Here is a 57671-nt window from a genome sequence, read left to right on the forward strand (position 1 = left end):
CGAAAACGGCGCCCCGATCAACGGCCATGCCGACGGTTATTGCGGCGGGTACGGTTATTACCGGCGATCTGTCGGGCGGGGCGGATGTCCAGCTTGACGGCATTCTGCATGGCAATGTCGATTGCGCGCAATTGACCATCGGGGCCACCGGGCAATTGCATGGCGAAGCGGTTGTCGAGAATCTCGTGGTATTTGGCGAAGTTCACGGCGAGATCAGGGCACGGAAAGTGCGCCTGGGCGATACGGCGAAGGTCTATGGCGATGTCGACCACGAGATCCTCGAAGTCGAGGCGGGCGCCGAGGTTGAAGGCCGTTACAGCCGCGCTGGTGTAGAAAAGACAGCCGGGGACGGCGTGAAAGCGCATATTCCGATCGGCCTGAAATCGGGCGCCATGCAGCGGGAAGCGCCGCCTGCCGCCCCGTCCCGCAAGTCCAACGGCGCCGGTGACGGCGCCATTTCAACCGCTAAAACGCCGGCGGGCGATGGCACCGACAAGGGCGCCACCACCCACTAATTCCTTATCTTTCGGCCTAAGGCCGCTATTCGGGCATCGCTTTAATGCAGATGATGCTTGCCGATAAGGTGTACGGAAGTCGCCTGCGGGCCTTTCGCGCTTTCATTGTCGATGGCCGTATAGCGCACCTCGGTCCCGACGGCCACATCGTCGAATTTGCCGTCCACCACGCTGTTGGCGTGGAAATAGATTTCCAGCCCCTCTGAATCCCGAATGAAACCGTGATCGGGGAAAACCGATTTCACGACGCCATGCGGCGGGGTCTCGTGGTGTTTCACATCCAGGTTCTTTTTATCGACAAAGGTGTGAAGCCGGCTTTCCAGGGCATTGAAGGAGTCCCGCAAGGCGACGAAGAAATCTGCATGGGAATCCTTGTCGGCATGGCTTTTGTCGATGGTGATTTCGCCGCCCGGCATCACCGCGTCCAGTCGGACCTGGTAGAGCTTTCCTTTATGTTTGCTGTGTTGGATCTGTTCGGAAACGACGCGCAGGGACTGAAGCCTTGGAAACAGGCGCTCCAGCTTCTCGATGCGTTCGCCGATGCGTTCTTCCGCCAGGATGGGTTCAGGGAAATCGCGATAGGTGATTTCGAGATTAATGGCCATGTGAGGTGCCTCTCGGTCTGATTTTGACGATACAAACTCACGCCGTCGATCCGATGGCTGCCGTCCTGTTCCGGCGATGACTTTTGTCAATGTGCCGACGGAACGGAAACCGGTTCGGCAGGTGAGACATTACATGTGGGGGGCAAAGCGTATCACCGCCATAGCGGACGCCCGGACTTTGCAATACTGCTTGGCGATTGTGTCGGGGCGGATTAGCCGCGGCGGCGGAATCCCGCGAAAGCGGGCAATTTGGGTATGACAACACGCCGCAGGCCTTGGGTCCGTTCTACACCGAAGCTGCGTGTCCGTGCCGGCGGGTGTTGAATGCTGATGGAGGTATCGTCGGGATCGGCCGCCTCGAGCCGGATATTGCCGGGCACATCCGGAATCGCGAAGCGGATCCGCATCGGTTCGTGCAGAACCATGGGCGCGATATCCGCCAGGGAAACGCCGGTGACGCAACAGACCACGGATAGGGCCGGCACACGCGTGCCATGATCGGCGGACAAGTCGAGTGCCGCTTGGCTTTCTCCGCGTTCGGACGGAACGACGCGATAAAACAGGTTTGGCGCATCGTCGGATGGTGCCGGGCGCTGCGGCGTCCGGAAGACAATCGGGGGCGGGGGGGCGAGAAGCGGGCCGACACGGCGGATGGATCGCGGGGTCGCACGGTCCTTGTTCGGGGCGCCGGGGCCACCCCGTTTCGACTTGCCAATGGGTTGGGTCATCCGGCGCGGTTCTCCCAACCGGGTTCGCTGCGCCAACCGCAGAGCATCAATGTCATATCGTCATCGACGCGTTCGGCCAGCCGGTCCGAGCGCAGGAATTCCCGAATGCCCATATGGATTTCATCATCGCTTTCGGCCGTGCTGAGATAACGGTTCAGCGGGCGCAGGAAGGGGGAATGCGGGCGGCCGTCCTCGGCGCTGATGGAAAGTGTCTGCAAGCCGTTCGTCCCGGCGGCGATGAAGGAAACGGGGCCTTCGTCGACGGCGATCGCGACGGCGTCTTCCGCGTCCTCATCCGTCACGAAACGGGGGGCGCCGGTGTCGTTTCCGCCAACGCTGTGATACGGGCGCGCGGGCGAGGCCGCGATCAGAAAACCTTCACCCAGTTGCAATGCCGCTATCTTATCCGGCGTCAACGCGAAGGCGATCAGTGTCGTCGCCAGGTCGGACAAATCGCAGTTCCGTTCAGCGGCTTCATGGGTCAATACAAGCCGGACCCGTTTCAGGATACGGCGCAGGTCCGTTTCATCCGGAAGGGTTCCGGTACGGGTAATCTCGTCCAAACTTTCGGCGGCGGTTTTCGCGGCCACTTGCGCGCCGATATGGGACAGACGCCCCCGCGCAGTACCTTCGGCGATCGACCCGACGACGCTATCCCAAGTTGGTTTGGCGACCGTGCCGAAGTCATGGCAAGGCATCTGGTGCGCCTTGTGACGCGTTCCCTGCCGGTAATCGACGGCTGCCAGCCAAGCCACGGAAATTCCCCTAGTGAATTTGTGTTACGCGAATTCATGATGTGCGATTCGAGATTCGACGGGGTCTAGTCTAAGGGGATGTTAAGTAAAACACCAAGTCAAAACTAGAGTTACTTGGTAATATTAATTTTTTACTGTGACATTTTCACAGCAACCATTTGCCTTTCCTTATGGAAAGGACATTTGTTGCTCCCAATCAAAGATATGGTGCCGCAATGCCGGTTTTCCGCCGGTGACGTTCGGGCAGGGGACCGGTACTGTTCAGATAGAACAACACAGTCGGCCCGCCTTATGTATGAAACGTCGGGGGCCTGAAAATGGACTGGAAAAAGCACTGGAAAATACACCGGCTAAATCAGGCCGGGTAAATCAGGGGGATTAACGATGACCGCATCCGTATCGGCCGAAAGCCTCGCCTTGTTGAAGCATGTTTCGACGGCGACCATCACCATGCAATTGCTGAAGCGTGGCATCCGCGCCTGTGCGATGTTTGGGCCGAAGCCGTTTTCCGGGCCGGATGAACGTTTGGTCGGCCAAGCCTACACGCTACGTTTGGTGCCGATGAGAGAGGATATCGCCACGCCCGCATATCTTGGATCGGATCTGAACGCCCAGCGCAAAGCGATTGAGGAATGCCCGGAAGGCCAAGTTCTTGTCATCTCCGGCGGCGGGGAACTGCGCGCCGGGGTGCTTGGGGATATTCTGGTCGCGCGCTTGAAGGCGCGCGGTGTCGCCGGCGTCGTCAGCGATGCCTCGATGCGGGACAAAGCGGGCATTCTGCCGGTCAATTTCCCGATCTTCTGCCCGGGCGCTGTGGCGCCGGCCAATATTGGAGCGCTGACCCCGGCCGACGTGCAATGCCGTGTCGGCTGCGGCGGTGCGCTGGTGGATCCGGGCGATGTCGTGGTTGCCGATGGCGACGGGGCGGTCGTCATCCCCCTGGAACTTGCCGATGAGGTCGCCCGCGACGGGACCGAACAGGAACGCCTCGAGCGTTTCGTGCAGCGGGAGGTTTCCAAGGGCAGGCCAACCCAGGGCCTATACCCGCCGAATGACGACGCGCGGGCGGAATACGAGCAATGGCTGAAGGATGGGGAGCCGGACTGATCCGATCCCCAATCTCCGTTTAGGCAAGCAGACGCGTTAGGGTAAGGCGGAAATCGTCCGCCGCCTTTTCTTCCAAGGCGTGGCGGCCGTCCTTGACGGTCCATTTGCCGCCGACCATCACGTCGCGGACAAAACCGTGCCCGCCGGAAAATACGACGGTGTCGGTGACCGCGTCGCCCGTGCGGCCAGTCAGGTCCGTATGGGTGCCGTTCAGGACGACAAGGTCAGCTCGCTGGCCCACTTCGATGCCCGCGATTGAGCGGCCACAGGCCTTGGCCCCGCCGGCGACCGCCGCTCGCCACAGGCTCCCGCCCGTGGAAGGGTCCAATTCGCTCGCCGCGATATTGCGGGCGCGCAACGTCAAACGTTGTCCGTATTCAAGCAGGCGCAGTTCTTCCGCCGGGTCGCGGCAGACATGGCTGTCCGAACCGATGCCGAATGCGCCCTTTGCGTCCCGGTAGGGAACCAGGGGGAACAACCCGTCGCCCAGACTGGCCTCGGTCGTCGGGCATAGGCCCGCGATCGCGCCGCTTTCGGCGATGCGTGTCGTTTCCGCGTCCGTCAGATGGGTTGCGTGGACAAGGCACCAGGTGTCGTCCAGGTCCTGCGTGTCGGCCAATAGGTCGACCGGACGCTTGCCGCACCACGCCAGGCAATCCTCGACCTCCTTCACCTGTTCGGCGATATGAATGTGCAGCGGCGCGGCCGGATCAATCCGGCGCAGGCCTTGGGCAAGATCGGCGATCATGTCCGGGTCGGCGGCGCGCAGGGAATGCGGTGCGGCCCCCACGGCGATGTCCGGACTGCCATCCGCAGCCGACCGGATGGCCGCCGCGATTTCCAGAATACGCTCAGGGTCGGTGCGGAAACGCGCCTGCGCCTCGCCCAAGGGTTGGTTGCCGAATCCGCCATGGGCGTAAAGAACCGGCAGATGGGTCAGGCCGATACCGGCATCCTGCGCGGCGGCGAGAATTTGAAGGCTGGTTTCAGCCGGATTGTCATAAGATTCACCGCCGGCCTGATTATGCAAATAGTGAAACTCCGCCACAGCCGTATAGCCTTGTTTCAGGCATTCGATATAGAGCTGCAGGGCGATGGTGCGGATGTCGTCCGGCGTCAGCCGCCCGACGAAGCGATACATCAGATCGCGCCAGGACCAGAACGAGTCGGTGGGCGAGCCCCAGCGTTCGGTCAAGCCGGCCATCGCGCGCTGGAAAGCATGGGAATGCAGGTTCGGCATGCCGGGCAGCACCGGGCCCAGTGCTTTTTCCGCACCGTTCGGCGGATGGTCTGCATTTTCAATGGCCGTGATCCAGCCGTCTTCGATGCGAATGACGCTATTGGACCGCCAACCGGTGGGGGTCATCAGGCTCGGTGTGAAGAGTTCCATATGCCTCGTCTTCTCGGCTGTGCTTCGTTAGGATCGGCCAGCATTTTGTCAAAGGCAATGTCTGACGGGAAACGCGCGGCGGCAAGCACCTGTTTCCCTGTTGCGTGCCTATCTGGGAGGTCTACTGCGTGTGGGATGAAATTTGGATCAACGTGAACCTGGCTACGATGGTGCCGGGCGGCGAGCGTTACGGTGCGATCAAGGATGGGGCGATTGCGGTTGAGCACGGCGACATCGCCTGGGTCGGCACCGCGGCGGAGCTACCCGGCGAGCCCGGCAAACTTGCCTGGAGCGTGGCGGATGGCGACGGTAGATGGGTCACCCCCGGGCTTGTCGATTGCCACACCCATATCGTCCATGGCGGCAGCCGCGGGGCCGAGTTCGAGTTGCGGCTGGAAGGGGCGAGCTATGAGGAAATCGCGCGCGCCGGCGGCGGCATCCTCTCCACGGTGAAGGCAACCCGGGCGGCGACGGAACAGGAGCTTTTCGATACCGCCAAACAGCGGGTGCGCCGCTTGCTGGCGGAAGGCGTGACGGTCATGGAGGTCAAATCCGGTTACGGCCTGGACCTCGACACCGAAGTGAAGATGCTGCGGGTCGCCCGGCGGCTGGCGCTGGAATTGCCGGTGACGGTGCGCACCACCTTCCTGGGGGCGCATGCCCTGCCGCCGGAATACACGGATCGGGCGGATGATTATATCGATCTTGTCTGCGGTGAGGTTCTGCCTGCTGTCGCAGAGGAGGGATTGGCGGATGCGGTCGATGCCTTCTGTGAGGGGATCGGGTTCACGCCGGAGCAGACGGCGCGGGTTTTTGAAACGGCGCGCGGCCTGGGCCTGCCGGTGAAGCTTCATGCCGATCAACTCTCGGACCTGGATGGCGCGGCGCTGGCGGCGTCCTTCGATGCCCTCTCCGCCGACCATTTGGAATATACCAGCGATGCCGGGATTGCCGCGATGGCATCCGCCGGCACGGTCGCGGTCCTGTTGCCCGGCGCGTTCTATTTCCTGCGGGAGAAAACCCTGCCGCCGGTGGACGGGTTTCGCCGCCATGGCGTGCCGATCGCCTTGGCGACGGATAACAATCCCGGGTCTAGCCCGGCCGTTTCCCTGTTGCTGATGCTGAACATGGCCTGCACCCTGTTCCGGATGACGCCGGAGGAAGCCTTGGCCGGCATCACCCGTAACGGCGCGGCGGCGCTTGGCCTGTCCAAGAAATACGGGACATTGGAGGTCGGCAAAACCGGTGACTTCGTCTTTTGGGATGTGGAAAGCCCGGCGGATCTTAGCTATCGGATCGGCGACAACCCGTGCAAGGAAGTGGTGCGGCATGGCAAGACTGTTTGGTCGGATTAGCGGCCTTCTGATCGCGATTTTACTCTTTGCCGCCGGGTTCGGATTCACGGCGTGGGCGGATGAACCGTTCAAGGATTGCGGGTTGTGCCCCGAAATGGTGCCGATCCACCCGGAACCCTTTCTGATGGGATACGACCATGGCAAGGCCGCCGAACGCCCGGCGCGAATGGTGACCCTGGCGCGGCCCTTCGCCATCGCGCGAACCGAAACGACCTATGCGCAATGGAACATGTGCGTTGCCGATGGGGGCTGCACGCCGCCACGCCATACCAGGGGCTGGGATCAACCCGACCGGCCTGTCATCTATGTGGACTATCATCAGGTCCAAGCCTTCATCGACTGGTTGAGCGCGCAGACGGGGCGGGCTTATCGCCTGCCGACCGAAGAGGAATGGGAATTCGCCGCCCATGGCGGGGCCAACGGCCCCGCGCGAAAAAGGGTGGACGGCATGGGCCGCGCCAATTGCAACAAATGCACCCCCGACTGGCATCACCAGACCTTCCCCGTCGCCAGCCTGAAGCCGAACGGTTACGGCCTTTACGACATGCTGGGGAATGTCATGGAATGGACCTCCAGCTGCTGGGTGGAGGATTATCAGTCCGACCGGGAAGCCGATTGCACCCGCCGCACCCGCCGCGGCGGGTCATGGTATTTCGACCGTTACGTCTCCACGGCAACCTATCGGTACGGCGGGCTGATGGACCGCGTTTCCTATGATGTGGGATTCCGGGTCGCGACCGACTACCCTTAAGCGGCGGCCAAATGGCGTCCGTCCATCTGGGTCAACGCTTCGGTCAGGACATCCGTCATCGGGTCGATGTCCGACTGAAAGCGTGTGTCTTTAAGCCAATTGGCAATCTTCCCGGACCCGTCAATGTGGGCGAGGAGGCGTTCGAGCGGTTCCATTTCAGGCGCGAACCGGGCGCGGCTCAAGTTGATGACAAGGTCAAGCGCTAGCCGGATGATCATTTCCAAGTTCTCGATGGTCAACCGGTCACCGGCGCAGTGGCGGCTCAAAAGATCGATGCATTCGCCCGGCAGTCGTTGAAGTTCGCTCGCCAGGACGCTGCGGACGGACAGCATCTCGCTACGGGACCGGCAAGACCCGATGCAGGATCCGTTCGCCGCATGGACCGGCAAGCGTTTGGTGCAGTCCGGCATATGCAATGCGGCCAACATCACCAAGTCGCCTTCCAGCGGCATGCTGCGATTGCAAACCCGTTCCAGCATCCGGCGCAGATAGGGGTCACCGTCTTCATGGTTTGTGGCGCTGGCAACGTCCTTCAACGATTCCACAAGGCCCGGGCGCGAAAGGCGGGTAAACAGTTCGATCAAGCCCAAGTCGATCTGTCGGGGCAGGTGTACGCCAAAAATCTTCGCTTCCGTCCGCATGGCGCGGACGATGTCGATCGCGGCTTTTTCGGCGTTGTTCTCTCCTTCCACCCGGAAAACGTCGACTTCACAATAGCGCTGGCAGACCTTGCGCCAGGCTGCATCGACCTCAGCAGCGTTCTTTCGGAAGCGTGGGATGAACTTTTCCGCGATGCTGTCGAAGGCTTTGCTTGATCCTTCCGCCTCTGCGTTCGGAAAGGGGATGCTGCCGTAGATTACGGCCGCCATATACTTGTCACGCATGGTGCGCTGAATGATGGTCCGCACCGCATGTTGTATCATCATATCGGCGGCGTCGGTCAGCAGATAGTTCGGGCGCACAGGCAAGGGGGTGAAGGTCTTCCGAACGCCAGTTTCCGTTACGGTGTCGGTCGGATAGAATTCCCGAAGCAGCTGCAGCTTGTCGACCATGCGTTGCGTCAGCCGGTCGATCAGATAGGCTTCCTGCTGCGCGAAATCATAGTCGTCGCCTTTCTCTTCCAAGGCCGCCAACGGTTCCAATACTTGGACTATGTCATGGGCGAGTTGCCGCCGTGTCGTACCGCGCGCCGTGGAGGATGTGCCGAGGAATTCAATCAACGAGAGCAGGTCGCGGCGAATGTTGTGCCGGCCGGCTTGCGAACGCACTTTTTCCCAAATTGCTTTTTGAATGCGCGAAACGGCTGAAGTCTCTTCCTTTTTGGAAGGGCACGCCTTCAAGACAGCCAGTTCCTGCTGGATCGCTTTGGTCCATTTCATCTGAAATCTCACTACCACTTCTTAAATTAGTTCGGTCGGGTTGGGCTTTCCTGAACGTGGAAAGCAAGCCCGCTGTGTTGGGAAGCGGTGTGTATCAAGTGCGGTGTCAAACATGCGTCAAAGCGAGGCGAAAATGCTGCAGACTATGTCAACGGCTGTTGACAAAACTATGTTATCCGAAAAATTTTTCGCTTAAACGGACAAGGGTATGTTTATTAGAGAATTGGGATCGACGTCTTGAAGTCAGCTCTCGGTGGGATGTCCCTGCGCCTTCCAGTCCAGGATACCGCCTTCCATGTGGAAGACTTCCTTATAGTCGTTCAATTCGAAAAACCGGAAATAGTCATAGGTGCGGCGGCCGCTGCGGCAATGGAATATGCCGATCTTATCGGGGGAGCCTTGCGGACGGCGCTGGCCGAAATTGGACAGGGGGTAAAGATCCGCGCCAGGAATGCGCTCGACCTGCCATTCGTTTTCTTCGCGCACGTCGATCAGTTCCGCCTCACCCGATTCGATAAGTTTGGCGCACTCATCCGCGGTCAAACCACGAACACCGCTGGAATCACTCACTTGGCCGTCTCCCAATCAATCATTACCCGTCACCCTTAACGCGCGATCACGTCAATTCAGGGCGTCGTTCAGATCCTTGGCCAAATCGTCATAATGCTCAAGCCCAACCGACAGGCGGATCATGCCTTCGGAAATGCCGACGCGGGCGCGTTCCTCTGGCGTCAGGCGCGAATGGGTGGTCGAGGCCGGATGGGTCACCAGACTTTTGGCGTCGCCGAGGTTGTTGGAAATACGGATCAGCCGAAGCTTGTTCAGGACCCGGAAGGCAGCTGCCCGTCCGCCGTCGATCTCGAAGGTGACGACCGTGCCGCCCTGGCGCATCTGCGTGACGGCCAGGTTGTGTTGCGGGTGCGACTTCAGGAACGGGTAGGAGACGGTCCGCACGCGGGTATCGGCTTCCAGCCACCCGGCCAGCGCCAACGCCGACTGGCATTGCCGGTCGACCCGCAGGTTCAGCGTTTCCAAGCCTTTCAGCAGCACCCAGGCATTGAAGGGGCTCATGCTGGGGCCGGTATGGCGGATGAAAGGCATCAGGTCTTCGGTGCAGTATTTTTTCGTGCCCAGGATCGCACCGCCCAGGCAGCGCCCCTGACCGTCGATATGCTTGGTCGCTGAATAGACGACGACATCCGCGCCAAGGTCGATCGGTTTCTGTAGCAGCGGTGTCGCGAACACGTTGTCGATAACCAGTTTTGCGCCGGCGGATTTTGCCAAGGCCGCTACGAATTCAAGGTCGATCAATTCCAGGCCCGGATTGGTCGGGGTTTCAAGGAATACGACATCGGTGGATTTTGAAAGCGCCTCGCGCCATTGATCCGGGTCGGTTCCGTCGACGAATTCCGTCTCAACACCGTAGCGCGGCAGGATATCGTTGCAGATGAAGAAACAGGATCCGAACAGCGCGCGGCTCGCCACCAGTCGGTCGCCCGCCTTCAGCAAGGAAATCAAGGCCGTGAAAACGGCGGACATCCCGCTTGCTGTCGCGAAACATTGTTCCGCGCCTTCAATCTGCGCCAGGCGTTCCTGGAACATGTCGACGGTGGGATTGCCATAGCGGCTATAGATATAGCGATCGAGATCGCCCTTGAAGGCGGCTTCCGCCTCTTCCGCCTTCCCATAGACATAGCCGGAGGTCAGGTAGACCGCTTCCGCGGTTTCCTCAAACCCGCTGCGCCGGATGCCGCCATGCACGCCGACCGTATCGGGATGCCATTGCGCGGCTTTCGTTTCCGGCAGCGCCGGGTCGCCTGTTTGCGATGTCGTATCGATGTCCTTCATGGTCATTACGACGCCAAACGTTCGGAGCCGGCCGCACCGCGGCGGCGCAGGTTGATGATGGTCGTCCGTCCATCGCGCGCCGGCTGGTAGAACAGGTCGATCCCGGCCAGCCTGCCTTCCCGCAAGCGGCGGATCGTGGGCTCATTGGTTACGTGAAAGGCGTCGATGCCGCAGCGCTGCATGAAGTGAATTTGATCCAGCAGCACGTCGCCGGTGGCGCGGATTTCGCCCTTGAAGCCATGCCGTTCGCGCAGGGCGCGCGCGGTCGAGAAAGCCCGGCCGTCTGCGAAGTTTGGGAAGTGGACCTGCACAAGCGCCAGATGCGGCAAGTCTTCGACAATTTCGTCCGCGAGTTCACCGGCGGCCAGCGCGACCCCGGCCTGGGCCGGACGACTGATCAACTCATGACGAACCTCACGCCATCGGGATAGCGGCACGATGACATGGGATGCATCGGGCAGGGCGGCGCCGTCTTCGGCCGGGACCCATTCGTCGGCGATCTCTTTTCCATATTTGAACAAAGGCATCGATTGATCCTCCAACAATAGGGTGCGCTAAAACGCGCCGTGAATGTCGCCCGGCGCGACGGCGGGCAGGGCGGGTGTCACGCCGATCGCAAACGCGTGGTTTGCATCCGGGTGCTTGCCGTCCGGCAGGGTGACGGTGTCCACCGGTTTCCGAAGTCCGATACCGACGCCCCATTTGGCTTCGGTCCGGTTCGCGGCGTGGTACTTGTGGGACGCGTTCCAATCGATAAGCGGTTTCCAGAAACTCATGATCATGCCCTCCCGTATAGCCGTTCCTTGAACGGCGTTTCGCCGACGCGGCGGTATGCATCGATGAAGCTTTCATCCGGCGATGTGCGGATATCGATATAGGTGTCGACCACATTCTCCACGGCGTCGGTTATCTCGTCGCTGGAGAAACCCTGGCCGATGATCTTGCCGATTGAGGTGTTTTCATCGGCACTGCCGCCGAGCGTGATTTGGTAGAACTCCTCGTTCTTCCGATCGACGCCCAGAATCCCGATATGGCCGACATGATGGTGCCCGCATGCATTGATGCAGCCGGAAATCTTCAGCTTCAACGGACCGATTTCCTTTTGACGGTCTGGATCGGCGAAGCGCTTGCTGATGTTCTGAGCCACCGGGATCGACCGCGCATTCGCAAGGGCGCAATAGTCCAGACCGGGGCAGGCGATGATGTCGGTCACGAAACCGACATTCGATGTCGCCAGGTCCACGTCGCGCAATCCGTTCCAAACCGCGAACAGATCGTCGAGCGCGACATGCGGAAGAACAAGGTTCTGTTCGTGGGAAACACGAACCTCATCATAGCTGTAACGTTCGGTCAGATCCGCGACCGCGTCCATCTGTTCCGCGCTTGCATCGCCGGGCGCCTCGCCGATCCCTTTCAGTGAGATCGTGACGATGCCGTAGCCGGCCTGCTTGTGCGGGGCGACGTTGCGATCGACCCAATCGGCAAAGTCGGGGTTGGCGTCCTTGTCCGCCTGCAATTTGGCGGATGTAATCGGACGGGTTTCGAAACGCGGCGGTTCGAAATAGGCCGCGATCCGATCCACTTCCTCCTGCGGCAGGGTGAAGACCGTATCCTTGATCTCTTCCCACTCCGCTTCGATTGCGTCGGTCAATTCCTGGGTGCCGGTTTCGTGCACGAGGATCTTGATCCGTGCCTTGTACTTGTTGTCGCGCCGGCCGAATTGGTTGTAGACGCGCAGGATCGCTTCCAGATAGCTCAGCAGGTGTTCCTTGGGCAGGAAATCGCGGACCTTCTTCGCGATCATCGGCGTGCGGCCCTGGCCACCGCCGACATAGACGGCAAAGCCGGTTTCGCCCGCATAATTGCGAACCAGCGCCAAGCCGATGTCATGGACCTGGATGGCCGCGCGGTCCTCTTTCGTGCCGATGACGGCGATTTTGAACTTGCGCGGCAGGAAGGCGAATTCCGGGTGCAGGGTCGACCATTGCCGGATGATTTCGCACCAAACCCGCGGGTCCTCGATTTCGTCTGCCGCGGCGCCTGCGAAATGATCCGCGGTGGTGTTTCGAATGCAATTCCCACTGGTTTGGATCGCATGCATTTCGACTTCGGCCAGTTCTTCCAGAATGGCGGGCGTGTCGACCAGGGTCGGCCAGTTGTACTGGATGTTCTGGCGGGTGGTGAAATGGCCATAGCCCTTGTCGTATTTGCGCGCGATATGCGCCAGTTTGCGCATTTGCTTGGACGACAAGGTGCCGTAGGGGACGGCCACGCGCAGCATGTAGGCATGCAGTTGCAGGTACAGGCCGTTCTGCAGGCGCAGAGGTTTGAATTCATCTTCGGTCAAGTCGCCGGACAGGCGCCGTTCCACTTGGTCCTTGAATTGCGCGACGCGCTGGCGAACAAAGTCATGGTCGAATTCATCGTAACGATACATCGGTCAAATCCTCGAAAGAATGCGTCTGTCTTATTGGCTTACGCGTAGATTTCGGCTTGTTTGCCAAGGTCGCGGCGGACCGTCGGCCCGCGTGAGCGGATCGCTTCCTTGTTCTTGACCGCGGTCAATTTTCCGTCCCGGTGTTCAACCTCGGCGATTTCCCAATGGGTGATCAGTTGTCCCGCCAAGCCCGCATTGGCCTTTGCTTCCAATGGCTGCCGTTCGTCGGGGCTGTTTGCGACGGCGGCTTCCTCGACCTTTTCGGTCCACCCCCCGACAGGGTTGAGGTAGACGACGGCACCATCGGTCAGCCGGTTGCCCGTAATCGCTTCGGCGTAAATCTGCTTTTTGGCCATGACTGTCTTCTCCACAATGCGGGGCGGCGTCGTCACGCGACGGCCCGGTCCTTTGTCGCTGTTTGCGCGAAGGTCTCCGCGCCGGTCAGGTCTGCTTCGGCCACCACGTCGCCGATCACGATCAAGGCGGGACCGGTTAGATCCGAAATAGCTGCAATGCCCGGCAAGTCGCATAACGGTCCGGTCAAAATTCGTTGATTGGATAAAGTCGCGTTCTCAATGACGGCCACCGGTGTATCCGGGCGTCGGCCAAGCTTGATCAAAGCGGTGGTGATTTCCGCCGCCTTCGTCTTGCCCATGTAGATCACGGCGGTTTGGTTCGGGTCGGCCAGGGCGGCGAAGTCGGGCTCGTCCTTGCCGGCCGCGGGATGGGCTGTTGCGAAGCTGACCACATTCGCCAGGTCGCGTTGGGTCAACGGCAGGCGCAGCGCAGCCGCCGCGCCGGTCGCCGCAGTGATGCCCGGGATGACATCGACATCGATTTCGGCGTTGCGCAGGGCGGCGACTTCTTCCCCACCGCGTCCGAAGACGAATGGGTCGCCACCTTTAAGCCGTACGACAGATGAACCGCGACGGGCTTCGTCGATGAGGATTCCGTTTATGCGGTCCTGGCTGTAGCTATGGCGACCCTTCGCCTTCCCGACAAAGAGCCGGAAAGCATCGCGACGCGCGAGGTCCAGGATCTCGGGCCCGACCAGGGCATCATAGACAATGATATCGGCTTGCTGAAGCGCCCGCAGCGCGCGGAGCGTGAGCAGATCGGCCGCACCGGGGCCGGCGCCGACCAAGGTGACGCGACCCTTCGGCTTTTCGTCCCGGGCCAGGGCGCCGAGAAGTTCATCCGCCGCCTGCCGTCCGGCATCGGGCCGGTTTTCAAGCACGCCTTCCGCGCCGTATCCATCCAGGAAGAGTTCCCAGAACGCTCGCCTTTTCCGTCCGTCGTTCAGCCGTTCGGCCACCGTGCTGCGCAGCGAGGCCGCGAATTCAGCGAGTTTGCCTAGATTTGGGGAAAGAGATGCTTCTATCCGTTCACGGATCCGTCGCGCCAGGACAGGGGAGGTGCCGGCGCTTGAAATGGCGACAAGGATGGGCGAACGATCGACGATCGACGGAACGATGAAACTCGACAGGTCCGGCCGGTCGACGACGTTCACTTTTACGCCATGGGCCTGGGCGATAGCGGCGCAATATGAATCGACGTCATTGTCGCCTGTCGCTGCGATCACGATGGCCGCCCCAGCGATGTCGTCTTCACCGACGGGCCGGCGCGACAAAATTATCCGGTCTTCCTCGGCAAATGCCTGGATTTCTTCGCCCGCCGTGGGGGCGACGACATGAACGCGGGCGCGCGCGGCGACAAGCAGGCGGACCTTGCGGGCAGCATTTTCGCCGCCGCCTACGACCAGCGCCGTGCCGGAGTCGGTGTCCCAGAAAATCGGAAAATAGGATTGAGTCATGCGCACCTCCGTCGAGCCAAAACACGGGCCCACGGAGGTAACTCCGTGGCGCTTTAGCAGTGGTAACGCGGATGCAAGCTGCCCATCAAATCCCGCGGGTCCGTAACTGTGGTGGACCAATCCGGCATAAAAAAACCTGTCACAGCTACAAGCTGGACAGGGTCCTCCGCTTTAGCTGCATTTATAAAGCGCCCGCAAGTTGGCTTTAACTCGGCGCTGTGAGAGGAGAAATAACGCCTCTCCCATTACGTGTCAATGTTACACGCTGCACAAATCCGTTACCCGGACGGTTTCCACGCCAACATGGTTTCCAAAAGAAGCTGCAGGGTGGGTCTAATTCTGTCCGCTTTTTCGGGTCTGAAATTGTATGGCGGGGTCTCGTCCATATAGGTCGCCTGTGACAACTCCAACTGAACGGCGTGGATATCCAGGTCCGGGTTTCCATAGTTCCGCGTAATGAAACCACCCTTGAAGCGGCCGTTCAAAACGTGGGTGAATTCGGTGACATCTTCCGCGACGGCCAATATCCGTTTCGTCAGCTTCGTGTCGCAGCTGCGCCCTTCATTGGTCCCGAAATTCATATCCGGAAGACCGCCGTCGAACAGCCGTGGGACACGCGATCTGATGGAATGGGCGTCCCATAAAAGCGCGTAGCCGTATTGCCGTTTCAAATGCTCCAATTCATCCAGAAGCTTCGTGTGATAGGGGTGCCAATACAGATCGACGCGGATATCGATCTCGCGGGCGTCGGGTTCTTCGCCCTTTTGGTAAAGCGGTTCGCCGTCGAAGGTCGTGGTGGGTGCAAGCCCCGTCGTTGCTTGTCCCGGATACAGCGATGCACCGTCTGGCGGGCGGTTCAGATCGACGACATAGCGCGACTGTGTGGCGGCCAGAACGGATGCGCCCATCGCGTGCAAAAAATCATACAGTTCAGGGACATGCCAATCCGTATCCCCCAACTCCCGCGCTTTGTCCGTCATGCGTGCCGCGATGGGCTCGGGTATGCCGAGACCGGCATGGGGAATGCTGACGAGCAGCGGCGTCGTCCCTTCCCGAAACTCGTATGTCATGTGTCCCCGCCCTTTGAACCTTCTTATCTCGGCCATGCTAACCTTGCCGGGACACACTGGCTACCGCGTGCGGGGCTTTCAATCGATTTCAGGGCGGATCGCGGCGATATCCTTTTTCCCAGACGATTTGGCCGACATCCGTAAAGCGCCTTATACGATCCAGTTCCGCTTCCAACGCGGTTTGCCGGCCCTTGCCCGTCTTGACCCCGGGTTCCAGCCACAAGCCGGTGACGGTCAGGGCATCCGCCGATTTATCGGCCTTCATGTCGATCCGCCCGATCAGCCGATCGCCTTCCAACAAGGGAAATACGTAATAGCCGTATTGGCGCTTCGGGGCGGGTACGAAGATCTCGATCCGATAGTCATAGTCGAACAGTCGCTTCAACCGCACCCTGTCGCGGATCACGGGATCGAAAGGGCTCAGCACGCGGACACGGCTGGGCGCGTCGGGTGTATTCGCCAGCAGGGTTTCGATATCCGGGCGCGCAACGGCCTTTCGTGGTTTCGATCCGTCCTGTGCGTGGACCAAGACCGGCACCGCATCTTCAGGGCCGGCTTGGTCGCACCAAGCCTTTGCCTCAGCCACGGTGATAAGATCGAAGAAACGGGATATCTCCCCGGGCGTGCCGGTGCCAAGGCGCTGAAGCGCCGCGCGGCAAGCCCAATCCACGAAGGCGTCGTGGTCATGACGTTCCGAAAAATGCGGGTCGGGGATGACGTGTTCGGACAGGTCGTAGACCTTCTGAAATCCTTCCCGGCGGGCGACGGAGAGATGTCCTGTGCGCCAGAGAAACTCCAGCGCGATCTTGCTGTCGTGCCAGTTCCACCAACCGGCGGACTTCTTGGGTTCGTCAGCCTCGAAATGCCGGGACATCAAGGGACCTTCATCCCGGATCCGTCCGACGACACCGTCGACGACCGCGCGAAAATCCTTTTCGTGCCACCGGGTGAACCTGACCGCCAGGCTTTCCGCTTCGCGCTCGAATTTGTGCCGCCAATAGGGGAAGAATTTCGTCGGTATCAGGCTGGCATCGTGAGTCCAGTTTTCAAACAGGCGGGCGTCTTTTTCATGCAGATGTGCAAGATGTTTGGGCCGGTAGGTTTGGTTGCGCGAAAACAGGATCATGTGATGGGCGCGCGCGACTGTATTGACGCTGTCCAGTTGCACATAACCCATGCGTTCGATCAGGTCGTACAACCCGTCGACGCCGATCCGCCGCCCCGGCGCATCGGACAGGCCCTGCAAGGCCAGCACAAGGGATCTGGCCTGTTTGGCGGAAATCTCCAAAAGGGTCGGTTCGATCATGATTGAATGCAACTTTAGTTCTTGTTTCGTTCCCATCAATGGACCGTGACTCAGGGTTTGATTCAAGTGTTTTGGGTAAGCCCTTGCCCGCAATGCCATTGTTCGCGCAGGCCGCGTCTAGTAGACAGGCGCTCTTTTCCGCAGGAGCGCCGTTCGACTATGTCCCCCCCCATTCTTCATCTTCGCGACATTCACATCACCTTTGGTGGGACGCCGCTGCTCACGGGGGCTGAACTCGCGGTTGAGGAAGGCGCGCGCGTCTGCCTGGTCGGTCGCAACGGTTCCGGCAAATCGACCCTTTTGAAGGTGGCTGCCGGTTTGCTGGACCCGGATGGCGGCGAGGTGTTCCGGCAACCGGGCACGACCGTCGCTTTCCTGCCGCAGGAGCCCGACTTCACGGGCTATGCCACAGCATATGATTATGTAGCCGCCGGGTTCGTGGAAGGGCATGACCCCCATCCGGGCCGTGTGATCCTGGAAGCGCTCGGCCTGACCGGGGACGAAGACCCGGCAACCTTTTCCGGTGGGGAGGCGCGGCGCTGCGCGCTGGCCCGCGTGCTTGGGCCCGAACCGGATATCCTGCTGCTGGACGAGCCGACCAACCATTTGGATCTGTCCGCTATCGAATGGCTTGAGCAAGAGCTGCGCGGTCTGCGTTCCGCCATCGTCCTGATCAGCCACGATCGCCGTGTTCTCGATACGCTCTCGCGCGAAACCGTCTGGCTCTATCAAGGTGTCAGCCGCAAACTCGACAAGGGGTTCAAGCACTTCGAAGACTGGCGCGATACATTGGTTGAGCAAATGGAGCAGGAAAAACACAAGCTGGACCGGAAATTCCTGCGGGAGATGGAATGGCTGCGCCGCGGGGTTACGGCCCGACGCAAACGGAACCAGGGACGCTTGCGCGCGTTGAACGGTATTCGTGAAGAGAAGCGGAACCGCAAGAAAGTGCCGGGGGCGGCCCAAATGAAGGCGGCCGAGGGGCAAACCTCGGGCAAGCTGGTCGCCGAGATGAAAGGCGTGACGAAGTCGTTCGACGGCAGGGCAGTGATCCGCGACCTGGACCTTCGGGTTCAACGTGGGGATCGGGTTGGCATTGTCGGCCCAAACGGTGCGGGCAAGACAACCTTGCTGAAGACCCTGCTGGGCGACCTGCAACCCGATAGCGGCGTGGTGCGTTTGGGCGCCAACTTGCAGATCATCACGCTCGATCAAAGCAGGGAAAGTCTGAAGCCCACATGGACGCTGGCGGAAGCGATCACCCATGGCGGCGGGGAAACCGTTTCGGTCGGCGGTGAAACGAAGCATGTGATGGGCTATCTGCAGGATTTCCTGTTTTCCCCGGAACAGGTCCGAACGCCGATAAGCAGACTATCCGGCGGCGAACGCGGCAGGCTGATGCTTGCGCGCGCACTGGCCCAACCCTCGAACCTGATGATCCTCGACGAACCGACCAATGATCTGGATCTGGAAACACTCGACCTGTTGCAGGAAATGATCGGCGATTATGCCGGAACGGTCATTCTGGTCAGCCATGACCGAGATTTTTTGGACCGTACCGTCAGCAATGTGCTTTTCAGCACGGGCGATGGGGTTTGGACCGAATATGCCGGCGGTTATTCCGACATGGCCGCCCAGCGCCTCGCCGCGCGGCGCGTTGCGGCCCAGACCGAAACGGAGGGGGGCGGTCAGCCGGGGAAGTCCGACGCGAAGAAAGACAAGAATGCGCAAGGCAAACCGGTGCAAACCGGCGCCAAGCGGAAGCTGAGCTTCAATCAGCAACATGCCTTGAAGACCTTGCCGGACCGGGTCGCCAAGACACAGACGGAGGTGGCCCGGCTGCAAGACGTTCTGGCCGATCCGGGACTATATGCAAACGATCCGAAACGGTATGAGACGACGGCGACGGCCTTGGGGCAAAAGCAAGCCGAACTGGAACAGCTTGAGGAAGAATGGCTGGAACTCGAGATCCTTCGTGAAGAGATCGAAGGTAACTAAATACTAAATTTAGCATCTTTGTATCCAAACTGATTTGGACCTATCATACTCCTTCCGTCGTGTGAGGGGGAGTTTAGAGGGTTCCGCCTCGCTTAATTCCTGTTCGTTGCAGGAGCCGGATCTTTCCGGTGTAGCAAACCTGGCTTTTGCCGGGGAGGTCAGTGGGCTTGCGGTCGTTCCGTTCTCTTAAGAGTCGCATCCTTCTCAGTGCGCTGATTCCATTGGTCCTGCTGCTGAGTTTCGTCGTCATCGAGTCCTATCTGGATTGGCGATCCGCGCAATCGCTACGCGCGGTGGGGCCGTTGAAGGAAATGGCTCAATCGGCGACGGAGGTTTTGGCCGGGTTCCGGAATGAACGGGCCTGGTCGGTTCTGGCCCAGGTTAGCAAGCGTGGCGACGGGCCCGATCAAACGCAGCTTCGCAATAATGTCTTGCATGGATTGACGGCCCGCCGGCGAACGACGGATCGCGCCTTAGCGCATTTCAGGGCCGTGTCCTATGGTGAGGAACCCTTGGCCGCCGCGTCGCCCAACCTTCGGCGGACGCTTACCGCGGTGAATAACGCACTTCTGGAAATCCCGCGTCGGCGCGCCGCTTTCGACAACCAGGCACCCGATTGGAAATCCGTCTACGACTACTACACCCACCTCAACAACAGCATCCAGCGATTGACCGTGCTGATCGCGCAAGGCGTCGAGTACAAGGAGGTGGTCCAGACATTGACCGCATTTTCCCTCCTCCAGCGAGGGAGTGAAGAGGCGAGCAAGGCGTCGGCACTTGGTGCCGCGGTCATCGGCTTGATGACCCTTGGTGATCCGTCGGGCCGGCCCTTCGTCGGTTTTTTCGAGGCCAATGCGGCCGATAAGGCAACGCTCGAGGCCTTTCTGGGGATGACAACGCACGAACAGCGCGCGGTTTTCGACAGCTTGATGACGGGGCCGGCGATGGCTGAGTTTGCCGATGCTTTGACCCGGTTGGCGACCTTGCCGGGAACCAGGAACCTGGACGGGTTGTCGCCGATCGGGTGGCTGGACGTGTCGCTCAAACGGTTGGACAACCTGAACGCCATCTCCTGGAGATTGCTGGCTGACGCGACGACGCGGGTCCAGATCGAATTGGAAATGGCGGAGCGGGATTTACGGATCCGGTTGGCGATTTCAGTGGCGATTCTGGCCGTCGCAACCCTGGCGGCCTTGGGCGCCGCACTGCCGTTGACGCGGCGGATACAAAATCTGCAGCGTGCATTGATCGGCATTGCACATGGCAGGTTCGATCGACCCGTGCCGCATACGGAAAATGACGATGAGGTCGGGGAAACGGCGCGTGCCTTGGAAACCTTGCGGGAGGCCGCGGCGGACAGGGCGGCCAGCCAGGAATTGCTGAAAGGCACGTTGGGATCAATCAGCGAAGGGGTTTTCGTCGTTCGACGGGACGGTTTGATCCGGAATACGAACGAGGGGGCGATAACGCTTTTTCACCTGCCCGCCGATGACCTGATCGGCCGGCATATCGGCGACTTCCTGCCGGGCGATCCGTTGGAGCAGCTGGGCGGGACGCCGGCCCCTGCGGCCGCAACCCTGCTGTCCCAAGACAGGGATGCTTTCGCGTCCCTGCCGGATGGAACCCGCATTCCCGTGCGACTTTCCGTTTCCGCGATGAGCGTCCGTGAGAGCTTGCTTTACACCGTTGTCGTTTCGGACATGTCGATACGGCAACGACTGGCGGACAATTTGCGTGACGCGGCAAGCGTCGCCCAGGCAGCGGATCGGGCGAAGAGCTCGTTTTTAGCGAATATGAGCCACGAAATCAGAACACCGCTCAACGGGATCATGGGAATCTCGAGGCTGTTGGCGATGTCGCCGCTGAATACGGAACAACAGGAACATATTCGGAAGATACTCAACTCGTCCGAAGTTCTGCTCGGTGTGATCAACGATATCCTCGATTTCTCCAAGATCGAGGCGGGCGAGCTCGAATTCGAGACGATCGACTTCAGCTTGGCGAGCCAGTTGGGAACGATCAAGGATATGTTCGACCTGCAGGCGCGTCAGAAGGGTATCGATCTGCGGATCAACGTGGCACCTGATGTGCCTGAGGGATTGCGCGGCGATCCGCTGCGGATAAAGCAGATCCTGATCAACCTGGTTGGCAATGCGATCAAGTTTACGGAACGGGGGACGGTGAACCTCAGCGTCGATTTCGGCATGGGGAAGGACGGTCGCAATCAACTCACGATGATTGTCAGCGATACGGGCATCGGTATGTCGATGGACGAAACCAGCAAGCTGTTCCAGCCGTTCACCCAGATGGATGCTTCGACGACGCGCCGCTTCGGTGGCAGCGGTCTAGGCTTGGCCATTTCCCAAGGGTTGACGATGCAGATGGGCGGCTCGATCAAGGTTGAAAGCGAAATCGGAATGGGCACGGCGTTTACGCTTACCATTCCCATTCTGCGCGCTTCCGGCGATTTTCGGCTCAAGGCGGCGGATCGCGGCGCAAGGCTGGAAGGCAGCTTGAAGAATTTGCGGGTGCTAGTTGCCGAGGACAATTCGGTAAATCAGGCGGTCGCACGCGGCCTTTTGCAGAAATTGGGCGCTCAGGTGGATATTGCCGAAGATGGGCAACAGGCCGTCAATCGCCTGATGAGCGAAGCCGACAAGGATGGCTATGACATCGTGCTGATGGATATTCAGATGCCGGTCATGGACGGGTATGAGGCGACGGCCGCTATTCGCGCGGATGAACGGTTCGACTCGATTCCGATCATCGCCATGACCGCGCATGCGCAATCGACCGAGCGGGACAAATGCTTGGCGGCCGGTATGCAGGATCACATCACCAAACCGGTCCGGTTCGAGGGGTTGGCTGAGAAATTGAAGTACTGGCACCCGGACAAAAGGCCGCCACCGATCATAATACCCGGCCGCGCGCGGACCGGACAGGCGCAAACGACCGAGCCGGGCGTATAGCTTTTAGCCGATCGCCGGTTGCTCGCTGGGCGAGGGAGACGCAAAATACCGCGCGCTTTTGCCGGTTCCCCGAAGGAGTGAGTTCCATGGTCACCTGGTCACCGTCCAATTTTTCGCAAACACAAACTGTCCGAAAGGGGGCGGTCCGGTCTGAAAACGGCGTGGTCGCGGCCCAGCATGGCGGGGCGGCAGCGGTTGGGGCCCGTGTGTTGGAGCAGGGCGGCAATGCGGTGGATGCCGCCATTGCCGTCAGCTTTGCGATCGGGGTGGTCGAACCGTGGATGTCCGGCCCTGGCGGCGGCGGATACATGGTGATTCGGCGACCTGGGGACGACAATGCGAATGTTATCGACTTCGGGATGCGCAGTCCTGCCGGGCTCGACCTCTCGAACTATCCATTGTCGGGTGGCGTCGCTTCCGATCTGTTCCCGTGGCCCAGCGTTCTGGATGATAGGAACGTAACCGGCGCCCATTCGGTCGCCCTGCCGGGGCAGGTCGCCGGGATGGGATTGGCGCATGAAACCTACGGCACGAAGCCGTGGGCCGACTTGTTGGAGCCGGCCGTCGGTCTGGCCGGCGAGGGGCTGTTGGTTGACTGGTACGCGCAGCTCTTGATCGCCGGCGTCGTTGGGGACCTTCGAAAATTCCCCAAATCCCAGGAAACTTTTCTCGACGCCGATGGCAATCCACGTGCGTCGGCTTGGACGGCGTTGGCGGATCAGCGTTGCGATATGTCTGCCATGCAGGCCACTTTGGCCAAAATCGCGGCCGGCGGCCCGCGTGAGTTTTATGAAGGTGATTTGGCGCGGTCCATCGTTAAGGACCTGCAGGCTGCGGGCAGTTCGATAACGGAAGCCGATCTGGCGGCGTATAAGGCGTCGATCGTACCGGCCCATAAGCTGGACCATCGGGAAGGAACGGTCTTCCTGACACCGGAATTGACGGCAGGGCCAACCTATATCCGGACATACGAACTGCTGCAGAAGGCGTTCGAAGGCGTCAACTTCCTCGGCGCCGACACTTATGTCGAATATGCCAATGCCCTGTTCACCGCCTACGCGGAAAGATTGGCGCAAATGGGCGACGTGGAAGGCCATCGCGGCTGTACAACGCATTTCAACGTCGTCGATAGCGACGGGATGATGGTGTCGGTAACCCAGACATTGTTGTCGATTTTCGGATCGAAGCTCATGCTGCCCGAAAGCGGCGTCTTGATGAACAACGGCATCATGTGGTTCGACCCGGAGCAAGGCAAACCGAACTCGCTGGCGCCGGGCAAACGATGCCTGTCCAATATGTGTCCGATTATCGGCGAACGGTCCGATGGTTTCCAATTCGCGCTCGGCGCGTCGGGCGGGCGGAAAATCATGCCTGCCGTGCTTCAGATATCTTCGTTCATCATGGATTACGGCATGGACCTGGAAGCCGCTTTCCATACACCCAGGATCGATGTCAGCGGCGGTGATACAGTCGTGGCCGACAATGCCTTGCCGGGGTCAATCCTGCAGGCCTTGGACCAGCGGTTCCGCTGCGTGGCGGCCCCCAGGACGGTCTATCCCTACAATTTCGGCTGTCCCAGCGCCGTCGCCCGGGATGGCGACGAAAACCAAGGGGCGACGGAAATCATGTCGCCGTGGGGCGACGCGGCCACGTACTAGATTTCGCAGGTGCAGCAAAAAATGCTGCATACGCACAAAAGTTCTTCATTGTGTTACGGTTTGATGACAATATCCTATCATCATCGACATTTTCTGGGCTAAGGTACGGTAAGGGGGTGCAACAAAAACGTAACGTAAATGCCCTATCGTGGGGGTGAAGTGTTCCACTGAACAGGGAGAGAACACTCGGGCATGCGGGCAATCCGTGTGTGCCGCCCGGTAGGGATGGGGTAAAAAAGACAAATCTTGAGGAGTAAGCCGCAATGAGCATTAGAAAGCTCGGATTGCTGGCGTGCGTCGGACTTGGTGTCATGGCGTTCGCGGCAACACGAAGCGATTCCGTTCGGGCAGCAGATTGCCCGGCAATAACGGTTGAAGACATGGGGGGCCTTTCCAGTGAGTTTCCGCAACAGTTCGAACTGGCTGAGTTCGAAGCCGCGGCTGGATGCACGCTGACCTTCCAGGAAAATCCCGAGATCGCCAAACTGAACGGTATGATCCGCGGCAACCCGGACCTTCCGCCGCTTGCGGACCGTCTGCCGGAAGAGCCATTGGTTTATGTGCCATATGGCGCGGTCGGTAAGTACGGCGGCACCTTCGATGTCTTGTCGAACGCGACCGAAGCCGGCACCTCAGACTTCCTGTCTGTACGCCACGTGAATCTTGTTCGTTATTCCGACGACCTTCAGACGATCGTTCCGATGGTCGCCAAGGGGTGGGAATGGAATGACGACTACACCCAACTGACCTTCTTCCTGCGCAAGGGCCATAAATGGTCCGATGGCGCGCCGTTCACCGCGGAAGACGTCAAATTCTGGTATGACAATCTGGCCCTGGACAGCAAAGTTCGGGAAAAGCCGAAGGATTACGCGCTTGTCGCGGGTGAGCGGATGACCGTCGATGTGGTCGACCCGCACACCGTCCGCTTCAATCTGCCGGCGCCGAAGCCGGGCCTTTTGGCTCACTTCGCGACATCCTATGCCCAGGCCTTCCAGCCGAAGCATTTCCTTGGTCAATGGCATCCCGCCATCACGGCCGATGGTGACGCGAAAGCTCAGGCCCTTGGGTTCAAGGACGGTTACGACGCCGTTGCCGCCTATTACGGCAACTCCGACTGGACCGATACGCCGACGCCGATGCTGGCGAAGCCGGACATGCTGCCGAAGCTGCCCAAGGATGCGATGCCCAGCCTGGAAAGCCATGTTGTCATCAAGGAAAGCACGGAAGGCCGCCACTTCGTTGCCAACCCGTATTTCCACATCGTCGATACGGCCGGCAATCAGCTTCCCTATATCAGCGAACAGGACGAGTTGTTCATCAACGAGAACGAAGTCCGCCTGCTGAAGCTGGTGAATGCGGAAGTCGACTACAAGTCCCAGTCGGTTCAGCTTCCTGCCGCGCCGATGCTTATGGACGGTGCCGAAAAGGGCGACTACACGGTCGACCTGAAGCCGACCATCGCGATGCCGCTGTTCTCGTTCAACGTTACGTCGGAAGATCTCGAAAAGCGTAAGGTTTTCGGGAATCTGAAGTTCCGTCAGGCGATGTCCGTCGCCCTGAACCGGGATGAGATCAATGAGGTCGCCTTCTTCGGCCTTGGTGAGCCGAAACAGTATACCGGTTTCTCTCCGAACCCGGAATTCATCGGCGAAGACATTGCCAAGCATTACGCCCAGCACGATCCCGCATTGGCGAACAAGCTGCTGGACGAAATCGGCATGGTGGACACGGATGGCGACGGCAAACGTGAATTGCCGAACGGCGACCGTTTCGTTCTGAACATTCAGTTCGCGACCCAGGGCATGCCCGGTCAGCTCGTCGAACTGGCCGCTCAGCATTGGTCCAATGTCGGTATCGACACGACGGTCAAGGAAGTAACGCCGGACGAATATCGTTCCGCGCAGTCTTCCAACCAACTCGATGTCGGCGCTTGGCAGCAGGGTTTCCCGCTTCCGATCATCCTGGGCCTCAACGAACCCTTCGTGCCGCCGTTCGGGGGATACTTCTTCCACCGTACCGGTATGCTGTGGGGCGAGTACCTGGAGTCCAACGGCGAAAAGGGTGTGAAGCCGCCGGAATGGGCCATGAAGATGGTGGACGATATCAATGCGTTCCAGTCGGCCATTCCCGGTACGCCGGAATCCGACAAGCTTGGCCTCGCATTGGCTGAAAACATGGCCACGCATCTGGTCATGATCGGCACCGTGCAGGCCCCTGCGCCGGTCTACCACCGGAACGCGTTGAAGAACTTCCCGGAGTTCAAGACGTGGTCCTACGAGTACTACCGGACCTATCCGTATCGTCCGGCACAGTGGTATTTCGACGAGTAATCTCGCTGTAAATATCGAGTAGCGTATAAGGAAACTGTGGGGTCGGGCGGACCTGTCCGGCCCCACACTTCCACAAGCGATTTGCGTCAGGCGCGGGGCGCCTCCGGATGGAGGCGGGATAAGCCGGAAAACGGTAATCCGTGTTTGAATTAGGGGCGGTTCGCGGGGCGGTCGAGAGAGGGCACGTAGATGCTGCAGTTTGCACAGTTCGCGTTGACGCGGGCCGCCATGGCCATCGTGACGCTGCTGTTGGTTTCTTTTATCGTTTTTTCGCTTATGGAGCTGGTGCCCGGCAACTGCGCCGAACGGTATCTGGCTTTCAAGAACACCCAAGGCGCCAAAATCTCCATTGAAGATATCCAGGCGGAGGAAAAGCGCCTCGGCCTCGATCGTCCGTTCGTCATTCGATGGGGCAGCTGGGTTGGCAATGTCTTCTTCAAGGGTGAATTCGGCGATAGCTGCATCCTGCGTTTGAACATCAATCAGCTGTTGGGTGAGAAGGTCTGGATCTCGCTGGGCATTTGTTTCGCCTCGCTATTCATGGCTTACCTGATCGCCGTGCCGGTTGGCATCCTATCCGCTGCCGTCGACAGCCCAGCCGCCAATAACGCGTTGCGGCTGGTTTCTTATCTGGGGCTGGCGCTGCCGAACTTCCTGCTCGCGCTCATGATCATGCTGTTTTCTACCGTGGTGTTCGGGGATAGTTTGACCGGATTATTCTCCAAGGAATTCCGCGATGCCGCCTGGTCGGTCGACCGGGTCCTCGACTTCCTGTCGCGGGCATGGCTTCCGATCTTCATTCTGGGCTGGTCGGCAACGGCTTTTGCGCTGCAGACGGTGCGCGCGTTGATGGCCGACGAAATCGGCAAGCTCTATGTCACCGCCGCGAAAGCGCGGGGCATATTCGGCGGACGGTTGCTATGGCGTTACCCGGCCAAGCATGCGCTGGGACCGATCATCAACTCGCTCGGTTTCGATTTGAACCGTGTGTTCAACGAATTGCCGATCGTTGCCGTAATCCTGACATTGACCGAAATGGGCGCCTTGCTGCTTGAATCGCTAGCCCGGTCGAACGATCAGCAATTGGCAGGGGCGATCATTTTCATGCTGACGGCATCCATCGTCTTCCTGAATTTCGTTACCGACCTTTTGCTGGCCTTGCTCGACCCGCGGGTCCGGCACAGCGTGATGGGGGGCTAAGCAATGGCTGATCAGTCAGTATCACCGGAACTGTCCGCCGAGGCGCTTGCGGAACAAAAGCGCAAGGAAGCCTATTTCACAGCCAGCCAGATGCAGCTCGTCTGGGCGCGGTTCAAGCGGAACAAGACCGCCATGTTCGCCGCCTGCGTGCTGTTCGCGCTGGTTGGGATGGGGTTGATTGCTCCCTTCCTGTCACCCTATGACCCGACAATCGCGGGGCGTGACAAGGACTATCAGAACGGGGCGCCGCAGATCCCCATGTTCTGCGATCAGAACGGTTGTTCCTTGCGGCCCTTCCTGCATGGTTTGACACGGACCAGGTCCGCAAAGACCAATTTCCGTTGGGTGACCGAAATCAACCCGGATGAACGGCGCTACGTCCATTTCTTTGTCGAAGGGTGGGAGTATTCGTATTTCGCCTACGATATCGATTTGCCAGGCGAGGCATTGGATTTCCGTATCCCTGGCTTCACCTTCGATACCCATCTGTTCGGGGTCGATTCAGGCGGCATCCACATTTTTGGAACCGACGACGGCGGCAAGGACATCTTTGGCCGCACGCTGCACGCGATTTCCACCTCGCTCGCCGTGGGCACCATCGGCGTCTTCATCAGTTTCGTTCTGGCGCTGATTATCGGCGGTGTATCCGGATTTTTTGGCGGCAGGATCGACGGCTTTTTCCAGATGATCACCGACGCGATCCGAACGGTGCCGCCAATTCCGCTTTTCATGGCGCTGGCGGCGTTTATTCCCGATGAGTGGAGTTCGGAAACAAGGTTCTTCTTCATCTCCATTATCCTGGGTTTCATCAACTGGCCGACCTTGGCGCGGCGTGTCCGCACCCATCTGTTGACCGAAAGAAACCAGGAATATGTGCTGGCCGCCCGGCTATGCGGGGCCTCGCCGGCCCATATCATCGCGCGGCACCTGTTACCCAGTTTCACCAGTTACATCATCGTCGATCTGGTGATTTCTTTCCCGTACATGGTGCTCTCCGAAACCGCTTTGAGCTTCATTGGCCTCGGCCTGAAAGACCCGGTCAATTCGCTGGGTGTGATGCTGCAGAACGTGACCAAGTCCGACGTCCTGCTGAATTATCAATGGTATTTCATACCCGTCTTTTTCTTCATTGCGCTGGTTTTGGCCTTCGTCTTCGTTGGGGACGGACTACGGGATGCCGCAGACCCCTATTCGGATCGTAAGTCATGACGAAACCGCTGATGAGTGTAAAAGACCTGACGATCCAGTTCAGGACGGATGAAGGCATCATCACCACGGTGAACGAGATTTCCTTCGACATTGCGCCGGGTGAAGTGCTCGGCCTTGTCGGGGAGAGCGGATCGGGCAAATCCGTCTCGGCCAAGGCGTTGATGCGGCTGAACGCCGGGAACGCGATTTATGGACCGAAAAGTTCCATCGTCCTCAACCTCGACGACGGTCCGGTAGATGTTCTTGCCCTTCGGCGTGAAAAGGACATGCAGGTCGTCCGGGGCGGGGCCGTATCGATGATCTTCCAGGAACCGATGGCCAGTTTTGCGCCGGCGATTTCCATTGGCGATCAGATGGTCGAACAGCTGCTGGTCCACACCAATATGTCCAAGAAGGAAGCGCGCGAGCATTCCATCGACATGTTGGCCCGAGTCGGGATTTCAGAGCCTTCCAAACGTATCGATCAATATGCGTTCGAGTTTTCGGGCGGTATGCGTCAGCGCGCGATGATCGCCATGGCGCTTTCCACCAGTCCGAAATTGTTGATTGCCGATGAACCGACAACGGCGTTGGACGTCACCATTCAGGCCCAGGTTATCGACCTGATGAAAGAACTGGTCGATGAGTACGGCATGGGTATTTTGTTCATTACCCACGACCTGGGTGTGATCGCGCAAACGGCGGACCGGGTGGCGGTGATGTATCTTGGTAATGTGATTGAGACGGGGGAAGTCCGCGACGTGATCCGGCATCCTTCGCATCCCTACACGAAGGGTCTGTTGAACGCGATACCGCATCTTCACGATCTGGATAGACCGTTGACGCCGGTGCCGGGTGACATTCCCAGTCCATTGGAACGTCCTACGGGCTGCGTTTTCCATACCCGCTGCGCTTATGCCATTCCAGGCAAGTGCGACAGGGAGATCCCGTCGCCGAACACAATGTCGCCGGGCCATACGTCGGCCTGTTTCGTCGCCAAGGAAATACACAACAATGAAGCGGAGGCGGTAGCGTGACGTCGTCGACCCATATTTCCGTTAAAGACATTGGTGTGCACTTCACGCTGGGCCGCCGCCTGATTGGCAAGCCGCCGGTCCTGCGCGCCGTGGATGGGGTTTCGCTGGATATTCCGAAAGGCTGCTTTTTCGGCCTGGTGGGGGAAAGTGGATCGGGCAAGACCACGCTTGGCCGGGCCATGTTGAAAGCCGTTCCCATCACCACGGGTCATATCAAATATGACGATGGCGATGTGCAGTACGACATTGCCACCATCGGCAAGGACGAGCTGAAGGATTATCGCAGCCGCGCCCAGCTGATTTTTCAGGACCCCTATGCGGCGCTCAGCCCCCGGATGACGGTTCGCGATATCATCGCCGAACCCCTTGAGGTTATGGGCATCACCAAGACGCGTGAGGAGACCGACAACCGGGTTCGCGAAATTGCGGCCAAATGCCGGTTGAATCTGGAACATCTGCGCCGCTTTCCGCACGCATTCTCCGGCGGTCAACGGCAGCGTATTTCCATCGCCCGTGCGTTGGTTTGCGAACCGAAATTCATCGTTGCGGATGAAAGCGTCGCGGCGCTGGACGTTTCCATTCAGGCCGATATTCTGAACCTGTTGAAGCAATTGCAGCAGGATATGGACATCACCTTCCTGTTCATCAGCCATGATCTGAGTGTCGTTGCCCATACCTGTGACCATGTGGCCGTGATGTATCTGGGACGGTTGGTTGAGACAGCGCCGACGCGCAGCCTGTTCAACGCGCCAAGGCATCCCTACACCAAGGCGTTGCTTTCAGCGATTCCGTCGCTCGACCCGGACGACGCGGGAAGGGCGCAACGCCTCAGCGGAGAAATTCCGAGCCCGGCAAATCCGCCGGATGGGTGTCGTTTCCATACACGCTGTCCTCATGCGCGTGAGAAATGCAAGATCGACGTGCCGAAATGGCGTCAGATGGCGGACGAGCATTTCGTTTCCTGCCATTACGCCGAAGAACTCGCGGAAGCATCGGAGCCCGTTCCCGCAGGTTGATCCTAACGGAACGTTCACGGCGGCAAGGACGATTCAGTCTTTTCCTCTCACCGGCGTCACGGCACTGTAAGGGCAAGCAGTAAACACGCCCTTCAGACAGGTCCGTCATGAGCAGCCCCAACGCCTACCCCTGCCTTTTGTCGCCGATCGACGTCGGCCCCTTTACGTTACCCAACCGGGTCATCATGGGGTCGATGCATACCGGGTTGGAAGGCGATGCCGACGGGTTGAGCCGGCTGGCGGAATTTTACAGGGCGCGGGCGGAAGGCGGGGTCGGGTTGATCATCACCGGCGGCCACTCGCCGAACCGGGATGGGAATCTCGGTATCCCGCGGGAAGAGATGGCGACGGCCGAGGATGCCGCGCGACATCGCGTGATAACCTCCGCGGTTCACGACGCCGGGGGGCGCATCGCCCTTCAGGTTCTGCATGCCGGGCGTTACAGCTACCACGATCATCCAGTCTCAGCCTCTCCGATCAGGGCGCCGATCAACAAGACGGCGCCGCGGGAGCTGACGGACGCGGAGGTCGAGGCGACGATCGATGATTTCGCGACCGCGACCGCCTTGGCGCGCGACGGCGGCTATGACGGCGTCGAACTAATGGGGTCGGAAGGGTACTTGATCACACAGTTCCTGGCGTCGCGCACCAATCATCGGGAAGATGAGTGGGGCGGCCCGTTGGAAAACCGGATGCGTTTTGCGACCGAGATCGTTCGGCGCAGTCGTGCGAAGGCCGGCGATGATTGCCTGATTGTCTTCCGTCTCTCCGTCCTCGACCTCGTCGAAGGCGGCTTGTCGGGTGACGACATCGTCACGGTGTCGAAAGCCATTGAGGCAGCCGGCGCCAATATTCTGAACAGCGGCATCGGTTGGCACGAAGCGCGCATTCCCACCATCGCGCAGCCCGTGCCCGGCGCCGCCTTTGCCTGGGCCGCCAAACCGGTGAAGGACGCGGTGGGCATCCCGGTCGTGGCCTCCAACCGGATCCACACGCCCGAGGACGCTGAGAAAGTCATCGCCGGGGGGATGGCCGATATGGTCTCTATGGCGCGGCCCTTCCTTGCGGATCCAGATATCGTTCGCAAGGCCGCCAGCGGCGACCGCGACGGCATCAATCTGTGTATCGCCTGCAACCAGGCCTGCCTGGACCATTATTTCGTCGGCGCTGCGGTTACATGCCTTGTGAACCCTGCGGCCGCGCGGGAGGGGGAGTTTACGCCAGTTCCGGCAACGATCCCGAAGAAGATTGCCGTCGTCGGCGGCGGCATGGCCGGTCTTTCCGCCGCCTTGACCGCGGCGCGGCGCGGTCATGCGGTCACCTTGTTCGAAGCTGGGGCCGAGCTTGGCGGTCAGTTCAATTTGGCGAAGCATGTACCGGGCAAAGCGGTCTTCGCGGACACCATCGCCTATTTCCGCAGCAATCTGGATCGGGCGGGCGCTGTCATAAAAATGAACAGTCCCGCGGATGCGGAGATGCTCAAGGCGGGAGGTTTCGACGATATCATCCTAGCGACCGGCGTGGCGCCCAGGGTTCCGGACATCCCGGGCGTCGACCACCCGTCGGTCATCACCTATCCGGAAGCGCTGACCGGCGCCAAGCCCGTGGGGGAACGCGTTGCGGTGATCGGGGCAGGTGGCATCGGGTATGATGTCAGTCTGTTCCTGGTCGAGGCGGGAAGCCGGCACCACGTGGACATCGCCGAATTCAACGCGCATTGGGGCATCGACTCTTCGATTGCAGGCGAGGGTGGCCTGACCGGCGAAAAGCCCAAGAGAGAGACGCCCCCGCACAAGGTGACTCTCTTGAAGCGCAGCGAGGGGCCGTTTGGGCGGAGCTTGGGGCGTACAACGGGCTGGGTCCATCGCATCGGACTGCAGCGCAATGGCGTCGAGACGCTTGCCGGCGTGTCCTATGACCGGATCGATGATGACGGCCTGCACATTACCCTCGGCGGTGAAAGCCGGGTCATTCCGGCCGATACCATCGTTCTCTGTGCCGGGCAGGACAGCCGGACGGACCTGGTTCAGCCTTTACTGGATGCGGGAATAAAGCTTCACGTCATTGGGGGCGCCAAGCTGGCGGCCGAGTTGGACGCGAAACGCGCGATTGAGGAGGGGACGAGGCTGGGCCTTTCCCTTTAGCGGCGTGTGTTTCAAGGGGAGCAGAGGGAGCTCAGGAGGTGGCGGGCATCACCCGCGTCTTCACCTTCAAGGCTGAATCCAGCTTTGCGGCGGCTTCCTTAGCCGCGTTCTCCGTCTCGAACGGCCCGGCGGTCAAACGGGTGGCCTTTTTGCCATTAACGTCACGGATGTCTTCCTGTACCGGCAACCCCAGGCCTTCCGCCTCGTCGCGGATGCGGCGCACGCTCTCCGCCTTTGCGAAAACGCCTATCTGTACCAGAAAGGGGGCGGATAGTTGTTGATCGGCTTGCGGCGCCGGCTCTTCGGTCGGAACGGCGATGTCCGCTGTCTCGTTTTTCTGGGGGGCGGCGTCGCGGGCTTCCGATTCCTGACGCAGCATGGCGAGCGCGATGTCACGGGTATTGGCGCTCTGGGCGACCCGGGTCGGAACCTTTGGCGGTTTGCCGAGTTTGTCGCGTGACAGAAGGTCGATCTCAAGCTCGCGACGCAGGGCCAGGGCCCGTCCGGCCGCGCGATCCCGGTCAACCATATCGGATTCCAGCGTGTCCCGATTTTCAATCGCGTTGGTCAAATTGTACTCCGCGGCGACGCGGAACCAGGCGACGGCCTCGATCGGGTCGGCGACAACGCCAAGGCCATCCCGGTAAAGTAGCCCCAATTCGTTCATCGCTTTTGGATTACCCAAGAAAGCCGCCGCCGAATAGGCATCGCGCGCCTTCGCAAAGTCGCGGGAAACGCCAAGGCCCTTGTGCCAGATGGAGCCCAATAGATATCCGGCCTCTGCATTGCCGGACGCTGTCATATTGTGCAAATCGTCAATCGCGGAACCGCCGTCACCCTTTTCGATTGCGGCGATGGCACCCTTCAATTCCGCCGTTCCGGCCGTTTCCAAGATTGGTGTGGCAGAAGCGTCGCCGACGATCATTGCTGTCAGCACGCCACTGATGACGACGCTGCCCAGACGGTGTGCTTGGCTGCGATTGCCGGTCTTTCCCATGTCGATGACCTTATTCAGACTACTTGGCTTATCTATACAGTTTAAAGAAAACGACAAGACTAGTGAATACTTCGTAAATACACTCTAAGGGAATTTGCAGAACTAAGCGACATATCTATTCATTAATATTTGCACTATTTTTATTGTGACTATTTTGCGTATACTTGGCGCAGAAAAAGATAATACCGCCCCAGGAGGGAACTTGCCGTCAGTCGACACCATCATGACCATGGTGGATCTCACGATTGTCCTGGTTGTCCTTGTGACCGGCTATCTCCTGCATCGCCAGGCCCGCCGGTTTCGGCGGCTGCGGACGGAACCGGGGATGGTGATCGGGTTCCTGGGGCTCGGTTTGTTGACCTGCTGGAGTTTGGCCGCACTTTATCTGGCCTATATCGGCCCCGTCCTGTTCGACGCGGCGCCGGACGCGCTGTTAAATCGATTGATCCGCTACGATTTGCGATGGCCCGCCAATGCTTTGGCCATATCCCTTATGGCGGTCGGGGCGGTGATGGTGGCGCGGGTCATCGTGGACCTGGATCGGGAGCGGCGTAAGAGTGAGGCGCAATTGCGCCGGGCGGTGCGTCTTGCGAAGGTCGGTCATTGGATTTGGGACCACAAACTCGACAAAAGCATCTATGCCTCCCCCGAAATCGCTGAGATTTTTGATGTTTCGGTGGAAGAATATATGCGGAATGCGTCCAGCTTCGAGACGGAGTTGGACTGGTACCCGGACACGGAACGCGAGGCTTATTTCAAAACGGTTCATGAGGCGACCGTGGCCGGTACAGGCTATGAGCTTGTTACGGCCATCCGCCGCCGGAGCGGTGAAATTCGGTACATCCACGAATTGGCCGAGGTCGAAACCGATGAAAACGGCACGGCGCGTTTCACCTATGGGACGACGCGTGACATCACGGATGCGAAGGTTCTGGAAGAATCGTTGATTGCAGCCAACAAGGCCAAGTCCGACTTCCTGGCGCATATGAGCCATGAGTTGCGGACCCCCCTGAATTCCATCCTGGGCTTTTCCGACATTCTAAAAGAAGAACTGATGGGGCCGATCGGGAAGCCGCAATACAAGGAATATGCCGCGCATATCCTGCATTCCGGACAACATCTTCACGCCGTTCTGACGGATATCCTCGATCTGTCGAAGATTGAGGCGGGTGCGATGGAGGTTCATGAGGAAGCGTTGGATCTGAACGAGCTTGTCGCTACCTGCACGGCCATGTCCGAAGGGGCTGCTCTGAAAAAGGCTGTGACGCTGGCGGTGACGGCACCGGCCGATCCGGTCATCGTCCGGGGCGACAAAAGACTGCTGCGACAGGCCATTTTTAATATTTTGTCCAACGCCATCCACTATTCTCCCGAAGAAGGGAAAATCGATATTGCGATCCGTATCCGGAAAGGGGCCGGGGCCGATATCGTCATCAAGGATGAGGGGCCGGGCATACCGGAAGGGGATATGGAATTGGTCCTGCAGCCGTTTTCCCAGTCCAACCGCAATCCGGATTTGGCGCATCAGGGAACCGGCCTGGGCTTATCCTTGTCTTCACGCATCATGGAATTGCACGATGGCGGTCTGGCTCTCAGAAGCACGCCGGGCAAGGGAATGGAAGTCACGCTGAGTTTGCCGGAAGACAGGCTCGCAAGAGCCTGAAAGTTATACTGTAGGCGCCTGACGTCTCAGGATTTCGCCGCGTGATAGCGTTCCCGCCAGTAGATGATGATGCCGCCGGCGACGATCAGAAACACGCCGGGCATCAACCGGTCGAACGGGGCTTCGCCGAAGACCAGCCAGCCGATCACGAAGGATAGCGGTATCCCGAAATATTCGAAGGGGGCCAGGTTGCTTGGCGAAGTTTGACGATAGGCGGAAACAAGGGTGAAGACGGCCAGCCCGCCGGCCAGTCCCATGGCGAAAAGCCAAAGCCAGTCCTCACCCGTTTCAACAATGCGGTAGGCATCGGTTGCGACGACAAAAATGGTCGCCCCCAACAACGCGCCGGCGCTGGAATAAAGATTGATTGTCGGTGTCGGTACGCCGTCGTCGATCAGCTTCACGCTGACGCTGGACGAAGCATATCCAAAGGCGGCGCAAAGCGGCAGAAGGGCATAGGGGGTGAAGACGTCCGTGCCCGGCTGCATGATCATGATCAGCCCGGCGAAGCCGATCATCACGGCGATCCACCGCCATAGACCGACTTTGGTTTTCAACACCGGGATGGATAACCCTGTGACGAAGAGCGGTCCGGCGAAGGTCAAGGTCGCCGCAAGGGCGAATTCAAGATTGGCGAGAGAGGTGTAGTAGCAGAACTGCGCTATCGCGACGAAGAAACCGCGCATCAGTCCAAGCGGCCATTGCCGCATCTTTATCGGCCGCCCGCTGCGCCGCCAATCGCGTGACAGGAATAACAACCCGATGGCGGGAAAGACGCCGAAGAAGCAGCGGAACATGGAAAGCTGCTGCGGCGGATAGGACGCCCCCATATATTTAATGATCGCCGCCATGACGTCGAACAAAGCGATGGCGATCAGTATCAATACGATGCCACGCAGCACAGGCGAATTGAGAGGATTCATAAAACCGGCGGGGTTGAGGACTTGTCCCGCAGGGTAGGCGTTCATGTCGTGTTCGGGCAAGCGGGCCGCGCGGACGAGGACTTGTGCCTCACCGCACGGCCGTTCGCATTAGTCACACACCTTCGGCTTGTTGCGCGCCTTCAAAGTCACCAGCGCGTGCGGAAACAGGGCCTCCATTCCGTGCCGGTCGGCGACCATTTGATCCTGTAGCGCCGGCGGCAGATCATGCTTGCGAAGGCCGATGTCCCGAAGCTGGTGATCATTCAGGCTACGCAGGTGTCGAAGGGTTTCCTGATTTTCCCGCCACGCCCGGAATTCAGCCAACAGATGGCCGAAATCGAAGCTGGTCAAAGTCGCCCAGCGGGCCTTTTGAGGGCGCGCGGCTGTGAAGGAATCAAGGCAAATGTTTTGTTCGGACATTTTTACCTCCCTTGTTTGCAGGTTGGTCCAGGGGTTTCGTTGGTTAAGATGTGCGCCCGTTGCGGTTATTACTCAAATGCCATTTCTTGACAGCTGGTATAACAAAAAGTCACACTGACTTATGCCTCGCCAACTTCCCCCTTTGAACGCTTTGCGCGCTTTCGACGCGGCCGGCCGTTTGGGCAGTTTTTCCCGGGCCGCGGAAGAGATGAATGTGACCCATGCCGCGATCAGCCGGCATGTGCGCGGGCTGGAGAAACGGTTGGGTGTCCAATTGTTCCGGATTGTTCCGCGCGGCGTCGAATTGACGGAGGCGGGGACGCGTTACCTGGACGAGGTGAGGCCGGCCTTCGACCGCATCGCGGAAGCGACGGAAGCTTTGACGAACAAGGTTGAAGGGCTGGTCACGGTCAGCGTCGAAGGGACTTTCGCACAGAAATGGTTGATGCCGCGCCTCGGTGGGTTTTATGCCGCTTATCCAGAAATCGAGCTCCGCATCGATGCGTCGAGCCGGCTGGCGGATATCGAGCATTACGAGGCAGACCTGGCGATCCGGTACAGCTATCGAACTTGGCCGGAGCTGAAGTCGGACCACATCGTCCGGTCCACGGTCTTTCCGGTCGGGGCGCCGTCCATGGTCCCGGAGGGTGGGGTGCCGACGGAACCGAAAGACCTGCTGAATTTCCGTTTGTTGCACGAAGACCGGGGCGAGGGATGGGCGCAATGGTTTCGTACCGCCGGGGTGCCGGATGCGACGCTGCCGCCGGTCTCCGGTCCGCTTGCAAGTCTTCTGGCGATCGAAGGCGCGCTGTCCGGCCAGGGTCTGGCCTTGATTTCCTATGAGTTGATCGCCAGCGATATCGAAGCGGGCCGCCTGATCCGCTTTTCCAAGGTCGGGCTGACTTTCGGGGACTATTCCATGCTCTATCTGCCGGAAAGCATGCGCCGAAAACCGGTCCGTGCCTTCCGGGACTGGGTCCTCACCGACACCCAGCCGCTGCGGAGCTGAGGTGTCGCGAAAAGCCCGTTCTGCCGTCTTCCGACTTCCGGCGTCATACGGTTTCGATCAGATTGGACAGGCTGTCGACAGTCAGCACAGAGAGTTTCCCGCCATAGACAGCGCCGGTATCGATAAACAAATGCCTGCCGACGGGGGTGACCCGATCAACCGGGGTATGGCCATGAACAGTCAGGTCGACGTCGTTCATGTCGTAGGGGCGTCGGCTGTGGATCACGGATCGCCCCCAGACCAGTTCATAGGCGGATCGATTGTCCATGCGCGCACTGAATTCGGGGCCATGCGGCTGGGCGTGGGACACGCCGATCCTGTTTCCCGCCTTGTCCTCCACGATGATGCGTCGCGGAAGCGCCGCCAAATCGGTCTTCAGGCTGTCCGCCTCACGACGCTCATCGGCGGTCAAACGTGCGTACCAATCACCACCGTTCCGGAACCACATGCTGTCATCGCCGCCGTCAGGGGTTTCAAGCATCATCTGTTCGTGATTTCCAAGGACGGCGAAAAACCAAGGTTCCCGGATCAAACGCAGACAGGACAGGCTGGCCGGGCCGCGATCTATCAAATCGCCGACGCTGAACAGGCGGTCATATCCGGGTTCGAAGGACAACCCCGACAGCGCGTCCATCAGCATGTCGTGGCAGCCGTGCACATCGCCAACGATATAGTCCGTGCCGACCGTGTTCGCGGCGAAGTGCGGGATGTCGTCCATGCCTGCTTCTCCTGTTGAGTTCACGCTGCCGTCACCCACCAGGATACAGAACAAGTGCCTTCGTGTGCAGAAACACCGCGGGGTGTCTTCGCGAAGCAAGGAAAACCGGGGGTTTCAGGGGGCGGTGGCCGGATAGCAGTCCGACCACCGTGGGGAAAACCCGGCCCTTGATCCGAATAGTCCTATGGCCGAACTGAGTGTCTCCGGACCATTTTTCGGCTCAAACCCCTGCCGGATTCTCGACATCGGCGCCAAGGTCTTCCAGGTCCGAGTAACGATTCCCGATCCTGTGATGCGGGCGACCGCCGAGCGCGGCGCCCAGAGCGACTACCAATTCGTCCGGCGCGGGAGCATCGGGAATTGAGAACTGCACGGTGTGGTAATGGGACCGTCGGCCGGTGTCATGCTTGTCCATCAATGGGATCTGAATTTGGCAATTGGCCGGACCGCGGGTATTCGTGAATCCCAGATAGCTTTTTGCGCCGACAGCTTGGCGATAGAAGTTGCCGAACTTGAGCGTATGGATCAGGGCGGAGGCAAGTTCGATCTCGCAATTCACACCGGAAACGCAGGCTTTGCCATAGGCTTCGATCGCATCACCGCTTCCGGCTAACCCAATAAGGCGGTCAGACAACATCTTGCCGAGTTGCGGGGCGTAGACCTTGATTTCAGGCATCAGGTCCTCGACGAAACCGCGGCCGTGCCAGGGATTTGAGACGACCGCGGCAACACCGATCAAGCGCAGGACCGGATCGGCTTCCTTGCCGCCTTCGATCAGAACATCCTCATCATAGGTTACGACTTTTCGAATGATATTTTCCATAAGGGCTCTTTCGTTGCTGTTCGTTTAACTGGTTACGTTTCATCGTCCGAGTAGGCCGCGGGCAATGATTTCCGCCTGTATTTCTGCAGCGCCTTCGAAGATGCTGAGGATTCTTGCGTCGCAGAGCAGACGTGAGATTGGCGTTTCCGCGGCAAATCCGATTCCACCATGTATCTGCAGAACGTTGTCCGCGGCCGACCAGGCAAGGCGGGCCGCAAGCAATTTCGCCATTCCGGCTTCGACGTCGCTTCTGCCGCCCTGGTCCTTTTTGCGCGCCGCCATGTAGGTCAATTGTCGGACGGCCATGCTTTCGACCAGAATGCGCGCGAGTTTCCCATACACCCGCTCATAGCTCAGGATCGGGTTGCCAAACTGCATGCGTGTTCCGGCATAGTCGAAACCGAAATCCAGGGCATTCCTCGCCACGCCGAGCGCCCGGGCGGCTGTTTGTATTCGGGCGCTTTCAAACGTGTTCATCAATTGCTTGAAACCTTGTCCCTCCAGCCCGCCGAGGGCTGCGTCGACGGGAACCTTGAAACCGTCGAAGGCAAGGTCGTATTCCTTAAGGCCGCGATAGCCGATGACGGGAATTTCTCCGCCACTAATCGCATCATCGGGAAAAGGGTCGCTGTCGGTTCCGCGCGTCTTATCCGCCAACAACATGGTCAACCCGCGATGTCCCTTTTCATTCGGATCCGTTCTGACCAACAAGGTCATCAGATCCGACCGGGCGGCATGGGTGATCCAGGTCTTGTTTCCTGAAACAATGTAGTGATTGCTCTGGCGGTCGGCGCGTGTCGACAGGCGGGAGAGGTCCGAGCCGGTATCCGGTTCCGTGAATACCGCAGCAGGCAAGATCTCGCCGCTGCAGATCTTCGGCAAATAGTAAGACTTTTGCGCGGCTGTTCCATTGACCTGAATGAGTTCGCCGGCGATCTCGGAACGTGTGCCCAGGCTGCCCACACCAAGGAAACCGCGCGATAATTCCTCAGTGACGATGCACATGGCGAGTTTTCCGAGTCCGGTGCCGCCAAACTCCTCGCGCACGGTCAAACCGAACACTCCCATATCGGCCAGCTTCGCCACAACCTGGTCGGGGATCAGCGCGTCGTCTTCATGCCAACCATGCGCGTTCGGCAGTATCTCCTTCTCGGAGAATGCCTCGAATTCGTTGGCGATCAGCGTATGGGTTTCGTCCAAACCGAAATCCCCATAGCTCTGGCGTTTTAGCGAGGCGTCGATAATCCGTCGTCCAAGTTCGACGACTGTCGATTGAGCAAATCGCGCTATTGCCGGGTCCTGACCGAAGGCGTCTGCCAACCGGGCGCAGGTCGTGTCGCCGGGTTCGTCAAAATCTCCGGGACGGACCACCTCATCTTGGCTCATCGCTACGCCAAAGCGTAGTTGGTTCAGATATTCCGCGACGCTTGCCCGCGCAATCAATTGTTCAAGTTCGAAGAACCGTCCTGCCTCGGCGAGGTTCTCCGACCAAAACTGAACGGCGGCCATGGCTTCGCAATAGGCGGCCATCCAGGCATAACCATGGCGGCGGAACTGTAGGTGACGGTCGCCTGAACTGCTGTGTTTCGTGAGTTGATCGCGCAAACGATCCAGATAGATCCGTGCCGTCATGACGGCATCGCGAAGATCTTTGACGGCTTCTGTTTGTGTTGGCACGGCGATGAAAGACATATTCCTGCTTACTCCGGTAACATTGAACTGCCGAACCTGCCGGAGCTGACATTGCGCAACACGGCGTGCGTATCTTGGCCGACCTGTACCGCGGGCCGGACGGGTTGGCGCTTCTCGCCAACAAAATTGATCGGTGATCCGGCGGAAAGATGCTTGCCGATCCCTGGTTGATCGACCTTTTCCTGCCCATCGGCCGACCGAAGATCGAGCGCAACGGACCGTTTTCCTTTGTTGAGGCCGGCCCAATACAAGCTTGTTTGGTCATCGCTAAGGGGCCGGCGCCGATAGTCGATGCCGCCGCCTTCCGGGTCGATACGGATTACATCAGCACCGAGTTGGGAAAGGGTAAGGGGGGCGAATGGTGCTGCCACGAAGGCGGATACCTCGACGATCCGAAGGCCGGCAATTAAGTCGTACATGTCCGATTACCTTGTATGGAGCGCCGCATTTGCGACCTGACGGACGCGACCGACTTCATCGGTGCCTTCATAAATACTGAACTGACCGTGCTGAACTTCGCTTCGGTAACGGTTGAGCATGCTGCGCTCCGCCGCGTTCTCGATTTTCTCCAAAGGAAAATCGGCAAGTCCTACGAAGGTCAGGCCGGCACCGGGAGAGCCCGACACCGTACCGTGGTAGAAGATCGAATGCGCACCGGACTCGTTGTCTCTGTAGATCGCGTAAAGAAAGTCCAAAGAGGGTTCTACGCCCTTTTCGACCAGCGTTTTGTTAAAGTGGCTTTCGCTCGCCTCCGGGCCGGTAACTTTAGGGAGGCTGAAGCGGCCGTGCGCATCGATCTTCACGAGCACGTCGTCCCCGCGTTGCAGCACTGCGCCGATCGTCAAATCCTGGGCCCGTGCGGCGGCTGAAACGAGTGTTTCCTCCAACCCAAGTGAAAAGTAGTTGCCTCGAAAAAAGCCCAGCGGCCGACCGTCGTCGATGTCGTACTCTTCCACTTCTCCGACCAGGATGACGTGGTCGCCGGCATCCACGGCCTTGTCGCGTACGCATGTGAATGTTGCGAGTGAACCGGAGATCAATGGAACGTCGTGGCGCCCCGCGAACCAATCAGCAATATCGAATTTGTCCGGTCGCTGAGAAGCGAAAAGACCTGAAGCGTCTTTCTGATCCTCTTTAAGGATACTCACCCCGAAATAAGCGGTGTTCGTAAACACATCGCAGCTATGTGCGGATTTTGCGATACAGACCAGGAGCATCGGCGGATCGAGCGACACCGATGTAAAGGAATTCGCTGTAAACCCCCTGGGGGCTCCGTCCGACTGGCGTGCGGTGACGACTGTGACCCCTGTGGGAAAGGCGCCAAACGCGGACCGCAGGGCATGCCTTTTCTCGTCTTTGATTGGATTCGCGATTCGAGTCGCCATGGTCCTGCGTATCCCCGCTATTCCAGAGTTTCTAGAAAAGATCGAATTGGCGCGTTTACCGCTTCCGGGTCCTCCATCAGACCCATATGCCTGAGGCCTGGTAGAACCACAGCGGTCGAGCCGGGAATTTCTGATGCAATCGCGCGCGTCATTTCCGGCCCGTTGCCGTAATCTTCATCGCCGGTAACAATCAATGCAGGGCACGAAATCGGTGGTGATGGAGAAACGATTTCGTCGATCCCGCTGGCGAGAACTTCGTAATTGCTGGGATATATTTCAGGGTCATTGGCCAGGACCCAACGGCGCACCAGGTTCATCACGTCGGGATGGGAACTTCTGTAGGAATCGGTGAACCAACGGACCAATGCAGCCTCCACGGTGGCGCCGGGCCCTTCTTTTCGGGCGAGCTCCACGCGTGCAAGGATGTCCGCTTGCGCTTCCTTGCTCCGCTTGTGTGGTGAATTAAGGATTACGAGGGCTTTCGTTTTCTCCGGGTAGTCTTGGGCAAAGCGCCTTGCGATCATGCCGCCGAGCGAGAATCCGACGATGACCGCACTATCCAACCGACAAGCCTCCAGCACCTTCGCCAACTGTTGGGAAAAAACAGTAAGAGAGGGTTTTTGCGGGGCTGCGGGACTGTCGCCGTGTCCGAAAAGGTCGTAGGTCACCGTCCGATAAGAGCCGGAGAACGCAGCAGTCTGGAACTGCCAAACCTCCTTATTGAGACCCAGACCATGAATGAACACGATTGGCTGTCCGTCTTCCGGACCGGCCAATTCATAGTTTGTACCGTCAGAACAAGTTCCGAACATCGTTACCACCGTTCATGCGTTGCGGTCAGGGAGGGGATGATAGGCGATGACTTCCACCTCGACGCGGCAGTCGACCAGCAGGTCACTGACAACGCATGACCGTGCCGGCGGTTCGCTTGGAAAGTAACGCCCATAGACCTCGTTGAAACCCGGGAAGTCGGCCCTGTCCTGGACCCAAACCATAGCTTTTACAACGTCCGTGAGCTGACACCCCGCTAATGCCAAGGTGGCCTGAATGTCATCGAGAACCGCTTCGGTCTGTTCTTCGATCGTACCGGTCGTCATTGGCGCGCCATCCTTCATCGGGATCTGGCCCGTCAGATAAACGCAGTCGCCCGCGCGGACGGCTCGCGAGAGACTAAGTGTTCGTCCGTCGATGACGACCGGGCCGCCAACAATTTCTTTTTTCGGCGTCATAATTTTCCCTCGTGCGACCAATAAGGATCAGGAGCGCATCAGCGCCAGCGTGCCTTTCGAACACTGCTTCACGGGAATATTCGTCATCCGAAAGAAATCGCATTGCGAATTTTCGCAACACCTTGTCGGAAAATTGCATGTCGTATCGAGGAAGAGGCCACACTCTTCGCGAAACAAGCAAACGGCGAGCAACATGACAGACATCAAAAACTATCAAATGCTGATCGACGGAAAATGGTCCGATGCGTCCGGCAACGCGGCGTTCGACAGCTTTAATCCTGCGACGCAACAGGTCTGGGCGCGGATCCCGGAAGCGACGGAAAAAGATGTGGACCGGGCCGTGCGCGCTGCACATGCCGCTTTTGTCAGTGGTCCATGGGCAACGATGACACCGACGGAACGTGGGAAAATTCTGCGAAAGCTCGGGGATCTACTTGCCGAAAAATCCGAGGATCTCGGACGAACCGAGACCATCGATTCGGGAAAGTTGTTCAAAGAGACACGTTGGCAGGCCAAGTATATTTCGGAGTTTTTCCATTTTTTCGCCGGCTGTGCGGATAAAGTCCGTGGCGAGACACTGCCAATAGACAAGCCCGATCTGTTTGTTTTTACAAACCGTGAGCCTTTGGGTGTCGTCGCGTCTGTCGTCCCCTGGAATTCGCAGTTGTTTTTGGTGGCGGTGAAGATCGGGCCGGCACTCGCCGCCGGCAACACAGTGGTGCTCAAAGCCTCGGAACATGCTTCCGCTGCGATGCTGGAATTCGGCGAATTGATTGAGGAGGCGGGGTTTCCGCCCGGTGTCGTCAATATCGTCACGGGTCATGGCGACCCCTGTGGCAAGGCGCTGTCTTCCCACCCATTGGTCTCTCGAATTTCGTTTACCGGTGGGCCCAATGCAGCACGGCAAATCCTCCACAACTCCGCCGAAAACTTCGCGGAGGTGTCTTTGGAGTTGGGTGGGAAATCGCCGTTCATTGTTTTCGACGATGCGTCATTGGATAGCGCCGTCAATGCGTCCATTGCCGGTATTTTCGGCGCGTCGGGGCAGAGCTGCGTCGCCGGTTCGCGCCTCTATTTGCACGAGAATATCGCCGATGAATTTCTGGAGCGTATGACCGCGCAGGCGAAAAAAATAATCATTGGCGACCCATTGGCCGAGGACACTCAGATGGGGCCGTTATGCACACAAGGCCAGGTCGATCATATCACCAATCAAATCGCGATAGCTCAATCGGAAGGCGGGAAAGTCTTGTGTGGGGGCAAGAAGCCCGAGGGGATGAATGGTCTTTTCTTCGAACCGACAATTATCGATTGCCCTTCCCAGTCGATGACCATCGTGGATACCGAGTTGTTCGGGCCGGTTCTATGTGCGTTGCGATTCAAGACAGAGGAGGAAGTGATCGAACTGGCGAATGATACGAAACATGGGTTGGCCGCCGGGATTTTCACGCGTGATGCAGCCCGGTCAATGCGGATGTCGAAAGCCGTAAGGGCCGGCATTGTCTGGGTAAACACCTACCGGGTCGTTTCGCCGATCGCCGAGTTCGGTGGCGTGAAGGGATCCGGTTATGGGCGCGAAAGCGGGTTCCAGGCGATGTACGACTATACCCGCCCGAAAACGGTTTGGTTCAACACCTCCGATACGCCAATCGCAAACCCATTTGTGATGCGCTGAGCAATTCAAGAAGAGGATTTGGTATGAAATTCCAACTGGCAATCAACCTGGAGAGGTTGGACGAAACGCTCGACATGAAGGATGTCGCGCAGCACACGCTTGAGATGGTCCAGATGGCTGACCGCGGCGGCTTTAATATCGTATGGGCTGCGGAACATCACGCGCTGGAAATGACCATCGCCCCAAACCCATTTCAAATCCTGACCTGGTGGGCCAATCACACGAACGATATCCGGTTGGGAACGGCGGTCGCCGTCGCGGCGTATTGGCATCCGATCAAGCTTGCCGGGGAAGCTGCCTTCACGGATTTGATCAGCGGCGGCCGGCTTGAATTTGGGATCGGTTCGGGCGCGTATCAACGTGAATTCGATCGCATGCATTCGGGACTTAAACAATCCGACGCATGGAAATACATGAATGAGATGCTTCCGGCGGTGAAGGCGCTGTGGGCCGGGGACTACGAGCACAACGGGGAATTCTGGTCGTTCCCCAAGGCGACGTCGGTGCCAAAACCACTGCAGACCCCGCATCCGCCGATATGGGTCGCGGCGAGAGCACCCATTACCTATGACTTTGCCGTCAAGAACGGATGCAACATCATGGCATGGCCGTTGACCCGTCCGTTTTCAGAAGCCGAGATGTACAAGCAGAGGCTGGATGACGCATTGGAGGCCAATCCGGGACAACCGCGGCCGACTTTCGCCATGATGCGGCATACGGCCGTCTACGACACAAAGGCGGAATGGGAAGTGCCGGTTCGTGCCGCTCAGCGCCAACTGGGGCAGTTCGAGAATCTGTTCAAGAACCTAGGCGACGTGGAAAACGGTTTCCCGAAGCAGATTCCCATCGAGGAACTGCAGAACCGGGACGAATACAATCCGGAAATGTTGAGCGAGAACCTGATGTTCGGCACGCCGGATGACGTCATCGAGAAGCTGAAACGCTATGAAGCGCTAGGGGTCGACGAGTTCATCTACTACGCCAGCTTGGGGCTCGGACTTGCGGAACAGAAGCGGTCGTTGGAGCTGTTCTGTAACGAAGTCATACCGTCTTTTACCTGACGTCTAACCAACGGCCGTCGGCAATAAATCTGTTTAGGAGAATTCCATGAGCTCTGGCGTGGAAGTTACCCGCAATGGTCGGGTGCTTGAAGTGAAAATGAATCGACCAAAGGTCAACGCAATCGATATTCCGATGAGCCAGGAATTAGGGAAAGCGTTCGCGGAATTGCGTGACGACCCGGAATTATGGGTGGGGATCTTAACAGCGGAAGGAGAAAAGATTTTCTCTGCCGGTTGGGATCTCAAAGCGTTGAATGCCGGGGAGATGGAACTCGACAACTGGTGGGAGACCGCCGATTACGGGATTGGCGGCTTCGCAGGACTGACGGAGAACTGGGAGCTCAACAAACCGGTGATCGCAGCCTTGAATGGCCTTGCAATAGGCGGCGGTTTCGAGGTCGCGATGAGTTGTGATCTTATCATCGCGGACGAGCACGTTGAATTCGGGCTGCCTGAAATGCCATTGGGTATCGTACCAGATGCCGGCGCGCTTCAGCGATTGCCGCGAAGAATACCGCATAATATTGCGATGGAAATGTTCCTGCTGGGACGCCGCATGACCGCTGTAGAGGCCGCCCATTATGGCCTGGTTAACAAGGTCGTACCGAAAGGCACGCATTTGGACGCGGCAAGAGAATGGGCGGAACAAATTGCATGGTCCGCGCCACTCGCGATGCAGAGTGTGAAGGAAGTGCAGCGCGCCATCGAGTCCATTCCATTGGAAGAAGCGTTCAAAAAAATGCGGACTGACGATCTGCCGACCTATCGGAAAATGTTGAAATCCGAAGATGCATTGGAAGGCGTGGCGGCGTTTGTCGAAAAGCGCCAACCGAATTTCAAAGGGCAATAGACCAATGGCGAATTATCCTAAGCCGGAATCCGTCACCCGTGTCGCAAGCCTCGGTGGCGGGCCGATCGGCGGTGGCTGGGCGGCCCATTTTCTGGCGCGTGGCTATGAAGTGTCCGCGTATCTTCACGACCCAGCCGAAGAGCCGACTTTTCGAGGGATACTTGAAACCGCATGGATCAGCCTGACTGAACTTGGTTTGGCGGAGGGGGCATCCCTTGATCGTTTGACGGTTACAAGCGACCTCGCCAAATCTGTCGATGGTGCGCAATTCATTCAGGAAAGCGGACCCGAGATCCTGCCTGTTAAAAGGGAACTCTATCGCAACCTGGGTGAGATTGTGCCGACCGATGTCGTGATTGGGTCCTCGACCTCGGGGCTGACCATGACGGAGATACAGTTGGATTGTGCAACGCCGGAGCGTTGCGTCATCGGTCATCCCTTCAACCCGCCCTATCTCTTGCCGTTGGTGGAGATTGTGGGGGGGAAGAAGACCGCCGCCGACGCCGTTGCTTGGGCCGGTTCATTTTATCAGGTCGCGGGCAAGGCCCCCCTTATTATGAAGAAGGAAATTCCGGGTTTTGTCGCGACACGACTTCAGGAAGCGCTTTGGCGGGAAGCCTTGCATATGGTCGACAATGACGAGGCGACCCCTGAGCAAATCGACATTGCCTTGAAAAACGGGCCGGCACCAAGGATGGTCGTTCAAGGCCAGTGCATGGCATTTCACGTAGCGTGCGGCGCCGGTGGAATGGCGACAAATCTGGACCAATTCGGCCCGACGCTGAAACTTCCGTGGACAAGGCTGGCCGCGCCCGACCTAACCCAATCGCTGAGAGACAAGATGGTCGATGGGTGCAACGAGATGGCCGATCCGGCCGGGTTCGAGAAAATGGCGGAAGAGCGCGATAGAATGATTGTTGCGGTGTTGAAAGCCGTACAAGGGGGAGGCGGGTAGAAACCGAGTGAAGCTGACGCTTTAGACCGGGTCCGGATCCATGGCATTCTCCACGCCGTGCTTCAGCTTCGTTCGACGCTCCAACGAATCCAAAAACTTGGAGAGCGTTCCCGGCCAACTTGGGGACGCATCATTTTCCGGCCATGCTTGACGGTACTCGCTGGGGCGTCGTTCAAAGCATTTTTTGAAGGCATAGGCGAAATGGGACAGTGAGTTGAACCCGGAAGCAACGGCGATTTGCCGTACCCCCATATCGGTGGCGATCAACAACACGCGGGCATGTTGTAACCGCATCAAAAGACTGTACTGCACGACGCTGCAGCCCATCGTGTGTTTGAACAGACGTTCCAGCTTCCGTTGAGAAACGCCAATATGATCCGCGACCTCGGGAACGGTCATTGGTTCGCTAATGTTCATTTCCATCAAGCCGATGGCGTCCCGGACGATGTAGGAGACCGTTTCCAACCCCCGTCCATGGGTCATTCGTTGGGGCGCCGCGGCCGGTCTGACCGGATGATGCATGATTTGATCGGATATTTCGCCGGCAAGTCTTTCCCCATGGTCCATCTGAATGAGAGTTAGCATCAGATCGAACCCGGCGGTACCGCCGGCGCATGACATTACTTTCCCGTCGATCGTGAACAGTTGTTCTTTCACCTCGGTTTCCGGATATTGTTCAAGAAAACCAACCATACATGACCAGTGAACGGTCGTTTCTTTGCGATTGAACACACCTGCTCGCGCACAGATATAGCTAGCGGTTTCTACAGCGCAGATTGAAATTCCGTAGCGGTGGTGTCGCCGCAACCAAGCTATCATCGCAGCGTTGTCGTAGTTCCATGCCCCCCAGCTACCCATCACGAATATGCGTGTTTCCCGGTCCTTGATTTCGGGGGGCGGGCCTTCGGCGCGCACGGTCAGTCCGTTGCTCGCCGTCATTTCGACGTTGTCAAAAGAATAGAAAACATGGTCGTAAACACGATCTGGGGAAAGATAATTCGCAATACGCATCGGCTCCAGCAATGCGTTCAAAGTCATCATGTTAAACCGGGGCAGGAGCAAAAAAACTACGTTCCGAGCCATCGATCCACCGCCTATCAAAAAGATGCGCATTATTAGAAAAAACACCGGTCCTAATGTAGGTGGCGCAAAATTCGGGTAATGCGAAAAATCGTCAAACACAAGATTACTGCTGTCAAATTATCGATACAAGGAGGCATGTGGCTGTACACAAACTATCGAAAAATTACGACAGGTTGCCGACATTCGGCTTTTAAAGGGGCAGTAGATGAATTCCGACGTTATCCTTACATGTGCGGTTACAGGCGCGGGCGACACCACGGGTCGTAGTCCCCATGTACCGGTCACTCCGCAACAAATTGCAGATGCCAGTATCGAAGCCGCGAAAGCCGGAGCGTCGATTGTCCACGTGCATGTGCGTGACCCTGAAACCGGAAAGGGATCGCGCGACCCCGAGCTGTTCAGGGAGACAGTTGAACGAATTCGCGAAAGCGACACGGATGTTGTAATCAACCTCACTGCGGGTATGGGGGGCGATTGGGTTCCTGACGCCGACAATCCGGCGATGCCCGGCCCGGGCACCGACATGATCGGGCCGGAAGATCGTTTGCGTCATGTGGAATTGTGCAAGCCCGAAATCTGTTCCCTGGACTGCGGTACCCTCAACTTCGGGAATGGAGATGAGATTTATATCTCAACGCCCCCTACCTTGCGCGCGATGGCGGCGATGGTGAAAGAGTGGGGTGTGAAGCCCGAAATGGAAGTATTTGATCTGGGCCATATTCGGTTTGCAACTCAGATGGTCTCAGAGGGATTGATCGCCGATCAACCGCTATTCCAAATCTGCTTGGGCATTCCATGGGGCGCGGATCACACTGTTGATACGCTAAAAGTTATGAAGGATCAGCTTCCTTCGAACGCCATATGGGGTGGGTTCGGGATATCCCGCATGCAGATGGCCATGGCAGCGGCATCTGTCGCGATGGGTGGCAATATAAGGGTAGGGCTGGAGGACAACCTCTATCTTTCACGTGGGGTGTTGGCAACGAATGCGCAGCTCGTCGAGCGGGCGGTTCAATTGGTGAACCTGATGGGAGGGCGCGTCGTCTCCCCCCAAGAAGCACGGAACAAGCTCAACTTACTTGGCTGCGATAAGTAGATCCCCCATGACCCTTCCCGATACCGGCGACTTATCGATCAAGAATGTAACCAAGACCTTCGGGTCGACGACTGCGGTCGATCACGTAAACCTGGAAGTGCAACGAGGAGAGTTTTTGACGCTCCTCGGACCATCCGGTTCCGGAAAAACGACTTTGCTGATGATGATCGCGGGATTTGAGGACGCGTCATCCGGTGATATCGCGTTGGACGGCGCGTCGATCCTAAATGTTCCGGCGGAAAAGCGGAATTTCGGCATGGTCTTTCAGGGCTATGCCCTGTTCCCGCATATGACCGTCCGCCGCAATATTTCCTATCCCCTTGACGTTAGAAAGCGCCCGAAATCTGAAATTGAAAGTCGTGTCGAAGAGATGCTGGCGCTGGTCCAACTGGAAGGGTTTGGGGATCGTCTGCCGAAGCAACTCTCTGGCGGGCAACAGCAGCGCGTTGCCCTTGCGCGTGCGCTATGCTTCGCGCCGCCCGTTTTATTGTTGGATGAGCCGCTTGGCGCCCTGGACAAAAAATTGCGGATTGAGGTTCAGGCTCAGCTTAAGGCGATCCATGATCGCGTCGGTACGACCTTCCTCTACGTCACGCACGACCAGGAAGAAGCGCTTTCGATGTCCGACCGGATCGTGATCATGCGTGACGGCAAGATCGAGCAGGTCGGTACGCCAAACGAGTTGTACGAAAAGCCGCGCACCGTCTTTGCGGCGGACTTCCTTGGAAAAAGCAACTTCCTGGAGCGGTCGGAAGCGACCTATGCCTTGCGTCCGGAGAAGATCGACGTGGCGCCGTCGGGCGACTTGCAGTGCGCCGTGTCGGTAACGGGAAAAATTCAAACCATCTCCTATTTCGGCGCTGTCCAGAAGCTGATGGTGATGCTCGATGACGGGAAATGCTTGGAGGTCGACGTCGATATTTGGCGGAACCGCAACGCGTTTTCGGTGGGCCAAGTTGTTGACTTGGGATGGACCGATGACGCCGTCACAAAACTAGAAGGTTAGAGTTTCTAGCAACTGGGAATGCTCCCTTGGTTAAGGGGGTCAAAATCAAAAGGGGCCGACTTTTACCGGTTTCTGTTTTTTGAACATGGAGGGTTTTTCAGTGGATAAGCAGTTTTTAAAGGAATCCGTTCAACAAGGTGCGGTGGCGTTCAAGGCCGGAAAAATGGATAGGCGCGCGTTCCTGACGCTTTGTGCCATGGCCGGCGTCGCAGTATCCGCAGTCGCTCGCGGCGACGCACATGCCGCCGCAAACCAGATAATCCTGTGGAACTGGGGTGGATCATCCGAAGTGTGCCACGGCCAGTACATCGCCGAACCATTCACGGAATCTACCGGGATCGGCGTCGGCTTCGATACGTCGGGTCCGCTTCAGGGCAAGATTAAGGCGATGGTCGACTCCGGCAGTGTCACGGCAGACGTATGCGATGCCGATGCATTTGACGCGATCGCGCTCGGAGATTCAGGTCATCTCGAGCCCATCGATTACAGTGTTGTTGATAAGGCGAAGGTGCTGGACGGGTTCGCCTGGGAATATGGCGTCTCGATCATATTCTACGGCTATGCCTTCATGTACGACACTGAGGCATATGGCGACAATCCGCCGAACTCATGGGCTGACTTTTTTAATACCGCGGAATTCCCTGGGAAACGCTCGCTGTACAAGTGGGCAAACGGCTCATTGGAAGGCGCGCTCTTAGCCGATGGTGTCAGCAAAGACGCGCTGTATCCACTGGACCTCGATCGTGCCATTGCGAAGGTCAAGACGATCAAGGAAGACAGCCTTTATTGGGGATCCGGCTCGGAAGCGCATTCCATGATCGTCAATGGCGAAGTCAGCATGGGGATGGTTTGGCAAAATCGCGGAAAAGCGATCGAGGACGACACGGACGGCAGGTACAAACTTGTCATGAACGAGGCGCTTGCAATGCCAGGTGCCTATATTGTGCCGCGCGGCAACCCGGCCGGCCGTGATGCGGTCATGAAGTTCATTCAAACGGCTCAAGACCCGAAAGCTCAACTTGGGTTGCTGGATTGCCTCGGTATGACGCCGACCAATCCCACCGCGTTCGGGATGATTCCGGAGGGACAGAAAGCCTACGCAATTACCTCCGCAATGAATATCGACAAGGTCGTCTACAACGATCCGGTTTGGTGGGGTGCCAATTCCGAGAAAGCAGTGAACGCTTTCTTGGAAGCCATTAGCTGACGTCACTGCAATGCTCGGGGGTGAAACGGTTTCTGTTTCACCCCCGAATTGCCCATTCAGTCCAAATTGTGAGTGTTCTATGACTTGGCGGCTTCCAATACACAGCGGATGGTTGATGATATTGCCATTTTTGGCGGTCATCGCAGGATTCTATATCTATCCCATCGCTAATGTGCTGTGGCTCAGCGTGGTTGAACCGGAGCCGGGTCTGGGCAATTACGCGGCCTTGTTCGATACGGAATCGTTACGCCGAATTATTCTTACAACCATTCGTATTTGTGTTGTTACCACGTTCTTCAGTGTTCTGTTCGGATACACGATCGCCTATGCCATGGTTCATATGGATCAGCGTAAGCAGAACCTGATGCTTGCCCTCGTTTTGGTCTCGTTTTGGATTTCCATCCTAGTCCGTACATTTTCTTGGCTAATGTTGCTTGGGCATAACGGGCTGCTCAATAATGGTTTGCAGGCCATTGGTGTGATCAATGAACCGATCGCCTTCGTCAGGAACGAGTTGGGGGTCCTGATCGGCATGATCCACTACATGATTCCATACGCTGTTCTGCCGCTTTTGGTGAATATGCGGAATCTGGACATGCGGGTCATGCGCGCCTCTCAGAACCTTGGCGCAACGGGAACGCAAACCTTCCTGCGTGTCTATTTGCCGATGACGATTCCAGGTATCGTCGCGTCCACGATTCTTGTTTTCATCCTAAGCCTCGGGTTCTACGTCACGCCGGCAATTCTCGGCGGCGGCAAAGTGCTGATGATCGCCGAGTACATTTCGGTTCAGATTCTGATCACGCTGAAATGGGGTACGGCTGCCATGCTGGCGACGCTCATGCTGTTTGGTGTCTTGGGCATGTTGTACGTGATGTCGCGTTTCATGAAGCTTTCCGCAGTGTTTGGGGGAGGACGGTAATGCGTCGAAAGTCCTTTGCCGACCGTATCCGCACCTGTGCCGTATGGTCGCTCCTTATGTTTCTCGTGCTCCCGGCCCTTGTCGCTATTCCGGTCTCTTTAACGCCTAAACGGTTTCTCTCATTCCCCTCGAGTGAGTTGTCGTTGAGGCATTTCGAGACGCTGATCAATAGCAGCCAATGGATATCCAGTTTCTTCCAGAGTGCCACGATCGCTGGAGCAACCGCGCTGCTTTCCACCATTTTCGGCACGTTGTGTGCGGTCGGATTGTGGCGGGTTTCTTCAAAGATGGGGGAGACGGTGCGGGCCTTTCTTCTGCTGCCGCTGATCATCCCGCAGATCATTTCGGCGATGGCATTTTACCATCTCTGGATTCCTCTAGGAATATTGGACAGTTATCCGGGATTGATCCTTGCCCACACCATCCTGGCGACCCCGATGGTCTTGATAACCGTCAGCGCGTCCCTGGCAAATTTTGACCCAAAGTTGGAGCAAGCCTCCCGCAACCTGGGTGCATCCACCATGACCACCCTATGGATGGTCATTCTACCGTCGATCAAACCCGGCGTTTGGGCAGGGGCCCTGTTTGCCTTCATCCTGTCTTGGGATGAGATCGTCGTCACGCTCTTCATTTCACGCTTCTCGGTCTACACGCTGCCGAGACGGATGTGGAACGGCATTCGCGAAAACACGGATCCAACGGTCGCATCCGCGGCGGTTGTCCTGATTGTTCTGACCGCACTGGCCTTTGTCTCGTATGAACTGATCATCCGCAAACGCCAGAGATCTGCTTGATACAAACTCGGAGAGAGATGTGGAATATCAAATTTCCCATGAAAATGAGCTTGTCCTGAACACGGTGCGCGCCTTCATGGAAGAAGAGCTGCTGCCGCATGAGGAAGAGGTGGACCGGCTTGGCGAGGTCCCCGAAGACTTGGGTCGGCAAATCGAAGCCCGTGCAAAGGAAGTGGGTCTGTTTGCTGCCAATCTACCGGAAGACGTCGGCGGTGGCGGTCTGAATTATTCAGCCATGGCCCTCGTGGAACGCGAATACGGCAAGACGTCTCACGCGTTGCATTCCTGGATCGCCAGACCGACAGAGATTCTGCTCGCCTGTGACGATGCGCAGAGGGAAGAATACCTGGCGCCGTGTGTTTCCGGCGAGAAGCGCGAGTTGTTCGCCCTGACGGAGCCTGAGGCGGGTTCCGATGTTATGGGAATGAAGTCGACGGCGCGAAAGGATGGCGACGATTGGATTCTGAACGGGTCTAAACACTTCATTTCCGGCCCCTGTATGCCCGACTTCGCCATCGTTTTCGCGGCAACAGGTGTCGATGAAACCCCGCGGGGACCGCGCAAGCGTGTGACCGCATTTCTTGTCGATGTGGGGTTGCCCGGGTTTGATATCCAAGAAGGCAACAAATGCGTCAGTTACCGCGGATACAAGACCTATCAACTCGCATTCGATGACGTCCGCATTGGGCCCGACAAAATGCTGGGGGTAGAGGGACGTGGTCTGGAACTCGCCGGCAAATGGCTCGGCATGGGAAGAATCTGGGTCGGTGCGACCTGTTGCGGTAAGGCGGAACGTTTGTTGGAAATGGCAACGGATTGGGCCGCTAGCCGCAAACAGTTCGGCAAGCCGATTGGGCAGTTCCAGGCGACGGGTTTTCGGTTGGCCGACATGACAATGGGATTGCGGGCGGCGGACCTGATGGTCACCGATGCCGTTCAACGTGCCGATGCCGGTGCGTTGCGTGACGAAGACGCAGCGATGGTAAAGGTGTTCTGCTCGGAAATGCTCAATCGCGTAGCGGACGATACAGTGCAGATTTTCGGCGGGATGGGCTTGATGGAAGAACTGCCCGTTCAGCGGCTATGGCGCGATTCCCGTTTGGAACGAATCTGGGATGGCACATCGGAAATCCAGCGCCACATTATTACGCGGAGCATCTTGAGGCCTCTGGGCGCATGACACCTGCGCAGACCCGGAATTTTAAACGCCTTTTGAATCCTCGCCATATTGCTTTCATCGGTGGAGCGGATGCATCCGTCGCCCTCAATGAGGCACGCCGTATCGGATTCTCGGGTCAGTTCTGGCCGGTCAATCCAAGAAGAGATAATCTTTTGGGCATTCCGTGCTACGCAAAGCTGGCGGATTTGCCCGAGGCACCGGACGCGGCTTATGTCGCGATCCCGTCTCATGCGGCGGTTGAAGCGGTCGCGGAATTGAACCGAATGGGGGGCGGTGGAGTCGTATGCTATAGCGCGGGTTTCAAAGAAACCGGCGGCGCGGGCGTCGACTTGGAGAAGGCCCTGGTCGAGGCGGCTGGCGACATGGCGTTGATAGGGCCGAATTGCTATGGCGTCATCAACTATCCGGACCGGGTGGCTCTGTGGCCTTTTGCCCATGGCGGTGGTTCACCGGGGTATGGGGCGGCGATAATCACGCAAAGCGGAATGCTCTCCTCCGACATAACGATGTGTCAGCGTTCGCTTCCACTGACCTATATGGTTTCCGCGGGCAACCAGGCCGCCCTTGGGTTGGAGGATTTCGTTGAAGTTCTTAGTGAGGATCCACGGGTTCGGGCAATCGGCCTGCATATTGAAGGTATATCGAGTATCCCTCGTTTCGAGGAAGTCGCGATCAAGGCAGCCCGGTTGGAAAAACCCATCGTCGCTCTTCGTACCGGGACCTCGGCGATCGGCGGCAGTTTGACTGTAAGCCATACAGGGTCATTGTCCGGCGAGAACGAGCTTTTCTATGCCCTGTTTGAGCGGCTTAATATCATTGCCGTGCAGTCGCCGGTTCAATTTCTGGAAACTCTGAAGTTCCTTACTGTCGCTGGGGCACCGAAAGGGCGCAGGTTGGCCGGCTTCACCTGTTCCGGCGGCGGCGCCACGATGCTAGCGGACCGCGCGGAATCGATCGGGGTAGACTTTCCGGCATTCGATGGGGATCTGGCGGTGCGCCTGAAGGAATTGTTGCCGCCGGTTGCAACTGTTTCAAACCCACTCGACTACACGACCCCGATTTGGGGGCAGCCGGAATATACACGGCCCGTTTTCGAGGCTGCTATTGGCACGGACAGGGTGGACGCCGCGCTGTTGGTGCAAGACTATCCCGCAGAGGGGTTGGATGAATCTAAGCAATCCTATTTGAACGACGCCCAAGCCTTTATCGCGGCAACACGGACTTCCGCGATACCGTCTGCGATCTGTTCGACTTTTCCTGAAAACATCGATCGTGAGACCAGGGATTTTCTCATCGCGGAAGGGATAGCGCCGATCCAAGGTATCCATGAGGCTTTAGAAGCGATCGATGGTGCTACCGCATGGGCGTTGGGGCTGCCTTCCGTACCCGACAAACCTCGGCAAGAACCGCTTCCGTTACCTGCCGGGGCGGTTGTGACTGTCTTGGACGAAGCGGAAGGAAAACGGCGCCTTCGGGACGCCGGACTGCCGGTGCCCAGTGGCTTTTGTGTAGAGGGGTATGAGGTTCATTCTGCAGCAGAAAGAATTGGCTACCCGGTGGTGCTCAAGATGATGGGGCCAATGCTTCAGCACAAGAGCGATGTCGGTGCCGTTGCCTTACATTTGGAGAATGGGCAGGACCTGTCGAACGCGCTGATCCAAATGCGCAAAGAGGTTGCCGCTTGTAATCCCGAAGCGGTAACGGACCGTTTTCTTGTCGAAGCGATGGGACCCAAACCGGTCGCGGAGGTGATTGTCGGCATTCGCCGTGACGCACAGTTCGGATTGGCTCTAACTTTGGGTTCCGGCGGTGTCCTTACCGAATTGATTGGCGATGTGGTGACCCTGTTGCTTCCTTGTTTACGCACGGATCTGGAACGCTCCCTCGAGAAACTGAAAGTCCATCGTATCATCCAGGGATATCGAGGCGGGAGAAAAGGGTCGGTCGACGCCATCGTGACGACATTGGAAACACTGTGTAGCTTTGCACTTGACCATGCGGACACGATTACGGAAATCGAGGTAAATCCACTCTTTGTATACGAAGACAGGGTGGTTATCGTCGACGTGCTCATGCAAAGCATCGACGGTGGGCGATGACGGGGCTGGAAACATTTCCCAATCCGGATCTGGTAGTCGGCGACGACCACAAACAGCAATGGATGCGCGCGGCCTTCAGGCGCAATGGGTTTCACAATGCGGATCGCCTTTTCAGGCGTGCGCGCAGTTTTCGTGCCGCCCGCGTCCTCGCCCTTGAAGAATCCTATTGCCCTAAGCTTATGGGTTTGGATGCGACGCGTCGGCTTTCAGAGCAGCCATATCTTTCCGCATTGGTCGTCGCACGCGGCAACGAAATCTTACTCGAGGTGCGCGCACCCGACTTCC

The 57671-nt window shown here is 58.3% G+C and carries 52 protein-coding genes (2 of these 52 running past the window's edge); 27 read left to right on the forward strand and 25 right to left on the reverse strand.

Going from position 1 to position 57671, the window contains the following annotated elements:
- Positions 1 to 515, forward strand: the 3' portion of a protein-coding gene (locus tag EOI86_RS04645) for a bactofilin family protein (RefSeq protein ID WP_127763946.1). 25 nt of this gene lie to the left of the window's left edge; 515 of the gene's 540 nt are visible here — the last part of the coding sequence; its start codon lies beyond the left edge, outside the window; it ends in the stop codon at positions 513 to 515.
- A 41-nt stretch (positions 516 to 556) separates the two neighbouring features.
- On the opposite strand, the gene EOI86_RS04650 is transcribed toward EOI86_RS04645, so the two are convergent.
- The 3 genes from EOI86_RS04650 to EOI86_RS04660 all read right to left on the reverse strand — a co-directional run bounded on the left by EOI86_RS04650 (position 557) and on the right by EOI86_RS04660 (position 2603).
- Entirely contained in the window at positions 557 to 1120 is a 564-nt protein-coding gene (locus EOI86_RS04650; protein WP_127763947.1) for an HPF/RaiA family ribosome-associated protein, read from the reverse strand.
- Positions 1121 to 1332: 212 nt separating this feature from the next.
- Entirely contained in the window at positions 1333 to 1848 is a 516-nt protein-coding gene (locus EOI86_RS04655) for a hypothetical protein (protein WP_127763948.1), read from the reverse strand.
- Positions 1845 to 2603: a PP2C family serine/threonine-protein phosphatase gene (locus EOI86_RS04660; RefSeq protein ID WP_127763949.1), complete on the reverse strand. Its 759-nt coding sequence runs from the start codon at positions 2601 to 2603 to the stop codon at positions 1845 to 1847. The genes EOI86_RS04655 and EOI86_RS04660 overlap by 4 nt, the downstream gene beginning before the upstream one ends.
- Positions 2604 to 2987: 384 nt before the next feature.
- On the opposite strand from EOI86_RS04660, the gene EOI86_RS04665 reads away from it, so the two are divergent.
- Entirely contained in the window at positions 2988 to 3710 is a 723-nt protein-coding gene (locus EOI86_RS04665) for a ribonuclease activity regulator RraA (protein WP_127763950.1), read from the forward strand.
- 19 nt (positions 3711 to 3729) lie between these two features.
- Here EOI86_RS04665 and EOI86_RS04670 read toward each other — a convergent pair whose 3' ends face one another.
- Positions 3730 to 5100 carry a formimidoylglutamate deiminase gene (locus EOI86_RS04670; protein ID WP_127763951.1) on the reverse strand — a complete coding sequence of 457 codons (1371 nt, stop codon included), beginning with the start codon at positions 5098 to 5100 and terminating at the stop codon, positions 3730 to 3732.
- Positions 5101 to 5267: 167 nt separating this feature from the next.
- Here EOI86_RS04670 and hutI point away from each other — a divergent pair, with 167 nt between their 5' ends.
- Complete coding sequence (gene hutI, locus EOI86_RS04675) at positions 5268 to 6455, forward strand: imidazolonepropionase (protein WP_240035618.1); 1188 nt, start codon at positions 5268 to 5270, stop codon at positions 6453 to 6455.
- Complete coding sequence (locus tag EOI86_RS04680; RefSeq protein ID WP_161973700.1) at positions 6430 to 7206, forward strand: formylglycine-generating enzyme family protein; 777 nt, start codon at positions 6430 to 6432, stop codon at positions 7204 to 7206. Before hutI ends, EOI86_RS04680 begins: the two co-directional genes overlap by 26 nt.
- On the opposite strand, the gene EOI86_RS04685 is transcribed toward EOI86_RS04680, so the two are convergent.
- From EOI86_RS04685 to EOI86_RS04730, 10 genes are all read right to left on the reverse strand, one after another.
- A complete protein-coding gene (locus EOI86_RS04685; protein WP_127763954.1) occupies positions 7203 to 8585 on the reverse strand; it encodes a hypothetical protein in 1383 nt (460 codons plus the stop codon). The genes EOI86_RS04680 and EOI86_RS04685 overlap by 4 nt on opposite strands.
- Before the next feature lie 243 nt (positions 8586 to 8828).
- The gene (locus EOI86_RS04690; protein ID WP_161973701.1) at positions 8829 to 9155 is read right to left on the reverse strand and encodes a rhodanese-like domain-containing protein; all 327 of its coding nucleotides are present in this window, start codon (positions 9153 to 9155) and stop codon (positions 8829 to 8831) included.
- Positions 9156 to 9206: 51 nt separating this feature from the next.
- The gene (locus EOI86_RS04695; protein ID WP_127765124.1) at positions 9207 to 10433 is read right to left on the reverse strand and encodes an O-succinylhomoserine sulfhydrylase; all 1227 of its coding nucleotides are present in this window, start codon (positions 10431 to 10433) and stop codon (positions 9207 to 9209) included.
- 5 nt (positions 10434 to 10438) lie between these two features.
- Complete coding sequence (locus tag EOI86_RS04700) at positions 10439 to 10960, reverse strand: DUF934 domain-containing protein (RefSeq protein WP_127763956.1); 522 nt, start codon at positions 10958 to 10960, stop codon at positions 10439 to 10441.
- 27 nt (positions 10961 to 10987) lie between these two features.
- The gene (locus tag EOI86_RS04705) at positions 10988 to 11209 is read right to left on the reverse strand and encodes a hypothetical protein (RefSeq protein WP_127763957.1); all 222 of its coding nucleotides are present in this window, start codon (positions 11207 to 11209) and stop codon (positions 10988 to 10990) included.
- Positions 11210 to 11211: 2 nt separating this feature from the next.
- Positions 11212 to 12870: a nitrite/sulfite reductase gene (locus tag EOI86_RS04710; protein ID WP_127763958.1), complete on the reverse strand. Its 1659-nt coding sequence runs from the start codon at positions 12868 to 12870 to the stop codon at positions 11212 to 11214.
- Between the two features lie 38 nt (positions 12871 to 12908).
- Positions 12909 to 13226: a DUF2849 domain-containing protein gene (locus EOI86_RS24520; RefSeq protein ID WP_161973702.1), complete on the reverse strand. Its 318-nt coding sequence runs from the start codon at positions 13224 to 13226 to the stop codon at positions 12909 to 12911.
- Positions 13227 to 13258: 32 nt separating this feature from the next.
- Positions 13259 to 14683 carry a siroheme synthase CysG gene (cysG, locus tag EOI86_RS04720; protein ID WP_127763960.1) on the reverse strand — a complete coding sequence of 475 codons (1425 nt, stop codon included), beginning with the start codon at positions 14681 to 14683 and terminating at the stop codon, positions 13259 to 13261.
- Between the two features lie 278 nt (positions 14684 to 14961).
- Positions 14962 to 15753 carry an N-formylglutamate deformylase gene (hutG, locus tag EOI86_RS04725; protein WP_127763961.1) on the reverse strand — a complete coding sequence of 264 codons (792 nt, stop codon included), beginning with the start codon at positions 15751 to 15753 and terminating at the stop codon, positions 14962 to 14964.
- Between the two features lie 88 nt (positions 15754 to 15841).
- Entirely contained in the window at positions 15842 to 17059 is a 1218-nt protein-coding gene (locus tag EOI86_RS04730) for a winged helix-turn-helix domain-containing protein (protein ID WP_127763962.1), read from the reverse strand.
- A gap of 159 nt (positions 17060 to 17218) precedes the next feature.
- Here EOI86_RS04730 and EOI86_RS04735 point away from each other — a divergent pair, with 159 nt between their 5' ends.
- The 9 genes from EOI86_RS04735 to EOI86_RS04775 all read left to right on the forward strand — a co-directional run bounded on the left by EOI86_RS04735 (position 17219) and on the right by EOI86_RS04775 (position 32599).
- Positions 17219 to 19057 (forward strand): ABC-F family ATP-binding cassette domain-containing protein, encoded by a 1839-nt coding sequence (locus EOI86_RS04735; RefSeq protein WP_127763963.1) that lies wholly within the window; start codon positions 17219 to 17221, stop codon positions 19055 to 19057.
- 167 nt (positions 19058 to 19224) lie between these two features.
- Positions 19225 to 22026: an ATP-binding protein gene (locus tag EOI86_RS04740; RefSeq protein WP_127763964.1), complete on the forward strand. Its 2802-nt coding sequence runs from the start codon at positions 19225 to 19227 to the stop codon at positions 22024 to 22026.
- 86 nt (positions 22027 to 22112) lie between these two features.
- On the forward strand, positions 22113 to 23684 hold the full coding sequence (locus EOI86_RS04745) for a gamma-glutamyltransferase family protein (RefSeq protein ID WP_127763965.1): 1572 nt from the start codon (positions 22113 to 22115) through the stop codon (positions 23682 to 23684).
- Between the two features lie 263 nt (positions 23685 to 23947).
- Positions 23948 to 26014: an ABC transporter substrate-binding protein gene (locus EOI86_RS04750; protein ID WP_205032059.1), complete on the forward strand. Its 2067-nt coding sequence runs from the start codon at positions 23948 to 23950 to the stop codon at positions 26012 to 26014.
- Positions 26015 to 26203: 189 nt separating this feature from the next.
- Positions 26204 to 27214: an ABC transporter permease gene (locus EOI86_RS04755; RefSeq protein ID WP_127763966.1), complete on the forward strand. Its 1011-nt coding sequence runs from the start codon at positions 26204 to 26206 to the stop codon at positions 27212 to 27214.
- Between the two features lie 3 nt (positions 27215 to 27217).
- Entirely contained in the window at positions 27218 to 28423 is a 1206-nt protein-coding gene (locus EOI86_RS04760; protein WP_127763967.1) for an ABC transporter permease, read from the forward strand.
- Positions 28424 to 28434: 11 nt separating this feature from the next.
- Entirely contained in the window at positions 28435 to 29439 is a 1005-nt protein-coding gene (locus tag EOI86_RS04765) for an ABC transporter ATP-binding protein (protein WP_240035570.1), read from the forward strand.
- The gene (locus EOI86_RS04770; RefSeq protein WP_127763968.1) at positions 29436 to 30455 is read left to right on the forward strand and encodes an ABC transporter ATP-binding protein; all 1020 of its coding nucleotides are present in this window, start codon (positions 29436 to 29438) and stop codon (positions 30453 to 30455) included. The genes EOI86_RS04765 and EOI86_RS04770 overlap by 4 nt, the downstream gene beginning before the upstream one ends.
- A gap of 107 nt (positions 30456 to 30562) precedes the next feature.
- Positions 30563 to 32599, forward strand: a complete 2037-nt coding sequence (locus EOI86_RS04775) for an FAD-dependent oxidoreductase (RefSeq protein ID WP_127763969.1) — start codon at positions 30563 to 30565, stop codon at positions 32597 to 32599.
- 31 nt (positions 32600 to 32630) lie between these two features.
- Here the strand turns inward: EOI86_RS04775 and EOI86_RS04780 are convergent, their stop codons facing one another.
- Positions 32631 to 33596, reverse strand: coding sequence for an SPOR domain-containing protein (locus EOI86_RS04780; protein ID WP_127763970.1), 966 nt, complete (start codon positions 33594 to 33596; stop codon positions 32631 to 32633).
- A 202-nt stretch (positions 33597 to 33798) separates the two neighbouring features.
- Here EOI86_RS04780 and EOI86_RS04785 point away from each other — a divergent pair, with 202 nt between their 5' ends.
- A complete protein-coding gene (locus tag EOI86_RS04785; RefSeq protein WP_127763971.1) occupies positions 33799 to 35259 on the forward strand; it encodes a sensor histidine kinase in 1461 nt (486 codons plus the stop codon).
- A 26-nt stretch (positions 35260 to 35285) separates the two neighbouring features.
- On the opposite strand, the gene EOI86_RS04790 is transcribed toward EOI86_RS04785, so the two are convergent.
- Both EOI86_RS04790 and EOI86_RS04795 read right to left on the reverse strand, forming a co-directional pair.
- Complete coding sequence (locus EOI86_RS04790) at positions 35286 to 36227, reverse strand: DMT family transporter (RefSeq protein ID WP_205032060.1); 942 nt, start codon at positions 36225 to 36227, stop codon at positions 35286 to 35288.
- 63 nt (positions 36228 to 36290) lie between these two features.
- On the reverse strand, positions 36291 to 36602 hold the full coding sequence (locus EOI86_RS04795; RefSeq protein WP_127763972.1) for a DUF1127 domain-containing protein: 312 nt from the start codon (positions 36600 to 36602) through the stop codon (positions 36291 to 36293).
- A gap of 121 nt (positions 36603 to 36723) precedes the next feature.
- Here EOI86_RS04795 and EOI86_RS04800 point away from each other — a divergent pair, with 121 nt between their 5' ends.
- Entirely contained in the window at positions 36724 to 37611 is an 888-nt protein-coding gene (locus tag EOI86_RS04800) for a LysR substrate-binding domain-containing protein (RefSeq protein WP_127763973.1), read from the forward strand.
- A gap of 43 nt (positions 37612 to 37654) precedes the next feature.
- Here EOI86_RS04800 and EOI86_RS04805 read toward each other — a convergent pair whose 3' ends face one another.
- The 7 genes from EOI86_RS04805 to EOI86_RS04835 form a co-directional block, all read right to left on the reverse strand.
- Positions 37655 to 38329 (reverse strand): metallophosphoesterase, encoded by a 675-nt coding sequence (locus EOI86_RS04805; RefSeq protein ID WP_127763974.1) that lies wholly within the window; start codon positions 38327 to 38329, stop codon positions 37655 to 37657.
- Positions 38330 to 38549: 220 nt separating this feature from the next.
- Positions 38550 to 39152 (reverse strand): amino acid synthesis family protein, encoded by a 603-nt coding sequence (locus EOI86_RS04810; RefSeq protein ID WP_127763975.1) that lies wholly within the window; start codon positions 39150 to 39152, stop codon positions 38550 to 38552.
- Positions 39153 to 39191: 39 nt separating this feature from the next.
- Positions 39192 to 40844: an acyl-CoA dehydrogenase family protein gene (locus EOI86_RS04815; RefSeq protein WP_127763976.1), complete on the reverse strand. Its 1653-nt coding sequence runs from the start codon at positions 40842 to 40844 to the stop codon at positions 39192 to 39194.
- Between the two features lie 8 nt (positions 40845 to 40852).
- Positions 40853 to 41263, reverse strand: a complete 411-nt coding sequence (locus EOI86_RS04820; protein WP_127763977.1) for a CoA transferase — start codon at positions 41261 to 41263, stop codon at positions 40853 to 40855.
- 6 nt (positions 41264 to 41269) lie between these two features.
- Positions 41270 to 42229 (reverse strand): flavin reductase family protein, encoded by a 960-nt coding sequence (locus tag EOI86_RS04825; RefSeq protein WP_127763978.1) that lies wholly within the window; start codon positions 42227 to 42229, stop codon positions 41270 to 41272.
- 17 nt (positions 42230 to 42246) lie between these two features.
- Positions 42247 to 43041: an alpha/beta fold hydrolase gene (locus EOI86_RS04830; RefSeq protein WP_127765128.1), complete on the reverse strand. Its 795-nt coding sequence runs from the start codon at positions 43039 to 43041 to the stop codon at positions 42247 to 42249.
- A gap of 12 nt (positions 43042 to 43053) precedes the next feature.
- A complete protein-coding gene (locus EOI86_RS04835) occupies positions 43054 to 43458 on the reverse strand; it encodes a RidA family protein (RefSeq protein ID WP_127763979.1) in 405 nt (134 codons plus the stop codon).
- Positions 43459 to 43651: 193 nt separating this feature from the next.
- Here EOI86_RS04835 and EOI86_RS04840 point away from each other — a divergent pair, with 193 nt between their 5' ends.
- The 4 genes from EOI86_RS04840 to EOI86_RS04855 are packed head-to-tail and all read left to right on the forward strand — an operon-like array spanning position 43652 to position 47999.
- Positions 43652 to 45133: an aldehyde dehydrogenase gene (locus tag EOI86_RS04840; RefSeq protein ID WP_127763980.1), complete on the forward strand. Its 1482-nt coding sequence runs from the start codon at positions 43652 to 43654 to the stop codon at positions 45131 to 45133.
- Between the two features lie 23 nt (positions 45134 to 45156).
- Entirely contained in the window at positions 45157 to 46194 is a 1038-nt protein-coding gene (locus EOI86_RS04845) for an LLM class flavin-dependent oxidoreductase (RefSeq protein ID WP_127763981.1), read from the forward strand.
- Positions 46195 to 46252: 58 nt separating this feature from the next.
- A complete protein-coding gene (locus EOI86_RS04850; RefSeq protein ID WP_205032062.1) occupies positions 46253 to 47044 on the forward strand; it encodes an enoyl-CoA hydratase-related protein in 792 nt (263 codons plus the stop codon).
- A gap of 4 nt (positions 47045 to 47048) precedes the next feature.
- Complete coding sequence (locus tag EOI86_RS04855; RefSeq protein WP_127763983.1) at positions 47049 to 47999, forward strand: 3-hydroxyacyl-CoA dehydrogenase NAD-binding domain-containing protein; 951 nt, start codon at positions 47049 to 47051, stop codon at positions 47997 to 47999.
- 21 nt (positions 48000 to 48020) lie between these two features.
- On the opposite strand, the gene EOI86_RS04860 is transcribed toward EOI86_RS04855, so the two are convergent.
- Entirely contained in the window at positions 48021 to 49181 is a 1161-nt protein-coding gene (locus tag EOI86_RS04860) for a GlxA family transcriptional regulator (RefSeq protein ID WP_240035571.1), read from the reverse strand.
- A 106-nt stretch (positions 49182 to 49287) separates the two neighbouring features.
- Between EOI86_RS04860 and EOI86_RS04865 the strand changes: the two genes are divergently transcribed.
- The 8 genes from EOI86_RS04865 to EOI86_RS04900 form a co-directional block, all read left to right on the forward strand.
- The gene (locus tag EOI86_RS04865) at positions 49288 to 50178 is read left to right on the forward strand and encodes a beta-keto acid cleavage family enzyme (protein ID WP_127763984.1); all 891 of its coding nucleotides are present in this window, start codon (positions 49288 to 49290) and stop codon (positions 50176 to 50178) included.
- Between the two features lie 7 nt (positions 50179 to 50185).
- Complete coding sequence (locus EOI86_RS04870; RefSeq protein ID WP_127763985.1) at positions 50186 to 51184, forward strand: ABC transporter ATP-binding protein; 999 nt, start codon at positions 50186 to 50188, stop codon at positions 51182 to 51184.
- Positions 51185 to 51284: 100 nt separating this feature from the next.
- Positions 51285 to 52391 (forward strand): extracellular solute-binding protein, encoded by a 1107-nt coding sequence (locus tag EOI86_RS04875; protein ID WP_205032063.1) that lies wholly within the window; start codon positions 51285 to 51287, stop codon positions 52389 to 52391.
- 115 nt (positions 52392 to 52506) lie between these two features.
- Positions 52507 to 53313 carry an ABC transporter permease gene (locus tag EOI86_RS04880; RefSeq protein WP_240035572.1) on the forward strand — a complete coding sequence of 269 codons (807 nt, stop codon included), beginning with the start codon at positions 52507 to 52509 and terminating at the stop codon, positions 53311 to 53313.
- A 143-nt stretch (positions 53314 to 53456) separates the two neighbouring features.
- Positions 53457 to 54107 (forward strand): ABC transporter permease, encoded by a 651-nt coding sequence (locus EOI86_RS04885; RefSeq protein ID WP_240035573.1) that lies wholly within the window; start codon positions 53457 to 53459, stop codon positions 54105 to 54107.
- Between the two features lie 19 nt (positions 54108 to 54126).
- Positions 54127 to 55287, forward strand: a complete 1161-nt coding sequence (locus EOI86_RS04890; RefSeq protein WP_127763989.1) for an acyl-CoA dehydrogenase family protein — start codon at positions 54127 to 54129, stop codon at positions 55285 to 55287.
- A complete protein-coding gene (locus EOI86_RS04895; protein ID WP_127763990.1) occupies positions 55284 to 57386 on the forward strand; it encodes an acetate--CoA ligase family protein in 2103 nt (700 codons plus the stop codon). Before EOI86_RS04890 ends, EOI86_RS04895 begins: the two co-directional genes overlap by 4 nt.
- Positions 57383 to 57671, forward strand: the 5' portion of a protein-coding gene (locus EOI86_RS04900; protein ID WP_127763991.1) for a serine hydrolase domain-containing protein. Its footprint extends 857 nt past the window's final position; only the first 289 of its 1146 coding nucleotides appear in the window; the start codon lies at positions 57383 to 57385; its stop codon lies off the right edge, out of view. The genes EOI86_RS04895 and EOI86_RS04900 overlap by 4 nt, the downstream gene beginning before the upstream one ends.

It is taken from the genome of Hwanghaeella grinnelliae, from assembly GCF_004005845.1.
GTDB lineage: Bacteria > Pseudomonadota > Alphaproteobacteria > UBA8366 > Aestuariispiraceae > Hwanghaeella > Hwanghaeella grinnelliae.

Coding starts and splice junctions, on each gene's coding strand:
- EOI86_RS04695 (WP_127765124.1), bottom strand. CDS start 10,433: ATGAAGGACATCGATACGACATCGCAAACAGGCGACCCGGCGCTGCCG.
- EOI86_RS24520 (WP_161973702.1), bottom strand. CDS start 13,226: ATGGCCAAAAAGCAGATTTACGCCGAAGCGATTACGGGCAACCGGCTG.
- EOI86_RS04730 (WP_127763962.1), bottom strand. CDS start 17,059: ATGATCGAACCGACCCTTTTGGAGATTTCCGCCAAACAGGCCAGATCC.
- EOI86_RS04830 (WP_127765128.1), bottom strand. CDS start 43,041: ATGTTCGGAACTTGTTCTGACGGTACAAACTATGAATTGGCCGGTCCG.
- EOI86_RS04845 (WP_127763981.1), top strand. CDS start 45,157: ATGAAATTCCAACTGGCAATCAACCTGGAGAGGTTGGACGAAACGCTC.
- EOI86_RS04700 (WP_127763956.1), bottom strand. CDS start 10,960: ATGCCTTTGTTCAAATATGGAAAAGAGATCGCCGACGAATGGGTCCCG.
- EOI86_RS04805 (WP_127763974.1), bottom strand. CDS start 38,329: ATGGACGACATCCCGCACTTCGCCGCGAACACGGTCGGCACGGACTAT.
- EOI86_RS04685 (WP_127763954.1), bottom strand. CDS start 8,585: ATGAAATGGACCAAAGCGATCCAGCAGGAACTGGCTGTCTTGAAGGCG.
- EOI86_RS04840 (WP_127763980.1), top strand. CDS start 43,652: ATGACAGACATCAAAAACTATCAAATGCTGATCGACGGAAAATGGTCC.
- EOI86_RS04760 (WP_127763967.1), top strand. CDS start 27,218: ATGGCTGATCAGTCAGTATCACCGGAACTGTCCGCCGAGGCGCTTGCG.
- EOI86_RS04735 (WP_127763963.1), top strand. CDS start 17,219: ATGTCCCCCCCCATTCTTCATCTTCGCGACATTCACATCACCTTTGGT.
- EOI86_RS04865 (WP_127763984.1), top strand. CDS start 49,288: ATGAATTCCGACGTTATCCTTACATGTGCGGTTACAGGCGCGGGCGAC.
- EOI86_RS04810 (WP_127763975.1), bottom strand. CDS start 39,152: ATGGAAAATATCATTCGAAAAGTCGTAACCTATGATGAGGATGTTCTG.
- hutG (WP_127763961.1), bottom strand. CDS start 15,753: ATGACATACGAGTTTCGGGAAGGGACGACGCCGCTGCTCGTCAGCATT.
- EOI86_RS04670 (WP_127763951.1), bottom strand. CDS start 5,100: ATGGAACTCTTCACACCGAGCCTGATGACCCCCACCGGTTGGCGGTCC.
- EOI86_RS04665 (WP_127763950.1), top strand. CDS start 2,988: ATGACCGCATCCGTATCGGCCGAAAGCCTCGCCTTGTTGAAGCATGTT.
- EOI86_RS04780 (WP_127763970.1), bottom strand. CDS start 33,596: ATGGGAAAGACCGGCAATCGCAGCCAAGCACACCGTCTGGGCAGCGTC.
- EOI86_RS04880 (WP_240035572.1), top strand. CDS start 52,507: ATGATATTGCCATTTTTGGCGGTCATCGCAGGATTCTATATCTATCCC.
- EOI86_RS04680 (WP_161973700.1), top strand. CDS start 6,430: ATGGCAAGACTGTTTGGTCGGATTAGCGGCCTTCTGATCGCGATTTTA.
- EOI86_RS04870 (WP_127763985.1), top strand. CDS start 50,186: ATGACCCTTCCCGATACCGGCGACTTATCGATCAAGAATGTAACCAAG.
- EOI86_RS04825 (WP_127763978.1), bottom strand. CDS start 42,229: ATGGCGACTCGAATCGCGAATCCAATCAAAGACGAGAAAAGGCATGCC.
- hutI (WP_240035618.1), top strand. CDS start 5,268: ATGGTGCCGGGCGGCGAGCGTTACGGTGCGATCAAGGATGGGGCGATT.
- EOI86_RS04705 (WP_127763957.1), bottom strand. CDS start 11,209: ATGAGTTTCTGGAAACCGCTTATCGATTGGAACGCGTCCCACAAGTAC.
- cysG (WP_127763960.1), bottom strand. CDS start 14,683: ATGACTCAATCCTATTTTCCGATTTTCTGGGACACCGACTCCGGCACG.
- EOI86_RS04765 (WP_240035570.1), top strand. CDS start 28,435: ATGAGTGTAAAAGACCTGACGATCCAGTTCAGGACGGATGAAGGCATC.
- EOI86_RS04895 (WP_127763990.1), top strand. CDS start 55,284: ATGACACCTGCGCAGACCCGGAATTTTAAACGCCTTTTGAATCCTCGC.
- EOI86_RS04655 (WP_127763948.1), bottom strand. CDS start 1,848: ATGACCCAACCCATTGGCAAGTCGAAACGGGGTGGCCCCGGCGCCCCG.
- EOI86_RS04815 (WP_127763976.1), bottom strand. CDS start 40,844: ATGTCTTTCATCGCCGTGCCAACACAAACAGAAGCCGTCAAAGATCTT.
- EOI86_RS04790 (WP_205032060.1), bottom strand. CDS start 36,227: ATGAACGCCTACCCTGCGGGACAAGTCCTCAACCCCGCCGGTTTTATG.
- EOI86_RS04710 (WP_127763958.1), bottom strand. CDS start 12,870: ATGTATCGTTACGATGAATTCGACCATGACTTTGTTCGCCAGCGCGTC.
- EOI86_RS04650 (WP_127763947.1), bottom strand. CDS start 1,120: ATGGCCATTAATCTCGAAATCACCTATCGCGATTTCCCTGAACCCATC.
- EOI86_RS04820 (WP_127763977.1), bottom strand. CDS start 41,263: ATGTACGACTTAATTGCCGGCCTTCGGATCGTCGAGGTATCCGCCTTC.
- EOI86_RS04750 (WP_205032059.1), top strand. CDS start 23,948: ATGAGCATTAGAAAGCTCGGATTGCTGGCGTGCGTCGGACTTGGTGTC.
- EOI86_RS04755 (WP_127763966.1), top strand. CDS start 26,204: ATGCTGCAGTTTGCACAGTTCGCGTTGACGCGGGCCGCCATGGCCATC.
- EOI86_RS04745 (WP_127763965.1), top strand. CDS start 22,113: ATGGTCACCTGGTCACCGTCCAATTTTTCGCAAACACAAACTGTCCGA.
- EOI86_RS04835 (WP_127763979.1), bottom strand. CDS start 43,458: ATGACGCCGAAAAAAGAAATTGTTGGCGGCCCGGTCGTCATCGACGGA.
- EOI86_RS04795 (WP_127763972.1), bottom strand. CDS start 36,602: ATGTCCGAACAAAACATTTGCCTTGATTCCTTCACAGCCGCGCGCCCT.
- EOI86_RS04855 (WP_127763983.1), top strand. CDS start 47,049: ATGGCGAATTATCCTAAGCCGGAATCCGTCACCCGTGTCGCAAGCCTC.
- EOI86_RS04775 (WP_127763969.1), top strand. CDS start 30,563: ATGAGCAGCCCCAACGCCTACCCCTGCCTTTTGTCGCCGATCGACGTC.
- EOI86_RS04800 (WP_127763973.1), top strand. CDS start 36,724: ATGCCTCGCCAACTTCCCCCTTTGAACGCTTTGCGCGCTTTCGACGCG.